58 protein-coding genes (2 of these 58 only partly in view) are annotated in these 55,380 nt (G+C 69.1%); 23 read left to right on the forward strand and 35 right to left on the reverse strand.

Features of this window, described 5'->3' with window-relative positions:
- The 22 genes from VFE82_RS17695 to nagZ all read left to right on the forward strand — a co-directional run.
- On the forward strand, positions 1-97 hold the final stretch of the coding sequence (locus tag VFE82_RS17695; protein ID WP_325001654.1) for a DUF177 domain-containing protein. The gene continues 446 nt to the left of window position 1, outside the view; the window shows 97 of its 543 coding nt (coding positions 447-543); its start codon lies off the left edge, out of view; the stop codon is at positions 95-97.
- 158 nt (positions 98-255) lie between these two features.
- Entirely contained in the window at positions 256-438 is a 183-nt protein-coding gene (gene rpmF, locus VFE82_RS17700) for a 50S ribosomal protein L32 (RefSeq protein WP_027101192.1), read from the forward strand.
- A gap of 118 nt (positions 439-556) precedes the next feature.
- Positions 557-1,606 carry a phosphate acyltransferase PlsX gene (plsX, locus tag VFE82_RS17705; RefSeq protein WP_325001655.1) on the forward strand — a complete coding sequence of 350 codons (1,050 nt, stop codon included), beginning with the start codon at positions 557-559 and terminating at the stop codon, positions 1,604-1,606.
- On the forward strand, positions 1,603-2,580 hold the full coding sequence (locus tag VFE82_RS17710) for a beta-ketoacyl-ACP synthase III (RefSeq protein ID WP_325001656.1): 978 nt from the start codon (positions 1,603-1,605) through the stop codon (positions 2,578-2,580). Before plsX ends, VFE82_RS17710 begins: the two co-directional genes overlap by 4 nt.
- A 45-nt stretch (positions 2,581-2,625) precedes the next feature.
- Positions 2,626-3,576 (forward strand): ACP S-malonyltransferase, encoded by a 951-nt coding sequence (gene fabD / locus VFE82_RS17715; protein WP_325001657.1) that lies wholly within the window; start codon positions 2,626-2,628, stop codon positions 3,574-3,576.
- Complete coding sequence (gene fabG / locus VFE82_RS17720; protein ID WP_325001658.1) at positions 3,573-4,316, forward strand: 3-oxoacyl-ACP reductase FabG; 744 nt, start codon at positions 3,573-3,575, stop codon at positions 4,314-4,316. Before fabD ends, fabG begins: the two co-directional genes overlap by 4 nt.
- A 99-nt stretch (positions 4,317-4,415) precedes the next feature.
- Complete coding sequence (gene acpP, locus VFE82_RS17725; RefSeq protein ID WP_013902185.1) at positions 4,416-4,655, forward strand: acyl carrier protein; 240 nt, start codon at positions 4,416-4,418, stop codon at positions 4,653-4,655.
- 67 nt (positions 4,656-4,722) lie between these two features.
- Positions 4,723-5,967, forward strand: a complete 1,245-nt coding sequence (gene fabF, locus VFE82_RS17730) for a beta-ketoacyl-ACP synthase II (RefSeq protein ID WP_325001659.1) — start codon at positions 4,723-4,725, stop codon at positions 5,965-5,967.
- Between the two features lie 26 nt (positions 5,968-5,993).
- Positions 5,994-6,458, forward strand: coding sequence for a hypothetical protein (locus tag VFE82_RS17735; protein WP_325001660.1), 465 nt, complete (start codon positions 5,994-5,996; stop codon positions 6,456-6,458).
- Positions 6,455-7,087 (forward strand): RNA polymerase sigma factor RpoE, encoded by a 633-nt coding sequence (gene rpoE / locus VFE82_RS17740; RefSeq protein WP_325001661.1) that lies wholly within the window; start codon positions 6,455-6,457, stop codon positions 7,085-7,087. Before VFE82_RS17735 ends, rpoE begins: the two co-directional genes overlap by 4 nt.
- Positions 7,088-7,108: 21 nt before the next feature.
- On the forward strand, positions 7,109-7,708 hold the full coding sequence (locus VFE82_RS17745; protein ID WP_325001662.1) for a sigma-E factor negative regulatory protein: 600 nt from the start codon (positions 7,109-7,111) through the stop codon (positions 7,706-7,708).
- A 4-nt stretch (positions 7,709-7,712) separates the two neighbouring features.
- Positions 7,713-8,732: a MucB/RseB C-terminal domain-containing protein gene (locus VFE82_RS17750; RefSeq protein WP_325001663.1), complete on the forward strand. Its 1,020-nt coding sequence runs from the start codon at positions 7,713-7,715 to the stop codon at positions 8,730-8,732.
- Between the two features lie 99 nt (positions 8,733-8,831).
- Positions 8,832-10,331, forward strand: a complete 1,500-nt coding sequence (locus VFE82_RS17755; protein ID WP_325001664.1) for a DegQ family serine endoprotease — start codon at positions 8,832-8,834, stop codon at positions 10,329-10,331.
- 509 nt (positions 10,332-10,840) lie between these two features.
- The gene (lepA, locus tag VFE82_RS17760) at positions 10,841-12,649 is read left to right on the forward strand and encodes a translation elongation factor 4 (protein ID WP_325001665.1); all 1,809 of its coding nucleotides are present in this window, start codon (positions 10,841-10,843) and stop codon (positions 12,647-12,649) included.
- Positions 12,650-12,653: 4 nt separating this feature from the next.
- The gene (gene lepB, locus VFE82_RS17765; RefSeq protein WP_325001666.1) at positions 12,654-13,622 is read left to right on the forward strand and encodes a signal peptidase I; all 969 of its coding nucleotides are present in this window, start codon (positions 12,654-12,656) and stop codon (positions 13,620-13,622) included.
- Positions 13,623-13,657: 35 nt separating this feature from the next.
- Positions 13,658-14,008 (forward strand): DUF4845 domain-containing protein, encoded by a 351-nt coding sequence (locus VFE82_RS17770; protein WP_325001667.1) that lies wholly within the window; start codon positions 13,658-13,660, stop codon positions 14,006-14,008.
- A 13-nt stretch (positions 14,009-14,021) separates the two neighbouring features.
- Complete coding sequence (gene rnc / locus VFE82_RS17775; RefSeq protein ID WP_325001668.1) at positions 14,022-14,714, forward strand: ribonuclease III; 693 nt, start codon at positions 14,022-14,024, stop codon at positions 14,712-14,714.
- Positions 14,715-14,752: 38 nt separating this feature from the next.
- Positions 14,753-15,682: a GTPase Era gene (gene era, locus VFE82_RS17780; protein WP_325001961.1), complete on the forward strand. Its 930-nt coding sequence runs from the start codon at positions 14,753-14,755 to the stop codon at positions 15,680-15,682.
- Between the two features lie 71 nt (positions 15,683-15,753).
- The gene (gene recO, locus VFE82_RS17785; RefSeq protein ID WP_414708784.1) at positions 15,754-16,542 is read left to right on the forward strand and encodes a DNA repair protein RecO; all 789 of its coding nucleotides are present in this window, start codon (positions 15,754-15,756) and stop codon (positions 16,540-16,542) included.
- Entirely contained in the window at positions 16,539-17,291 is a 753-nt protein-coding gene (locus VFE82_RS17790) for a pyridoxine 5'-phosphate synthase (protein WP_325001670.1), read from the forward strand. Before recO ends, VFE82_RS17790 begins: the two co-directional genes overlap by 4 nt.
- A 17-nt stretch (positions 17,292-17,308) precedes the next feature.
- Positions 17,309-17,713 carry a holo-ACP synthase gene (gene acpS, locus VFE82_RS17795; RefSeq protein ID WP_325001671.1) on the forward strand — a complete coding sequence of 135 codons (405 nt, stop codon included), beginning with the start codon at positions 17,309-17,311 and terminating at the stop codon, positions 17,711-17,713.
- Entirely contained in the window at positions 17,710-18,768 is a 1,059-nt protein-coding gene (gene nagZ / locus VFE82_RS17800) for a beta-N-acetylhexosaminidase (RefSeq protein ID WP_325001672.1), read from the forward strand. Before acpS ends, nagZ begins: the two co-directional genes overlap by 4 nt.
- Before the next feature lie 13 nt (positions 18,769-18,781).
- Here the strand turns inward: nagZ and VFE82_RS17805 are convergent, their stop codons facing one another.
- From VFE82_RS17805 to VFE82_RS17895, 19 genes are all read right to left on the reverse strand, one after another.
- Entirely contained in the window at positions 18,782-20,038 is a 1,257-nt protein-coding gene (locus tag VFE82_RS17805; RefSeq protein ID WP_325001673.1) for an Hsp70 family protein, read from the reverse strand.
- On the reverse strand, positions 20,035-21,570 hold the full coding sequence (gene lysS, locus VFE82_RS17810) for a lysine--tRNA ligase (protein ID WP_325001674.1): 1,536 nt from the start codon (positions 21,568-21,570) through the stop codon (positions 20,035-20,037). Before lysS ends, VFE82_RS17805 begins: the two co-directional genes overlap by 4 nt.
- An 87-nt stretch (positions 21,571-21,657) precedes the next feature.
- The gene (locus tag VFE82_RS17815; protein ID WP_325001675.1) at positions 21,658-22,218 is read right to left on the reverse strand and encodes a sugar transferase; all 561 of its coding nucleotides are present in this window, start codon (positions 22,216-22,218) and stop codon (positions 21,658-21,660) included.
- The gene (locus VFE82_RS17820) at positions 22,215-23,168 is read right to left on the reverse strand and encodes an NAD-dependent epimerase/dehydratase family protein (protein ID WP_325001676.1); all 954 of its coding nucleotides are present in this window, start codon (positions 23,166-23,168) and stop codon (positions 22,215-22,217) included. Before VFE82_RS17820 ends, VFE82_RS17815 begins: the two co-directional genes overlap by 4 nt.
- A complete protein-coding gene (locus VFE82_RS17825) occupies positions 23,155-24,297 on the reverse strand; it encodes a glycosyltransferase (RefSeq protein ID WP_325001677.1) in 1,143 nt (380 codons plus the stop codon). The genes VFE82_RS17820 and VFE82_RS17825 overlap by 14 nt, the downstream gene beginning before the upstream one ends.
- The gene (locus tag VFE82_RS17830) at positions 24,297-25,517 is read right to left on the reverse strand and encodes a glycosyl transferase (protein WP_325001678.1); all 1,221 of its coding nucleotides are present in this window, start codon (positions 25,515-25,517) and stop codon (positions 24,297-24,299) included. The genes VFE82_RS17825 and VFE82_RS17830 overlap by 1 nt, the downstream gene beginning before the upstream one ends.
- Entirely contained in the window at positions 25,507-26,094 is a 588-nt protein-coding gene (locus VFE82_RS17835) for an acyltransferase (RefSeq protein ID WP_325001679.1), read from the reverse strand. The genes VFE82_RS17830 and VFE82_RS17835 overlap by 11 nt, the downstream gene beginning before the upstream one ends.
- 33 nt (positions 26,095-26,127) lie before the next feature.
- A complete protein-coding gene (locus VFE82_RS17840) occupies positions 26,128-27,147 on the reverse strand; it encodes a glycosyltransferase family 2 protein (RefSeq protein ID WP_325001680.1) in 1,020 nt (339 codons plus the stop codon).
- A complete protein-coding gene (locus tag VFE82_RS17845; RefSeq protein WP_325001681.1) occupies positions 27,144-28,472 on the reverse strand; it encodes a hypothetical protein in 1,329 nt (442 codons plus the stop codon). Before VFE82_RS17845 ends, VFE82_RS17840 begins: the two co-directional genes overlap by 4 nt.
- Positions 28,469-29,365, reverse strand: a complete 897-nt coding sequence (locus VFE82_RS17850) for a transketolase (RefSeq protein WP_325001682.1) — start codon at positions 29,363-29,365, stop codon at positions 28,469-28,471. The genes VFE82_RS17845 and VFE82_RS17850 overlap by 4 nt, the downstream gene beginning before the upstream one ends.
- Entirely contained in the window at positions 29,358-30,191 is an 834-nt protein-coding gene (locus VFE82_RS17855; RefSeq protein WP_325001683.1) for a transketolase, read from the reverse strand. Before VFE82_RS17855 ends, VFE82_RS17850 begins: the two co-directional genes overlap by 8 nt.
- On the reverse strand, positions 30,179-31,114 hold the full coding sequence (locus tag VFE82_RS17860) for an FkbM family methyltransferase (protein ID WP_325001684.1): 936 nt from the start codon (positions 31,112-31,114) through the stop codon (positions 30,179-30,181). Before VFE82_RS17860 ends, VFE82_RS17855 begins: the two co-directional genes overlap by 13 nt.
- Positions 31,111-32,184 (reverse strand): NAD-dependent epimerase/dehydratase family protein, encoded by a 1,074-nt coding sequence (locus VFE82_RS17865; RefSeq protein ID WP_325001685.1) that lies wholly within the window; start codon positions 32,182-32,184, stop codon positions 31,111-31,113. The genes VFE82_RS17860 and VFE82_RS17865 overlap by 4 nt, the downstream gene beginning before the upstream one ends.
- Positions 32,184-33,533 (reverse strand): lipopolysaccharide biosynthesis protein RfbH, encoded by a 1,350-nt coding sequence (gene rfbH / locus VFE82_RS17870; protein WP_325001686.1) that lies wholly within the window; start codon positions 33,531-33,533, stop codon positions 32,184-32,186. The genes VFE82_RS17865 and rfbH overlap by 1 nt, the downstream gene beginning before the upstream one ends.
- Complete coding sequence (gene rfbG, locus VFE82_RS17875) at positions 33,530-34,621, reverse strand: CDP-glucose 4,6-dehydratase (RefSeq protein WP_325001687.1); 1,092 nt, start codon at positions 34,619-34,621, stop codon at positions 33,530-33,532. Before rfbG ends, rfbH begins: the two co-directional genes overlap by 4 nt.
- A complete protein-coding gene (gene rfbF / locus VFE82_RS17880; protein ID WP_325001688.1) occupies positions 34,612-35,385 on the reverse strand; it encodes a glucose-1-phosphate cytidylyltransferase in 774 nt (257 codons plus the stop codon). Before rfbF ends, rfbG begins: the two co-directional genes overlap by 10 nt.
- Positions 35,382-36,404 (reverse strand): FAD-binding oxidoreductase, encoded by a 1,023-nt coding sequence (locus VFE82_RS17885; protein WP_325001689.1) that lies wholly within the window; start codon positions 36,402-36,404, stop codon positions 35,382-35,384. The genes rfbF and VFE82_RS17885 overlap by 4 nt, the downstream gene beginning before the upstream one ends.
- On the reverse strand, positions 36,401-38,332 hold the full coding sequence (locus VFE82_RS17890; protein ID WP_325001690.1) for a nucleoside-diphosphate sugar epimerase/dehydratase: 1,932 nt from the start codon (positions 38,330-38,332) through the stop codon (positions 36,401-36,403). Before VFE82_RS17890 ends, VFE82_RS17885 begins: the two co-directional genes overlap by 4 nt.
- A gap of 6 nt (positions 38,333-38,338) precedes the next feature.
- Positions 38,339-39,004: an LON peptidase substrate-binding domain-containing protein gene (locus VFE82_RS17895; protein ID WP_325001691.1), complete on the reverse strand. Its 666-nt coding sequence runs from the start codon at positions 39,002-39,004 to the stop codon at positions 38,339-38,341.
- A gap of 27 nt (positions 39,005-39,031) precedes the next feature.
- Between VFE82_RS17895 and VFE82_RS17900 the strand changes: the two genes are divergently transcribed.
- Positions 39,032-39,577, forward strand: coding sequence for a YggT family protein (locus VFE82_RS17900; protein WP_325001692.1), 546 nt, complete (start codon positions 39,032-39,034; stop codon positions 39,575-39,577).
- Positions 39,578-39,584: 7 nt separating this feature from the next.
- Here the strand turns inward: VFE82_RS17900 and accD are convergent, their stop codons facing one another.
- From accD to sdhA, 16 genes are all read right to left on the reverse strand, one after another.
- Positions 39,585-40,457 (reverse strand): acetyl-CoA carboxylase, carboxyltransferase subunit beta, encoded by an 873-nt coding sequence (gene accD / locus VFE82_RS17905; RefSeq protein ID WP_325001693.1) that lies wholly within the window; start codon positions 40,455-40,457, stop codon positions 39,585-39,587.
- A 26-nt stretch (positions 40,458-40,483) separates the two neighbouring features.
- Positions 40,484-41,293, reverse strand: coding sequence for a tryptophan synthase subunit alpha (gene trpA / locus VFE82_RS17910; RefSeq protein WP_325001694.1), 810 nt, complete (start codon positions 41,291-41,293; stop codon positions 40,484-40,486).
- A complete protein-coding gene (gene trpB / locus VFE82_RS17915) occupies positions 41,290-42,555 on the reverse strand; it encodes a tryptophan synthase subunit beta (protein WP_325001695.1) in 1,266 nt (421 codons plus the stop codon). Before trpB ends, trpA begins: the two co-directional genes overlap by 4 nt.
- A complete protein-coding gene (locus VFE82_RS17920) occupies positions 42,533-43,255 on the reverse strand; it encodes a phosphoribosylanthranilate isomerase (RefSeq protein WP_325001696.1) in 723 nt (240 codons plus the stop codon). The genes trpB and VFE82_RS17920 overlap by 23 nt, the downstream gene beginning before the upstream one ends.
- Entirely contained in the window at positions 43,252-44,034 is a 783-nt protein-coding gene (truA, locus tag VFE82_RS17925) for a tRNA pseudouridine(38-40) synthase TruA (protein WP_325001697.1), read from the reverse strand. Before truA ends, VFE82_RS17920 begins: the two co-directional genes overlap by 4 nt.
- A gap of 25 nt (positions 44,035-44,059) precedes the next feature.
- Positions 44,060-46,807: a FimV/HubP family polar landmark protein gene (locus VFE82_RS17930; protein WP_325001698.1), complete on the reverse strand. Its 2,748-nt coding sequence runs from the start codon at positions 46,805-46,807 to the stop codon at positions 44,060-44,062.
- Positions 46,808-47,193: 386 nt separating this feature from the next.
- Complete coding sequence (asd, locus tag VFE82_RS17935) at positions 47,194-48,342, reverse strand: aspartate-semialdehyde dehydrogenase (protein ID WP_325001962.1); 1,149 nt, start codon at positions 48,340-48,342, stop codon at positions 47,194-47,196.
- Between the two features lie 77 nt (positions 48,343-48,419).
- Positions 48,420-49,511 carry a 3-isopropylmalate dehydrogenase gene (gene leuB / locus VFE82_RS17940; protein ID WP_325001699.1) on the reverse strand — a complete coding sequence of 364 codons (1,092 nt, stop codon included), beginning with the start codon at positions 49,509-49,511 and terminating at the stop codon, positions 48,420-48,422.
- A gap of 7 nt (positions 49,512-49,518) precedes the next feature.
- On the reverse strand, positions 49,519-50,169 hold the full coding sequence (leuD, locus tag VFE82_RS17945) for a 3-isopropylmalate dehydratase small subunit (RefSeq protein ID WP_325001700.1): 651 nt from the start codon (positions 50,167-50,169) through the stop codon (positions 49,519-49,521).
- Positions 50,170-50,195: 26 nt separating this feature from the next.
- Positions 50,196-50,330, reverse strand: coding sequence for an entericidin A/B family lipoprotein (locus tag VFE82_RS17950; RefSeq protein WP_325001701.1), 135 nt, complete (start codon positions 50,328-50,330; stop codon positions 50,196-50,198).
- A 14-nt stretch (positions 50,331-50,344) separates the two neighbouring features.
- Positions 50,345-51,766, reverse strand: a complete 1,422-nt coding sequence (gene leuC / locus VFE82_RS17955) for a 3-isopropylmalate dehydratase large subunit (RefSeq protein ID WP_325001702.1) — start codon at positions 51,764-51,766, stop codon at positions 50,345-50,347.
- A 26-nt stretch (positions 51,767-51,792) separates the two neighbouring features.
- Entirely contained in the window at positions 51,793-52,749 is a 957-nt protein-coding gene (locus VFE82_RS17960) for a LysR substrate-binding domain-containing protein (RefSeq protein WP_325001703.1), read from the reverse strand.
- Positions 52,750-52,971: 222 nt separating this feature from the next.
- Positions 52,972-54,282 (reverse strand): citrate synthase, encoded by a 1,311-nt coding sequence (locus tag VFE82_RS17965; protein WP_325001704.1) that lies wholly within the window; start codon positions 54,280-54,282, stop codon positions 52,972-52,974.
- A gap of 34 nt (positions 54,283-54,316) precedes the next feature.
- Positions 54,317-54,586, reverse strand: coding sequence for a succinate dehydrogenase assembly factor 2 (locus tag VFE82_RS17970; protein ID WP_414708778.1), 270 nt, complete (start codon positions 54,584-54,586; stop codon positions 54,317-54,319).
- A gap of 5 nt (positions 54,587-54,591) precedes the next feature.
- Complete coding sequence (locus tag VFE82_RS17975) at positions 54,592-55,296, reverse strand: succinate dehydrogenase iron-sulfur subunit (protein ID WP_325001706.1); 705 nt, start codon at positions 55,294-55,296, stop codon at positions 54,592-54,594.
- A 64-nt stretch (positions 55,297-55,360) separates the two neighbouring features.
- Positions 55,361-55,380: the 3' portion of a succinate dehydrogenase flavoprotein subunit gene (sdhA, locus tag VFE82_RS17980; protein ID WP_325001707.1), read on the reverse strand. The gene runs 1,789 nt beyond the window's last position; only the last 20 of its 1,809 coding nucleotides appear in the window; the start codon falls outside the window, past its right edge — the gene reads right to left on this strand; it ends in the stop codon at positions 55,361-55,363.

Here is a 55,380-nt window from a genome sequence, read left to right on the forward strand (position 1 = left end):
CGTGCAGCTCTCGGCCGCCGATCCGGACTTCGAGGAGGCGTCTGCGCCGGAGAACCCCTTCGCCCGCCTCAAGGACCTGCGCAACGGGCGCGGCTGAGGCCTCCGCCAGCGGCCTGTCGACCGGCTGGCGGATGTGTTCTATAATGGCGGGCTTCGCGCAGTCGCACCTGGCTTGCGCGGTGTCCATCACCCACCACCTTCAACCGCCCTGTGCGCCCGTCGGCGCGCAGCGCAAGACCCGTCCAGGAGCCCGACATGGCCGTCCAGCAAAACAAGAAGTCCCCCTCCAAGCGGGGCATGCACCGTTCGCACAACGCCCTGACGGTGCCGGGCATCGCCGTCGAGCCGACCACCGGCGAGACCCACCTGCGTCACCACATCAGCCCGACCGGCTTCTACCGTGGCCGCAAGGTGCTCAAGACGAAGAACGACGCCTGACGCTGCCCACCGCGTCGCGACGAGGCCCGGCGCTGCCGAACGCAGCTCGGGCCTTTTTTCTGGGCGCCTCCGGTCCTGATCGGGTGGTCGCCGTCGCAGAAGCTCTACAGTCCGTGCCATGACCATTCTTGCCGTCGACTGCATGGGAGGGGACCACGGCCCGCGTGTCACCCTGCCGGCCTGCCGCCGCTTCCTGGAGGAGCACCCCGACGCGCGGCTGCTGCTGGTGGGGGCCACAGACGCGCTGCAGGCGTTCCAGCATCCGCGCGCGACGATCATCGCGGCCACCGAGGTGGTGACGATGGACGATGCCGTCGAGGTCGCCCTGCGCAGGAAGAAGGATTCCTCGATGCGGGTGGCGATCCGCGAGGTCAAGGAGGGCAGGGCCCAGGCCGCCGTCTCGGCCGGGAACACCGGGGCCCTGATGGCGCTGGCTCGCTACCTCCTCAAGACCCTGGATGGCATCGATCGGCCGGCGATCGCCTATCCGATGCCGAATGCCAAGGGCGGCGCCACCACGATGCTCGACCTCGGCGCGAACGTCGACTGCACCGAGCAGCACCTGCTGCAGTTCGCCGTCATGGGCTCCGCCCTCGTGGCGGCCCTCACCAGCAAGGAGCAGCCCAGCGTGGGGCTGCTGAACATCGGCGAGGAGATCATCAAGGGCAACGAGGTGATCAAGCGCGCCGGCGAACTGCTGCGCAGCGCAGCCGCAGCGGGCGACCTGAATTTCCACGGCAACGTGGAAGGGAACGACATCTTCAAGGGGACGACGGACATCGTGGTCTGCGACGGCTTCGTCGGCAACGTCGCCCTGAAGACGAGCGAAGGCCTGGCCAGCATGATCGGCGGCTTCCTGCGCGAGGAGTTCTCGCGCAACATCTTCACCAAGCTGGCGGCGCTGGCGGTCTATCCGGTGCTGGCCGCCTTCAAGAACCGCGTCGACTACCGCCGCTACAACGGCGCCGCGCTGCTCGGCCTGCGTGGCCTCGTGTTCAAGAGCCACGGCTCGGCCGACGAGTATGCGTTCGGCCAGGCGCTGGCCCGGGCGTATGATGCGGCCCGCAACAACTTGCTCGATCGCGTCGAGGCGCGCATCGCCCACGCCCGGCCCCTGCTGGTCGGGGGCACGACCGATGCACAGCTCGAGGCGATCGCTTCCGAATGAGCCGATACTCGCGAATCACCGGCACCGGCAGCTTCCTGCCACCGCGTCGCGTGACCAACGCCGACCTCGCCGCCGAACTGGCGACGCGCGGCGTCGAGACTTCCGATGAGTGGATCGTCGAGCGCACCGGCATCCGGGCGCGCCATTTCGCCGCTCCCGACGTGGGATCGAGCGATCTGGGCGTGGCGGCAGCGCGGCAGGCGCTGGAAGCGGCGGGCCGCCGCGCCGACGAGATCGACCTGATCGTCGTGGCCACGTCCACGCCGGACATGGTGTTCCCGTCCACTGCCGCGATCCTGCAGCACAAGCTGGGCATCGCGGGCTGCCCGGCCTTCGACGTGCAGGCCGTTTGCAGCGGTTTCGTCTACGCGCTCACCGTCGCCGACGCCATGATCCGCACCGGTTCGGCCAGCAAGGCCCTGGTGATCGGCGCCGAGGTGTTCTCGCGCATCCTCGATTTCAACGACCGGACCACCTGCGTGCTGTTCGGCGACGGCGCGGGCGCCGTAGTGCTCGAGGCATCCGAGACACCGGGCATCCTGGCGAGCGACCTGCATGCCGACGGCAAGCACGTGGGCATCCTCTGCGTTCCTGGCACGGTGGCTGGCGGCCAGGTGCTCGGCACCCCGCTGCTGAAGATGGACGGCCAGGCCGTGTTCAAGCTGGCGGTCGGCGTGCTCGAGGAAGCTGCCCGCACCACGCTCTCCAAGGCTGGTCGCACCGATGCGGACATCGACTGGCTGATCCCGCACCAGGCCAACATCCGGATCATGCAGGGGACGGCCAAGAAGCTGAAGCTGCCGCTGGACAAGCTGGTCGTCACCGTCGACCAGCACGGCAACACGTCGGCCGCGTCGATCCCGCTGGCATTCGATGCCGCCGTGCGCAGCGGCAAGATCAAGAAGGGTGACACGCTGATGCTCGAAGGCGTCGGCGGTGGATTCACCTGGGGCGCGGTGCTGCTGGACTTCTGATCCGGCCGGCCTGCGGGCCTCGACAACAGCAGGAGACACACAGACATGAAGCCGTTCGCGTTCGTCTTTCCCGGACAGGGCTCGCAGGCCGTCGGCATGCTCGATGCCTGGGGCGGCCATCCGGCCGTGGCCGCCGTGCTGGCCGAAGCGTCCGAGGCGCTGGGCGAAGACCTGGGCCGCCTGATCCACGAGGGTCCGAAGGAGGCCCTGGGCCTCACGACCAACACGCAGCCGGTCATGCTGGTGGCAGGCGTCGCGGCCTACCGTGCCTGGCTGGCCGAAGGCGGCCAGGCACCGGCCGTGGTGGCCGGGCACTCGCTGGGCGAGTACTCCGCCCTGGTCGCGGCCGGCGTGCTGTCGCTGGCCGATGCCGCGCCGCTGGTGCGGTTCCGTGCGCAGGCAATGCAGGATGCGGTTCCCGTGGGGGCCGGTGCCATGGCCGCGGTGCTGGGCATGGACGCCCGGAAGGTGGTCGAGGGCTGCGCCGAGGCCGCCCGGACGTTCGGCCCCGGCAGCAGCGAGGTGGTCGAGGCGGTCAACTTCAACGATCCTGCGCAGACCGTCATCGCCGGCAGCAAGGCCGCCGTCGACAAGGCCTGCGAGGTGCTGAAGGCCAACGGCGCCAAGCGTGCGCTCCCGTTGCCGGTGTCGGCCCCGTTCCACTCGAGCTTGATGAAGCCGGCGGCCGAGCGGCTGCGCGAGCGGCTGGCGGCCGTGAGCTTCTCGGCCCCGCGCATTCCCGTCGTCAACAACATTGAGGCCCGGGTCGAGGCGGACCCGCAGCGCATCAAGGACGCGCTCTACGAGCAGGCGTTCGGTCCGGTCCGGTGGGTTGACTGCGTGCGTGCCATTCAGGCGCGCGAGGTGGGCGTGGTCATCGAATGCGGGCCGGGCAAGGTGCTCCAGGGCCTGTGCAAGCGCATCGATGCGGCCCTCGTTGCCGGCGCCGTGTACGACCCGGCCACGCTGGCCGAAGCCAAGGAACTGGTGCAATGAGCGAAGGTCTGAAGGAACAGGTGGCGCTGGTCACCGGCGCGTCGCGCGGCATCGGCGCCGGCATCGCGCAGCTGCTGGCGCAGCGCGGGGCGACCGTGATCGGCACGGCCACCACCGACGAGGGCGCTGCGAAGCTCGGCGCGGTGCTGGCCCCGCTGGGTGGCCGGGGCATCCGGCTGGACGTCAACGACGCGTCCGCCGCCGATGCAGCGATCGACGGCATCGTCAAGCAGCACGGCGGGCTGCAGATCCTGGTCAACAACGCCGGCATCACCCGCGACATGCTCGCGATGCGGCTGAAGGACGAGGACTGGGACGCGGTGCTCGACACCAACCTGAAAGCCGTCTTCCGGATGAGCCGCGCCGTGATGCGCACCATGATGAAGCAGCGCTACGGACGGATCATCAACATTACGTCGGTGGTCGGCGCGTCCGGCAACCCGGGCCAGGCGAACTACGCCGCCGCCAAGGCGGGCGTGGCCGGCATGACCCGGGCGCTGGCGCGGGAGCTGGGCAGTCGCGGAATCACCGTGAATTGCGTGGCGCCGGGCTTCATCGAGACCGACATGACCGGTGCGCTCCCCGAGGAGCAGCAAAAGGCGCTGCTGGGGCAGATCCCGCTGGGCCATCTCGGCAAGCCCGCCGACGTGGCGCATGCGGTCGCGTTCCTGGCCTCTCGCGAGGCCGGCTACGTGACCGGGCAGGAACTGCACGTCAACGGCGGCATGTACATGGCGTGAAGCGGATCGCCCATTTGTCCGCGCCGCAGCGCTGCGGCGGCGCGGCGGGGGCCGGACGCTAAAATCGCTGATTCATTCACAAACCCTTTGAGGGAACCCATGAGCGATATCGAAGCACGTGTCAAGAAGATCATCGCCGAGCAACTCGGCGTCGAGGAGTCGCAGGTCACCAACGAAAAGGCCTTCGTGGCCGACCTGGGCGCGGACTCGCTGGACACGGTGGAGCTGGTGATGGCTCTGGAAGACGAGTTCGGCATCGAGATCCCCGACGAGGACGCCGAGAAGATCACGACGGTGCAGAACGCCATCGACTACGCCAACGCGCACCAGAAGGCCTGAAGGTTTCCATGAGCCGCACGGCCGTTCCGAAGTCGAATCCCGGAGCAACCGGGGCGGAGGTCTCCCGATGATGCGCCGTCGAGTCGTCGTGACCGGCCTGGGCTGCGTGAGCCCAGTCGGCAACACGGTCGCCGAATCCTGGTCCAACCTGCTCGCGGGTCGCTCGGGCATCGACCACATCACCCAGTTCGACGCGGCCAACTTCGCGTGCAAGTTCGCGGGCGAGGTCAAGGGCTTCAACATCGGCGACTACATCCCCGAGAAGGAAGCCCGGCACATGGACCGGTTCATCCATCTCGGCATGGCGGCCGCCTCGCAGGCGATCGCCGACAGCGGGCTGCCCAGCGGGGATGCCCTGGGCGAAGAGCTCGCCACCCGCATTGGCGTCAACATCGGCTCGGGCATCGGCGGACTGCCGATGATCGAGGACATGCACGCGGAGCTGGTCAACCGCGGGCCGCGACGGGTGTCGCCGTTCTTCGTGCCGGCCTCGATCATCAACATGATCTCCGGCCAGGTGTCGATCAAGTTCCGCTTCAAGGGTCCCAACATCGCGGTGGTGACGGCCTGCACCACCGGCCTGCATGCGATCGGGCTGTCGGCCCGCATGATCGAGAGCGGCGACGCCGACGTGATGGTCGCCGGTGGCGCCGAGTCGTGCGTGTCGCCGCTGGGCGTGGGCGGCTTCGCCGCGGCGCGCGCGCTGTCCACCCGCAACGATGATCCCAAGACGGCCTCCCGTCCCTGGGACAAGGACCGCGACGGCTTCGTACTGGGTGAGGGCGGTGGAGTGCTGGTGCTCGAGGAGTACGAGCACGCCAAGGCACGCGGCGCGAAGATCTACGCCGAGCTCGCGGGCTTCGGCATGAGCGCCGATGCGTACCACATGACCGCGCCGGACGTCGATGGTCCGAAGCGGGCGATGCTGGCGGCGCTGCGCAATGCAGGCATCAACGGCGAGCAGGTGCAGTACCTCAATGCGCACGGCACCTCCACCCCCCTGGGCGACCTGAACGAGACCAACGCGGTCAAGGCGGCTCTGGGTGACCATGCCCGCCGGATCGTCGTCAATTCGACCAAGTCCATGACTGGCCACCTGCTGGGTGGCGCCGGTGGCATCGAATCGGTGTTCACCGTGCTGGCTGTGCACAACCAGAAAAGCCCGCCGACCATCAACATCTTCAACCAGGATCCCGAGTGCGACCTGGACTACTGCGCCAACGAGGCGCGTGACGTGAAGATCGATGTCGCGCTGAAGAACAACTTCGGCTTCGGCGGCACCAACGGCACGCTGGTCTTCAAGCGGGTCTGAGGCAGCGGCGGCGCGCTTCCTTGAGCATGCACCACGCCCCATCGGTGAACTATCCGGTGGGGCGTTCTTCCTGGAGCGGCTGGATCCTGCTCGCGCTCTGGGGCGGCGCCACGGCCAGCTGCGTGGCCTGGTTCGCCACCGGGGCCGCTGGCTGGCGCGGCGCGCTGGCCGTGGTCGCGACCGTGGCGACCGGCGCATGGGCCGGCTGGGCCTGGTGGCGCCAGCCGGCCGGACGGCTCGACTGGGATGGCGCGCACTGGACGCTGCAGGGTGAACGCCGCCTGCCCGGCGGGCCGGGCGTCCTGCGCCCGGCGCTGGACCTGCAGCAGGTGCTGCTGGTGCGCTGGACGGGACCTGCTGGCACGCGCTGGTACTGGCTCGATCGGGATTGGCAGCCGGAGCGCTGGAGCGCGCTGCGTCGTGCGGTATATTCCCGCGCCGAACAAGAAGACGCGCCACCCGGGGCCGAGCCGCCATCGGCCAGACCATGACCAAGACCCCCGCCCCCGCGCCGTCCCCGCAGGACACCGACCAGATGCTGGTCGAGCGCACGGTCGCGGGCGATCAGCGGGCCTATGAGCTGCTGGTGCTCAAGTACCAGCGGCGCATTGAGCGGCTCATCGGGCGCATGGTCCGCGACGTCGACCTGGTCGAGGACATCGCCCAGGAAACCTTCATCCGCGCCTACCGCGCGCTCGGACAGTTCCGGGGCGAAGCCCAGTTCTACACGTGGCTGTACCGGATTGCCGTCAACACCGCCAAGAAGGCCCTGGTCGACCTCAAGCGTGACCCGCTGGTTTCCGAGACGGCGCTGCGCGGTGGCGATGAGGAGGATGAAACTTCCTCGGTGGAGAACGAACTAACGAGCGCCGAGACGCCGGAGACGGTGCTGGCGGCCAAGGAGATCGCCGCCACGGTGAACTCGGCCATGGAAGCCCTGCCCGACGAACTGCGGCAGGCGGTGACACTGCGCGAGATCGAGGGGCTGAGCTACGAGGAGATCGCGGAGGTGATGAACTGCCCGATCGGAACCGTGCGCTCCCGGATCTTCCGGGCGCGCGAGGCGATCTCGGCGAAGGTCAAGCCCCTGCTGGAGAACCAGTCGGGCAAGCGCTGGTGAAGCGCGACGCGAGGTGATGCGATGAACGACAAGATCGACAGGAACGAACGGATGTCCGCGCTGGCGGACGGCCAGCTGCAAGGCGACGACTTCGCGCGCGCGGTGCAGGAGGCCTGCGCCGACGCCGCGGCCCTGGACACGTGGCATGCCTACCACCTGATCGGTGACGTGCTGCGGTCCGGGGAAGCCGCCGGCGGCACGCCGCCGCGCGAGTTCCTGCGCAAGCTGTCGGACCGACTGGCCCACGAGGCCGCTCCGACACCGGTGATGGTGGCGGCGCCCGCCCGTGTGCCCGAACAGCTGGTGGTCCGACCGGCCGCCAACGATGGCAGCTTCCGCTGGAAGCTGGTGGCCGGCGTGGCATCCGTGGCCGCTGTCGCCGCAGTGGGCTGGTCGGTGCTCGCAACCGGCCCTGGCGGCGCCCCCGCGGGGCAGCCGCAACTGGCGGCGGCGCCGCAGCCCGCTGCGACGATGCTCGCGGGCGCCCCTGCTCCCGTGATGATCCGCGACCCGAAGCTCGACGAGCTGCTGGCCGCCCACCGTCAACTCGGCAGTGCGTCGGCGCTGCAGATGCCGGCCGGGTTCGTGCGCAACGCCACCTTCGAGACTCCCGCTCGCTGAAGGCATGGCGCCGACTTTGCTGCCACTGCGTTCCGCGACCAGTCGCTGGGTGTTCGCGATGCTCGCGATGGGCGCGGCCGCCCTGGCCGGCGCGCAGCAGGCGGCGACGCCGGTCGCGGGCGAGCGGGGCGTGAACGAGTGGCTGATGCGGATGCAGGAAGCGTCCCGCCTGCGCAGCTACGTTGGCACGTTCGTGGTGTCGTCCAGCACCGGCTCGATGTCCAGCGCGCGCATCTGGCACGCCGGCGATGCCGGCCAGCAGATCGAGCGGGTCGAGGTCCTGACCGGTGCGCCCCGGTCCACGTTCCGGCGCAACGATGAGGTGGTGACCTTCCTGCCGGAGCACCGGGTGGTGCGCACCGAACGACGCGAGGCCCTGGGGCTCTTTCCCAACCTGCTGAAGTCGAGCGACACCTCGATTCCCGAGTTCTACGGTGCGCGCCGCGTCGGCGCCGAGCGCGTGGCCGGCTTCGATGCCGACGTGGTGCAGCTGATCCCCCGGGATGCGCTGAGGTTCGGCTACCGTGTCTGGAGCGAAAAGCGCTCGGGGCTGGTGGTCAAGCTGCAGACGCTGGACGCCGAAGGCGTCGTGCTGGAGCAGGCGGCGTTCTCCGAGCTCCAGCTCGATGCGCCGCTACGCGCGGACAAGCTGGCACAGATGATGGCTCCGCCGCATGGCTGGCGCGTCGAGCGGTCCGACGTGGTCAAGACCAGTCCCGCCGCCGAAGGCTGGGCGTTGCGGACGGCCGTCGCGGGATTCAAACCGTTGAGCTGCTACAAGCGCTCGGCAGCCGCCGGTGCGCCCGCCGGCAGCATCCACTGGATCTTCTCCGACGGCCTCGCATCGGTCTCGCTCTTCGTCGAGCCCTTCGACAGGGCGCGCCATGGGCAGGAGGGGATGCTCGCCGCCGGCGCCACCCAGACGCTCACCCGCCGCATGGACGAGTGGTGGCTCACGGTGGTCGGCGAAGTGCCGCCCCAGACCCTGAAGGCGTTCGCGCAGAGCCTTGAGCGGCGCAAGTAAGCCTCCATCTGGGCCGCACCGCGTGACGGGGATCACTCCAGCCGCCACGCCAGAATTCCAATCCGTGCAAGACACAGCCTTTTGAAGGAAGAGGTTCCCATGGTCCGTTTCGACTCCACAACGATCCGCGCGTACGTGGTGGCGGCCGCGGTCGCCGCCACCGGCGGCGCACTGCTCGTGCACACCCCGCCGGTGCAGGCGCAATCGGCGCCACAGCCGCGCACCGGCCTGCCCGACTTCACCGATCTGGTCGAGCAGGTGGGCCCCGCCGTGGTGAACATCCGCACCATGGAGCGGGTGCGCAACTCGCAGCAGGGCGGCGAAAGCGGGCCGACCGACGAGGAGATGCAGGAGTTCTTCCGCCGCTTCTTCGGCACGCCCATGCCCAACATCCCGCGCGCCCCGCGCCCCAACCGGCCGGGACCGGGCGGCTCCGGCCAGGGCGAGGAGCAGCCGCGCGGCGTCGGCTCAGGCTTCATCCTGACCCAGGACGGCTTCGTCATGACGAACGCGCACGTCGTCGAGGGCGCCGACGAGGTGCTCGTCACGCTGACCGACAAGCGCGAGTTCAAGGCCAAGATCGTGGGCGCAGACAAGCGCACCGACGTCGCGGTGGTGAAGATCGAGGCGACCGGCCTGCCGTTCGTGAAGATCGGCGACGTGAACCGGCTGAAGGTGGGCGAATGGGTGATGGCGATCGGCTCTCCGTTCGGGCTCGAGAACACCGTGACCGCGGGCATCGTGAGCGCGAAGGCACGCGACACGGGCGACTACCTGCCGTTCATCCAGACCGACGTGGCGATCAACCCGGGCAACTCGGGCGGCCCGCTCATCAACCTGCGCGGCGAAGTCGTGGGCATCAACAGCCAGATCTACTCGCGCTCGGGCGGCTTCATGGGCATCTCGTTCGCCATCCCCATGGACGAGGCCGTCCGGGTGGCCGACCAGCTGCGTGCCACCGGTCGGGTGGCGCGCGGGCGCATCGGGGTGCAGATCGACCAGGTGACCAAGGACGTCGCCGAATCCATCGGCCTGGGCAAGCCGCAGGGTGCGCTGGTGCGCAGCGTGGAATCCGGCTCGCCGGCTGACAAGGCGGGCATCGAGGCCGGCGACATCATCACCAAGTACAACGGCCAGGTCATCGACAAGGCGACCGACCTTCCGCGGCTGGTCGGCAACACCAAGCCGGGCAGCCGCTCGACGCTCACCGTCTTCCGGCGTGGTGGTTCGCGGGACCTGAACGTGCAGATCGCCGAGTTCGAGCCCGAGAAGCCGGTGCGCCGCGCGGCCGCTCCGGAAGACAAGCCCAAGGGATCGGCTGCTGCGCAGTCGCTGGGACTGGTCGTGGCCGAGCTCACCGACGCACAGAAGAAGGAGATGAAGATCAAAGGAGGCGTGCGCGTGGAGGCCGTCTCGGAGCTGTCGGCCCGCGCGGGCATCCGGGAAGGCGATGTGATCGTCGCGGTGGGCAATACCGAGGTGAACAACGTGCGGGAGTTCGATGCCACCGTCGGCAAGGTGGACCGCAGCAAACCCATTCCGGTGCTGCTGCGCCGCGGCGAATTGGCCACCTACCTGCTCATCCGACCGGCACGCTGACCGGTTTGGCTGCCGGGAAGCCCCGGACCTGAGTCAGGTTTGGGGGCTTTTGCCCGCGAAATGGGGGATGGTGGACGGTGACGGAAGTTTTTTCTTGTGACGGATGAGCTTGTCTGTCTGTTAGCGACTGCTGACATCCAGATCGGCGGATGAGCCTCCGAGGATAGAATCCGTGCTCTTCGAGGTCTTTTTCCTGCGTTCGCGAAGGCCTCAATCCACGATGCGGGATGGACTGACCGGTCACCCGGACGATCCACAGATCGCCCACAAGTTGTCCTGCAAAGCCTCTTGGCAAACTGTTGATAAGCTGTTGATGAATTTCATGTTGCTGGGCTGCAACGAGCCTTCCGGGTCGCCTGGTCGGCTGTACGGGCGGGGGTTTTTGCCTACAATGAAGCTCCAACTATCGCAGTTGCCATAGATTGTTGGTTCAGGGCGCGTCGCCACTCGACGCGCCCTTTTTTCTTGGCCTCGCGCCAACGGAATCAATCACTTAAGCGCTCCCCTTGATGAATCACATCAGAAATTTTTCGATCATCGCGCACATCGACCATGGCAAATCGACACTCGCGGATCGACTGATCCAGCGTTGCGGCGGACTCTCGGATCGGGAGATGGAGGAGCAGGTGCTCGACTCCATGGACCTCGAGAAAGAGCGTGGGATAACCATCAAGGCACAGACCGCCGCACTGCAATACAAGGCGCGCGATGGACAGGTCTACAACCTCAATCTGATCGACACGCCAGGCCACGTCGACTTCTCGTACGAGGTGAGTCGTTCGCTGTCCGCATGCGAGGGCGCGCTGCTCGTCGTCGATGCGAGCCAGGGTGTCGAAGCGCAGACCGTGGCCAACTGCTACACCGCACTCGACCTCGGTGTGGAGGTCCTGCCGGTGCTGAACAAGATGGACCTGCCGCAGGCCGATCCTGAGAACGCGAAGGCGGAGGTCGAGGACGTGATCGGCATCGACGCCTCGGAGGCGATTCCGTGCTCGGCCAAGACCGGCATGGGCATCGACGACATCCTGGAGGCGATCGTCGCCAAGGTGCCCGCGCCGCGCGGCATGCACGACGGCCCGCTGCGCGCCATGATCATCGACAGCTGGTTCGACAGCTACGTCGGCGTCGTCATGCTGGTGCGCGTCGTCGACGGCAGCCTGAAGAAGGGCGAGCGCATCAAGCTGATGGCCACGGGCGCTGCCTACGAAGCCGGCGGCCTGGGCGTGTTCACGCCCGCCAACCAGCCGCGCGAGTCGCTGCAGGCCGGCGAGGTGGGGTACATCATCGCGGGCATCAAGGAACTGCAGGCTGCCAAGGTCGGCGACACCGTCACGCTCGAGAAGAAGCTTCCGAACAACGCCGGCAGCGCGACCGAGGCGCTGCCCGGCTTCAAGGAGATCCAGCCGCAGGTCTTCGCCGGGCTGTACCCCACGGAAGCCAACCAGTACGACGCGCTGCGCGACAGCCTCGAGAAGCTCAAGCTCAACGATGCGTCCCTGCATTACGAACCTGAGGTCAGCCAGGCACTGGGTTTCGGGTTCCGCTGCGGCTTCCTGGGCCTGCTGCACATGGAGATCGTGCAGGAGCGGCTGGAGCGCGAGTTCGACCAGGACCTGATCACCACCGCCCCGAGCGTCGTGTACCAGGTGGTCAAGGGCGACGGCGAGGTCATGATGGTGGAAAACCCGGCCAAGATGCCGGACCAGGGCCGCATCCAGGAGGTCCGAGAGCCGATCGTCACGGTGCACCTGTACATGCCGCAGGAGTACGTGGGCGCCGTGATGACGCTGGCCAACCAGAAGCGCGGGGTGCAGATCAACATGGCCTACCACGGCCGCCAGGTGATGCTCACCTATGAACTGCCACTTGGCGAGATCGTCCTGGACTTCTTCGACAAGCTCAAGTCGGTCAGCCGCGGCTACGCGTCCATGGACTACGAGTTCAAGGAGTACCGCGCCTCCGACGTGGTGAAGGTCGACATCCTGCTCAACGGCGAGAAGGTCGACGCGCTGTCGATCATCGTGCACCGCACCCAGGCCCAGTACCGCGGGCGGGCGGTCGCGGCCAAGATGCGCGAGATCATCAGCCGGCAGATGTTCGACGTCGCGATCCAGGCGGCGATCGGGGCCAACGTCATCGCCCGCGAGACCATCAAGGCGCTGCGCAAGAACGTGCTGGCAAAATGCTACGGCGGCGACATCAGCCGCAAGCGCAAGCTCCTCGAAAAACAGAAGGCAGGCAAGAAACGAATGAAGCAGATCGGCTCGGTGGAAGTGCCGCAGGAGGCGTTCCTCGCCATCCTGCAGGTCGAGGAGTGACGCCGTGTCGGCGCTGACCGCCGCCGTGCTGGCGGCTTTCGCGGGCTATGCCGCGGCCTGGTACCTGGGCTTCGTCGAGGGCAACTTCGCGCTGCTGCTGCTCCTGGCCACGGTCGTGACGGGCATCTACTGGCTGGCGGAACGGTTCTACTTCCTGCCCCAGCGCCGGCGCGCCGCCGACGCGGTGGCCGTCCACGTCGATGCCCGCCACGCCAAGCTGGCCGCGCAGGGCATCACCCAGGTCGATGGCCCCGACCTCGTCCAGACCCGCCAAAGGCTGCTGATGCAGCCCTGGTGGCTGGACTGGACCGCCGGCCTGTTCCCCGTGATCCTGGCGGTCTTCGTGCTGCGCTCGTTTCTGTTCGAGCCGTTCAAGATCCCGTCGGGCTCCATGATCCCGACGCTGCTGGTTGGCGACCTGATCCTGGTGAACAAGTTCACCTATGGACTGCGGCTGCCGGTCGTCAACACCAAGATCACCGAAGGCACACCGCCCCAACGCGGTGACGTGATGGTGTTCCGCTACCCCCCGAAACCCAGCCTGGACTACATCAAGCGTGTCGTCGGGGTGCCCGGCGACGAGGTGGCCTACCTGAACAAGCGGCTGACGATCAACGGGCAACTGCTTCCCAAGCAGCCGCTGCCCGACTTCTTCGACGAGGACGCGATGCGGTACTCGCGCCAGTTCCAGGAGACCCTCGGCGGCAAGACGCACCGGCTGCTCAATGACGACGACCGGCCCGCGTTCATCCCGGGCGTGGAGGACTTTCCCTCCAAGGACAACTGCCGCTACAGTGTCGAAGGCGTCGTCTGCAAGGTGCCGCCGGGTCACTATTTCATGATGGGCGACAACCGGGACAACTCGCTGGATTCGCGCTACTGGGGGTTCGTCCCGGATCGCAACATCGTGGGCAAGGCGTTCTTCATCTGGATGAATTTCGGCAACCTGAAGCGGTTCGGTTCGTTCGAATGACGGGGTTTTACAACAGAGAGGGGTGAGGGATGTTCATGGGCAGTTTCAGGAGCCGCCAGTCCGGCATTTCGTTCTTCGGGCTGATCATCGTCATCGCAGTGCTGGCCGCTGTGGGGGTGGTGGTGGCGCAGGCCGTTCCGACCGCGGTCGAGTACCAGGCGGCCGTCAAGGCCGCCGAACGCGCGAAGGATGGTGCCAACCCTGTCGAAGTCCGTGCGGCTTTTGACCGCTCGGCGCAGATCGACGACATCAAGTCCATCACGGCGCGCGACCTCGAGATCACCCGTGCTGGCGACCGCAACGTCGTCAAATTCGCCTACAACAAGGAAATCCACATGTTCGGGCCCGCGTTCCTGCTGATCAAGTACGCGTACCAGACCAAGTGACGAACCGACTGGCGTGAATGGCGACGCTCCCGCTCTTGCCGCGTTGCAGGCCCGCCTGCAGCATCGCTTCGGCCAGCCTGCCCTGCTGCAGCAGGCGCTGACCCATCGCAGCTTCTCCGCCGAGCACAACGAGCGGCTGGAATTCCTGGGCGACTCGGTGCTGAACCTGGCAGTGGCGGCCATGCTCTACGAGAAGCTGCGGGCGCTGCCCGAAGGCGACCTCTCGCGCGTGCGCGCCAACCTGGTCAAGCAGGACACCCTGCACCAGGTGGCCCTGGGGCTGGGCCTGCCCCCGGTGATCCGGCTGGGCGAGGGCGAGGCCCGGTCGGGCGGCGACAAGCGGCCGTCGATCCTTGCCGACGCGCTCGAGGCGGTGATCGGCGCTGTTCACCTTGACGCAGGCTACCCGGCGGCCGAAGCTCTGGTGCGCCGGCTGTTCGCGGGCGTGCAGATCACGCCCAGCATGCAGGCCGCCGCCAAGGATCCCAAGACCGAACTGCAGGAGTGGCTCCAGGGCCGCAAGATGAAGCTTCCCGTCTACCGTGTGGTCGGTACCCTGGGTGCCGCGCACAAGCAGACCTTCGACGTCGAATGCGAGATCCCGGAGCTCAACGTCAGCGAGCGCGGGATCGGCGCGTCCCGCCGCGCAGGCGAGCAGGCCGCTGCGGCGGCGATGCTGCTGGCCCTGAAGGCGCGCACCAAGTGACCGACCGCCCCGAACCGGACACCGGCGAACAGCCGGCCCTGCCCCCCATCCCGCCCGCGCTGGCCGCTGCCGAGGGCCAGCGCTGCGGCGTGATCGCCATCGTGGGCAAGCCCAATGTGGGCAAGTCCACGCTGCTCAATGCGCTGGTCGGCCAGAAGATCAGCATCACGTCGCGCAAGGCGCAGACCACGCGCCACCGGATCACCGGCATCCGCACCCGCGGTGCCACGCAGTTCATCTTCGTCGACACGCCCGGCTTCCAGACCCGCCACGCGACCGCCCTGAACCGATCGCTGAACAAGACGGTGATGGGAGCGGTCGGCGACGTCGACCTCGTGCTGTTCGTCGTGGAAGCGGGCCATTTCACGCTGGGGGATGCCAAGGTGCTCTCGCTGCTCAAGCCCGGCGTCCCCGCGCTGCTGGTGGCCAACAAGCTCGACCAGGTCAACCGCCGTGCCGAGATTGCGCCGTGGCTGCGCGACATGCAGGAGCGGCATCCCTTCGCCGAGTTCGTGCCGATGTCGGCCAAGAACGCGAAGGACATCGAGCGGCTGTTCGGCATCTGCGAGAAGTACCTCCCCGAGCAGCCCTGGTGGTACGCCGAAGACGAGCTCACGGACCGCAGCGAGAAGTTCCTCGCGGGCGAGACGGTGCGCGAGAAGCTGTTCCGGCTCACGGGCGAAGAGCTGCCCTACACCTCCACCGTGGTGATCGAGAAGTTCGAGGAAGAACCGAGTCCGCAGCACGGGCGGTTCGTGCGCATCGCGGCCACCATCGTGGTCGAGCGCGACAGCCACAAGGCGATGGTGATCGGCGACAAGGGCGAGCGCCTCAAGCGGATCGGCACCGAGGCGCGCCAGGAGCTCGAGAAGCTGATGGGCGCCAAGGTGTTCCTGGAGATCTGGGTGAAGGTGCGCACCGGCTGGGCCGACGACGAGGCGCGGGTGCGCAGCTTTGGCTACGAGTGAGGCCGCACGCCGGCAGCCCGCCGCCTGGCTGACCGCCAGCGGGGTGGCCCAGCGGACCGCAAACCGCCCTGATCGCCACCGTCGCGTGCGACCCGGGGCAGGGGGGCAGGGCGGTGGCGCGTAGGACTGGCGACGAACCCTCCTTCGTCCTGCATCGCTACGACTGGAGCGAATCGAGCCTGATCCTGGAGGTGTTCTCCCGCCACCACGGTCGCATCGCGCTGGTCGCCAAAGGCGCCAAGCGCCCTAGCTCCAGCTTCCGGCCGGTGCTGCTGCCGCTGCAGCCGCTGCGCCTCTCGTTCGGCGGAGACGCCGAGATCCGCACGCTCAAGGGCGCCGAATGGGTCGGGGGCCAGGTGATGCCCACCGGCGATGCACTCCTGTCGGGCTACTACCTGAACGAGCTGCTGCTGCGCCTGCTGGCGCGGGACGACCCCCATCCGCGTCTGTTCGACGCCTACCGCACGGCGGTGCAGGTGCTCTCGTCCGAGCACGGAGAGGCATTGCAGCCCGCCTTGCGCGCCTTCGAATTGCTGCTGCTGCGCGAGATCGGGTTGCTGCCGGCGCTGGACGTCCAGACCACCACGCTGGAAGGCCTGCGCCCGAACGACCGTTACGCCCTGGTGCCGGAGGGCGGGATCGTCGCCGCGGGCGCCGACCAGGAGCGCGGCAGCCTGACCGGCGCCCAGTGGGCGGCGCTGCAGCGGGCGGTGGACGACCCGGCGCCGTTCACCACCACGCTGCGCGCCTGCGCCGAGCTGCCCGAGCTGAAGCCGCAGTTGCGGCAGCTGCTGCACTACCATTGCGGCGTCTCCACCCTGCGCACCCGTCAGCTGATGCTGGACCTGCAATCGCTATGACCACCAACCGGACCACCCTGTCCGTCAACCTCAACAAGGTCGCGCTGGTCCGCAACAGCCGCCACCTGGGCATTCCCAGCGTGGTGCGCGCCGCGTCGGTGTGCCTGCAGGCGGGCGCGCATGGCATCACCGTGCATCCGCGGCCGGACGGCCGCCACATCCGCGGCGACGATGTGCCCGCGCTGCACGAGATCGTCGGCCACCATCCCGGCACCGAGTTCAACATCGAAGGCAACCCGTTCCACAACTTGATGGAGCACGTGCGGCGCCAGCGGCCGCACCAGTGCACCTTCGTGCCGGACGCCGAAGGCCAGTTCACCAGCGACCATGGCTGGGACTTTCCGGCCGACGCACAGCGCCTGCAGCCGGTCGTGGCGCAGGCCAAGGCGCTGGGCGTGCGGGTGAGCCTGTTCATGGATCCGCGCCCGGACCTGATGGCCTCGGCCCGGGCGGTCGGCGCCGACCGCGTCGAGCTCTACACCGAAACCTACGCGCGGGCGTTCGGCACGCCGAACGAAGCCGAAGTGCTGCGGGGCTTCGCCGAAGCCGCTCGCGCCGCACGCGAGGCGGGACTGGGCGTGAACGCCGGCCACGACCTGAACCTCGAGAACCTGCCCGTGTTCCTGCGCGCCGTCCCCGACGTGCTCGAGGTGTCGATCGGCCATGCCTTCGTCGCCGATGCGCTTGAGCTCGGCTATGCAGGTGCGGTCCGGGCCTACCTGGCCGCCATCGAATCGGCCCTTGCCTGAGCTTGCGGGTCGACAGGATGATCTACGGCATCGGCACCGACGTCTGCGACGTGCGCCGCATCCGCGCCTCGCTGGCGCGCCATGGCGACCGGTTCGCCGAACGCGTGCTGGCCGAAGGTGAGCTGGCGGTCTGGCGCGCCCGCAGTGCCCGCTGGCCCGAGCGGGGCATCCGCTACCTCGCCACCCGCTTTTCCGCCAAGGAGGCCTTCAGCAAGGCGATCGGGATGGGCATGCGCATGCCCATGACCTGGCGCAGTTGCGAGGTGGCCAAGCTGCCCAGTGGCCAACCCTACCTGGTGCTGCACGGCGAACTGAAGTCGTGGTTCGAAGCCCGCGGCCTCAGCGCCCATGTCAGCGTCACCGACGAAACCGATTACGCGGCCAGCTTCGTGGTCGTGGAACGCCAGACCCCCAACGAATGACCGAACACGCCCCCCTCATCCTCGACATCGCCGGCACCGAGCTGACCGACACCGACCGGCGCCGTCTCGCCCATCCGCTGACCGGCGGCATGATCCTGTTCTCGCGCAACTGGCAGGATCGCGAGCAGCTCGCCGCGCTGTGCGCCGACATCAAGGCGGTGCGCCGGGACCTGCTGATCTGCGTCGACCACGAAGGCGGCCGCGTCCAGCGCTTTCGCACCGGGGGGTTCACCCACCTTCCCGCCATGCGCACCTTGGGCGAGTTGTGGATGCGCGATCCGCTGGGCGCCACCAATGCGGCCACCGCCGCCGGCTACGTGCTCGGGGCGGAACTGCGTGCCTGTGGCGTCGACTTCAGCTTCACGCCGGTGCTGGACCTCGACTGGGGTGAGTCGGGCGTGATCGGTGATCGCGCCTTCCACCAGGATGCGCGCGTGGTGGCCATGCTGGCCAAGAGCCTGATGCACGGGCTGCTGCAGGCAGGCGTCGTCAACTGCGGCAAGCACTTCCCCGGCCACGGCTTCGTCAAGGCCGACTCGCACACCGAGATCCCGGTGGACCGGCGCAGCCTGAAGGCGATCTTGGCCGACGATGCGGCGCCCTACGGCTGGCTCAACACGACCCTGACCAGCATCATGCCGGCGCACGTGATCTATCCAAAGGTCGACGGCCTGCCCGCGGGCTTCTCGCCGCGCTGGCTGCAGGCCATCCTGCGCGACCGGCTCGGCTTCGGCGGCGCGATCTTCAGCGACGACCTGAGCATGGAGGGCGCCCGGCGCATCGAGGGCCGCGAGGTCAGCTACACCGAGGCCGCCGTGGTGGCGCTCCAGGCCGGCTGCGACATGGTGCTGTTGTGCAACCAGTCGCTGGGCGAAGGCCGCGACGTGGACGACCTGATCGACGGGCTGGCCGAGGCGCAGGTCAAGGGCCGCTGGAAGCCGCAACCAGCCAGCGAGCAGCGCCGCCTGGCGCTGCTGCCGGTCGGCGAGGCGCCCGCGTGGGATGACCTGATGGTGCAGCCCCGCTACATGCAGGCATTGCGGACGCTGCCCTGAACGCGCGCGGCGCTCAGCGCCGCTGGGCGGCGTAGGCCAAGCCGGCTGCCACACCACCGAACAGGTCGCCCTCGACCAGCGGCACGCCTGGAAAACCCGCGCGCAGGCTGTCCTGCAGCGGCCGCAGCGCCGACGAGCCGCCCGTGAGGTAGATCGCATCCGGCCGCTCCATGCCCGCCGATCGCGCGCACTCGTGGGCGCAATCCACCACCTCCCGCAGCAGCGCCGCGAGTTCGGCCGCCATGGTCGGGGCATCCAGCGTGGCGGCCAGCCCGTGCTCGACCTCGTCGAGGTCGATGCGGGCTTCAAGGCCGGTGCGCGAGCACGCGATCTTGGCCTGCTCGACCTCGCTGGCCAAGCGGTGGCCCAGGCGTTCCTTCAGCACGGTCAGCAACCGCTGGTGCAGCCGCTTGTCGCTGAAATTCACCCGCAGCCCCTGCACCTCGGCCATGACGCGGGGCGTGTAGAGGAAGTTGATCAGGTGCCAGGTGGCCAGCTCCATGTAGACCGGGCTGGGGACCGGCCGTCCCTGCGGACCAGTGTGGCCGAGTCCCAGCAGCGGCATCACCCGGGCCAGGTTCAGGCGGCGGTCGAAATCCGTCCCCGCCACGTGCACGCCGGTGGTGGCCAGGATGTCCGGCCCGCGATCGGGCCGGGCCACCCGATCCGGGCCGAGTCGCACGACCGTGAAGTCGGCCGTGCCGCCGCCCACGTCGACGATCAGCACCAGCGATTCGCGGTCCAGGCGGCGTTCGTAGTCGAAGGCCGCCGCGATCGGTTCCAGTTCGAACCCGATCTCGGTGAAGCCGGCCGCCCGGGCCGCGCGTTCCAGTGCATCCTGCGCCTGGCGGTCCCGCTCGGGCGAATCGTCGACGAAATGCACCGGCCGACCCAGCAGCACGCGAGGCGTCAGCTCCCCGACCTGCGCGCCGGCACGCCGGGCGAGTTCGGCCAGGAAGCGCGCCACGATCTCGTCGAACCCCATGTCGCCCCAGCCGATCGCGGTGCGCTCCAGCATCAGCGGGCTGCCCAGCAGGCTCTTGAGCGAGCGCAGCAGCCGGCCTTCGACCCCTTGCAGGTACAGGCCCACGGCTTCGCGGCCGTAGTGCACCGTGCGGTCCTCGGCATTGAAGAACACCGCAGTCGGCAGCGTGGTCGACTGTCCCTCGAGCACCACCGGAAGTGCCGCGCCGCCGGGGCCGGAGACGGCCACGGCGGAATTGGAGGTGCCGAAATCGATGCCGAGGGTGTGCGCCACCCCTGCCGTCATTCGCGCCGCAGTGCCGGGAAGAGGATGACGTCGCGGATGCTCGGGCTGTCGGTCAGCAGCATCATCAGACGGTCGATGCCGATGCCGCAGCCGCCCGTGGGCGGCATGCCGTACTCGAGCGCACGCACGAAGTCGTGGTCGAAGAACATGGCCTCGTCGTCCCCGGCGTCCTTGGCGTTCACCTGCGCGGCAAAACGCGCGGCCTGGTCCTCGGCGTCGTTCAGCTCGGAAAAGCCGTTGCCGAACTCGCGGCCCGTGATGTACAGCTCGAAGCGCTCGGTGACCTCGGGACGTTCGTCGTTGGCGCGTGCCAGCGGCGAGATCTCGGTGGGGTGCTCCATGATGAAGGTCGGCTGCCAGAGCTTCTCCTCCACCGTTTCCTCGAAGTACAGCACCTGCAGGCTCGCGAGCGAGCGGCCCGACAGCCGGTTCTTCTCTTCGGTCAAGCCGATCTTGCGCAGCGCCGCGATCAGCCACTCGCGATCGTCCGCGCCCGGGCCCGCGTCGGTGTGCTTCAGGATCGCTTCACGGATGGTGAGCCGCTCGAACGGCGCCGCCAAGTCGACCGGCTTGCCGCCATAGGTCAGTTGCAGCGACCCCACTGCCTTCTGTGCGGCATCGCGGATCAGCGCCTCGGTGAAGTCCATCAGGTCGCGGTAGTTCCAGTACGCCGCGTAGAACTCCATCATCGTGAACTCGGGATTGTGGCGCACCGAGATGCCTTCGTTGCGGAAGTTCCGGTTGATCTCGAACACCCGCTCGAAGCCGCCGACCACCAGGCGCTTGAGATAGAGCTCGGGCGCGATCCGCAAAAACATCTCCTGGTCGAGCGCGTTGTGGTGCGTGACGAACGGCCGTGCGTTGGCCCCGCCCGGGATCGGATGCAGCATGGGGGTCTCGACCTCGAGGAAGCCGTGCTGCACCATGAAGTCCCGGATGCCCGAGACGGCCTTGCTGCGCGCGATGAAGCGCTGGCGGGCGTGCTCGTCGGTCATCAGGTCGACGTAGCGCTGGCGGTACTTGACCTCCTGGTCGGCCACGCCGTGGAACTTGTCCGGCATCGGCCGCAGGCTCTTGGTCAGCAGGCGGATCGAGGTCGCGTGCAGCGACAGCTCGCCGGTCTTGGTCTTGAACACCTTGCCTTCGGCGCCGACGATGTCGCCCAGGTCCCAGTGCTTGAAGGCCGCGTAGGTGTCCTCGCCCACGTCGTCGCGGGTCACGTAGATCTGGATGCGGCCGCTCTGGTCCTGCAGCGTGGCAAAGCTGGCCTTGCCCATGACGCGCTTGAGCATCATCCGGCCGGCCACGCGGGCGGTGCCGCCTTCGGCGGTCAGCTGCTCGGCGTCCTTAGCCCCGTGCGCGGCGTGCAGCGCGGCGGCGTGCGCGTCCGGCTTGAAGTCGTTCGGGAAGGCGACACCCTTGCCTTCCCGCTGTGCCTCGCGCAGGGCATTGAGCTTCTCGCGGCGTTCGGCGATCAGCTGGTTGTCGTCGGCGGAAGGGGCCGCGCTCGGCTGGTTTGGCAGGTCTGACATCGGGTCGGGCTGGTGCGCGCGGCATGGCCGCGGAAGAAACGCCACGGCGGGCGCGGCAAGCGCACGATTTTACGGGGCGGGTGGCGCTCAGTGCGACACGCCGTCCCGCTTCAGCACCTTCCAGGCGGTCAGGGCCAGGATGCGCAGGTCCAGCGCGAAGGAGCGGTGCTGCAGGTACCACGCGTCGAGGGCGACCTTCTGCGCGATCGGCAACTCGTCACGGCCGTTCACCTGGGCCCAGCCGGTCAGGCCTGGCAGCAGCCGCTGCACGCCCGCTTCGGTGCGCAGGCGCACCAGGTCGTCCTGGTTGTACAGCGCTGGCCGCGGGCCGACGAAGCTCATGTCGCCACGCAGGATGCTCCACAGCTGCGGCAACTCGTCCAGGCTGCTCGTGCGCAGCAGGCTGCCGATCGGCGTCATCCAGCGTGTTGGGTCGTGCAGCAAGTGCGTGGCAACCGTCGGGGTGTCGATGCGCATGCTGCGGAACTTGGGCATCCGGAAGATGCGGTTGTCACGACCCACCCGGTCCGACCAGTACAGCACCGGCCCGCGGGACGTGAGCCGCACCGCCAGAGCCACAAGCAGCAGCGGGAGCGTCAGCGGCACCAGCAGGGCCAGACCCAGCAGCAGGTCGAATGCGCGCTTCATGCCGAGGCCTCAGCCCGCGCCGCTCGCGCCAGGCCCTCGTCCAACCCATAGGGCGGCTGCCAGCCGAGCAGCCGGCGCGCCTTCCCGGCATCCACCTGCAGCGACCAGCCCAGCCGCTCCACGGCGCCACGCCGGCCTGCCAGGGTGCCGGCCAGCCGCAGCAAGGCCAGCGGCAGCGCGGGCACGCGCACGGGTCGGCCTTGAGCGCGCGCGATGCGCCGCACCAGTTCCGGCGTCGAGACATCCTCGCCGTCGGCCGCCAGGAAGGCCTGGCCGGGCGCCTGCGCATGCACGGCGCACAGGGCCAGCAGGTGGGCGAGGTTGCCCACCCCCACCAGGCTGCGGCGATTGTCGATCGAACCCAGCGGCAGCACGCGGCCGCGCGCTACCGCCCGCCAGAGCGCGCCGAAGTTGCCAGGCGCCCGAGGCCCGTACACCAGGGGCGGCCGCACCACCACCAAGCCCACCTGGTGCTGTGCGGTGAGTTCGGCCGCAGCCCGTTCGCAGGCCAGCTTGCTGGCGGCATAGGGCTCGACCGGCGCTGGCGGGTCGTCCTCGGTGAACGGGCGGCCGTGGGTCCGCACCCCATGCACGCCGATGGAGCTCGTCAGCACCAGCCGCGGCACGCCGGCGGCGCCGCAAGCCATCGCCACCTGCCGGGTCAGGGCGAGGTTGGGGGCGAAGGTCGCCAGGTCCTGTCCGGCCGTTCCCTGTGCCGCTGCATGCGCGACCGCCGCCAGGTGCACCACCGCGTCGCTGCCAGCCAGCAGGCGCGCCTGCGCCTGGGCCGAGGCGGGCCAGGGCACCACGGAGCACGCCCCGGCAACTTCGCCCTGGCGGCTGATGGCCAGCACCTCGGCGCCCCGGTTGGCTAAGTGCGACACCAGCGCTCGGCCGACGAAGCCGCCGGCGCCTGTGACGGCGATGCGGCAGCCCTCAAGCGCGGCCATCGAGCAGTTCGCGATAGAGCGCCAAGGTCCGGGTGCGCATCGCGTCGATGCTGAACTCGGCCTGCACCCAGGCGCGGGCGGCCGCCCCCATGCGCCGGCGCAGGCTCGGGTCGCCAGCCAGCGTGTCGAGCGCGTCGCCCAGCGCAGCGGGGTCGCGAGGCGGCACCGTCAGGCTGGTGCGACCGTCCTGGTTCAGGTAGTTCACCCCGTTGCCCAGCTGACAGACCACCGTGGGCTTGCCGCAGGCCATGGCCTCGGCCGAGGCGATGCCGAAGGCCTCGGAAGGCGCCACTGAGGGCAGGGTGAAGACGTCGCAGCGCTGGAACGCGGCGGCCAACCCCGCTTGCGGAACTTCGCCGAGGAACATCACCCGCGCTGCGATGCCCAGCGCTCGGGCCTGGTCCTGCAGCTGGGCGGTGAGCGGCCCGGTGCCCACCATCGCCAGCACCGCGTCCTGGCGCATGTGCTGCAGTGCCTGCAGCAGGTGGTCGTAGCCCTTGTAGTACACGTGCCGGCCTACCGTCAGCAGCAGCGGGCGGCCGCCGGCGAAGGCATCCAGCCGGGCGAGCGTCGCGGGGTCGGCCCGCTCGGGCATCAAGTGGTCGAAGGCGATGCCGATCGGCACCTGCACGATCTTGCGACGCACGTCGCGCTGGTGCAGTTGCACCGAGCTGTCCGCATGGGCCGGCGTGAACACCACGATGCGGTCGACCCGGTCGAGGACGGCGCGCTGCACATGGCGCCAGGCCAGCATCAGCCGCTTCTGACGGACGATGTCGCTGTGCCAGGTCATGACCACCGGGACGTCGCTCGAGCACGCCAGCGCGGCCAGGTCGGCCCACGGGTTGGGCGCATGGACGTGCAGCAGGTTGCAGCGGCCGCTGCACAGTTCCGTCCTCACCATGCCCACGACCGACGGACTGAGCGTGACGGACGCCAGGGTGCCGAAGGTGCGCGCCGCGCACACCCGATAGGGCCTGGGCTGGGCCGCGGCGACCGTGCTGCCGCCCGCCACCAGCGTGCACTCGGCGTGCGGCGCGAGTGCGCCCAGCAGCGTGTCCACGTGCCCTTCGACGCCCGCGTAGGGTGGAGGGACGTACTTGGCGACGTGCAGCGGGGCGATGCGCATCACAGGGGCGGATGCAGTCGGATCGAGCTCGCGTGCGCCAGCCAGCGCATGAGCGTGAAATACCGGTTGGGCCCCAGCACCTGCAGGGCCAGCCGGAACAGCGCGCGCAGGATACGCGCTTGGCGTCCGAAGCGCGCCATGTCGACGGCCACCAGCCGCTCGGCGGGCCGCACCTTCGGGCCCATCAGCCGGTGCCGCTGCGCGAAGGCGCGCAGCCGGGAGCCCGGCTCGAACGGGTCCTCGTCGGCGGGGAAGTCGTGCAGCGGGCTGGCGTACAGGCGCCGCAGCGTGGGCGAGACGTAGTGCCCGTCCGGAAAGTAGTCGAAGCCGTAGGGCAGGCGCGACAGCGCGTCGTAGCCTGCCCCGCGCACCGCCCGGGCGTAAGCTTCCAGCAGCGCCGCCAGATCGGTGCGCTCACCCTCGGCGTACCGGGTCTGGCGCTTGGCGATCGTCTGCGGCCGGTGCGGGTCGAAGCTGCTGAAATGGAACAGCCGGAGGCGACCGCCGCCGTTGACCGTCCAGCCGCCGTCGGCAGCGACCAGCTGGCGCTCGTGGAGGTTCCACGGTGCCATGTTCACGCCAGGATCCTTGAGGATGCGCACGCCCTCGAAGTAGCAAGGCGCAAGGTTCATCCACTTCTGGTCGACGAAGACGCCGCTCTGCGTCTCGTGGAAGCCTTCGCGCAGGCAGCGGTCGGACCACCACTGCAGGACGCGCCGCGCCTCGTCACAGGCGCGAAATCCGATGAAGCCCAGGTTGAAGACGCCCACCCGGAGGAATTCGATGTCGTCGGGACGGTGGCCGTCGAGCACCGGGCTCAGCGAGGCCGGCGTCACGACCAGCGTGGCGTCGTCCAGGCTGGCGTAGACGGGATCGAGGCTGTCCAGCACCCAGGTGTCGGGATCGAGATACAGAACTCGTTCGTGGCGCTGCAGCAGCAGCGCCAGGCAGTGCGCCTTGACGTTGGTGCTCAGCTCGATGACGTCGAAGCGCAGCGCGTGCCGGGCGAAGCCGGGGAGCCCCAGGTCTTCGGCCCAGACCAGGCCGGCCTTGACGTGGCAGGCGGCGAAGGCAGGGTCGCGCCGGTCGACCACCACGATGAAGAAATCGTGGTCGGGATGGTGCTGCAGGAACGATCGGCGCAGCACCAGCGCCTGCGCCATGTAGTTGCGCGCACAGATGGTGAAGGCGGCGCGGGGCCGGCGGCTGTCAAACGGCATTGCGATCGAGATGGTGTCGTGTGGACGACGGCAGGGGCAAGGTGCGCACCAGCCGGGCGGGTGCGCCGGCCAGGACCGAGCCGGACGGGAAGGAGTGGGTGACCACGGCGTTGGCGCCCACCACGCAGTGGTCTCCCAGGGTCACGCCACCCAGGATGCAGGCGCGGATGCCGATGAAGCAGTGGCGTCCGATGCGCACCGGTCCGAGCGGCACCAGTGGCTGCCGCGCTGGCGGCAGCGCGCCGGGTTGGGCGCCGTGAGCGTGGTCGGAGATGAAGACCTGTTCGCTGAGCAGGCAGCCCTCGCCCAGCGTGACGTCCTCGACCGCCGTGATCACTGCATGGCGCCCGATGCGACAGTGGGCGCCGATCTCGATGCGCGGCTGCCAGTGCTGGCCGGCGTACTGCTCGACGGCCGCAAGCCAGCCGTGGGGCTGAACGATGACGTCGGGGCCGATCTCGATGCGCGGCGCACCCTGGACCCTGCGGGGCAGCAGCACGGCGCTGCCGGCGCCGAGCGCGCCGATGCCGCGGGGTGCGGGATAGACACCAAACGCGGCGCGGCGGAGCAAGCTCATGGAGATGGCGATTGTCGCAAGTCTGGGGACGGCTTACCGCCCGGATCCTCGGGGCCGCGAATACCGCCACCGAAAGGCGGCCTGCTGCGCGCGGCCCAGCGCGCGCGTGGCGGCCCACAGCGGCCAGGCAAGAACGCGAGGCAGCCGGGCGATCGGCCAGAGGACCAAGGCGTAGACCGCGCTGCCTCGGAGCGGTGCCAAGGTCTCCAACGGCGCCTCGGGCGCGAAGGTGCGGCCGGCGTTGCTGCGCGTCATCCACAGCAGCCCCGGCACGAAGTACCAGAACAGGGTGCGCAGGATCGGCCGCGCCAGCCGACCGTCGGCCGGCAGGGCGTCCGCGAGGATGCGGGGCAGGTGGCCGCCGAACACCTCGACCAGCCGGTAGCCCCCGCTATTGCCCGAAGTGGCCAGCACGCAGGGCTGCGGCACGATCCAGAGGCTCGCCCCATCACGCAGTAGCGGCAACGTCCAGCCGAGCTGGATCAAGCTGGTGCCCGTGTAGCGGCGCGGGTCGGGTGCCGGGGACAGGTGCCGAAGACGCGCGACGTGGATGACCATGCCCGAGATGAACGTCAGCCAGATGTTCACATCCCGCGCGAACACCGGCGCTGGGACCCGCACGGGCACGGGCGTCACGGGGTAGGAGCCGTGCTGCCCCTCGAGCAGGTCGGGGTGCCACTCGCTGCGCAGGTGGATCAGGTCGGGGCTCTGGGTCCGTAGCAGCTCGAGCAGCACCGGCAGCAGGCCGGGCCGGGGCAGGTCGTCGTCGCCGATGATCCAGAGCCAGGGGCTGTGCACCTGGGCCAGGCAGCGATGGAAGTTCTCCTCCGGCCCGACGTTCTGCGCATGCCGCAGGACGATCGTGCCCGGGTGACGGGCGCGGAAAGCTTCGATCGTCGCAGGCGTGCCGTCATCGGACGCGTTGTCGCCCACCACCACCGCTACCTGGCCGTCCAGCCCGGGCAGCTGCGCATCGATCGCCCGCAGCAATTGCGCCAGGTGCGCAACCCGGTTGTATGTGGGCACGACGATGGTCAGGAGCGATGCGTTCATGGGTTGGAGGGGGAGGTGTAGCGGCGCAGCAGCCGCAGCGTCCACGGCAGCGACAGGCCGGCGCTGACCGCGAGGCAGCTGGCCATCATCGGCAGCAGTCCCCAGCGAACGGTGATGGCGGCCAGCCCCACGGTGGCCACGGCAGATGCGGCCGACACCCATGCGAGCGGATCTTCGCGATGCGCCCGCATCAGCGTCGCCGCCGCATAAATGCAGGCGTTCACCACCGTGTTCGCCGCGAGGCAGGCCAGCACCGGCAGATCCGCCAAGCGGTGCGTCAGGCTCGGCCAGACCGAGCCGAGGAGCCAGAGAGCGAGCAGCGTGGCCGCGGAGGCGGTGGCCACGAAGCCGACGCCGGTGGCGGAAGCCCGTCGGAACAGCGCGAGCAGGGCCTGGCGCTCGCCGCGTGCTGCATGCCGGGCGAACTGCGGCGTCCTCGCGTGCACCCAGCTCATGCCGACCGACTGCACCGCCAGGAACACCGCCATCGAAATGCCCAGCCGGCCGGCTTCTCCCGGTCCGAGCGTGGCGAAGGCCAGCGGCGTGAACGCCTGGAAAATGAACCAGCCGCTCATCCAGCTCAGGCCGATGCGCCATTGGAACGGCAGGATGTCGCCCCGCCAGCGCAGGGGCTGCGCTGGCTGGTGCCGGGTGCCGGGCGGAACCAGCGGCGGCTGCAGGCGCAGCCAGGCCAAGGTGCAGGCCACGCCCACCGCCTGCACCGCCGCGGCGGCCCAGAGCCCGGTACCCAGGGCCAGCAAGGCCCAGGCGGCGACCGAGCCGACCATTGACTGCACCAGCCGCAGGCGGGCGACCTGCGCCAGCCGCCCGCTGCCCTCCAGCACCGCCAGCCTTCCCGAGAGCAGCAGCGTGCCGGCCGTGCCCAAAACCATCGCGCACCAGGGCCCGAGCCATAGGGCCGGTGGCAGGCCGTCGGACCGCGCGAGAAACCAAGCGCCGGCCGGACCGACGAGGACTGCGAAACCCGCGGCTGCGCCGCCCGACCAGCGCCTGACCCACCTCTCGAGCGCGGCCAGGCGGGCTGCAGCGGCTGTGTCCGTCGCAGCATGGGCGGCTTCATGGCCGGCCAGCTGCAGCAGCACCTGGCCCAGACCGAGCTCGAAGAACAGCTGCAGAGCGGCCAGGCTCGCGAAGGTGTACCAGTAGCCCTGTTGCTGCGGCGTCAGCCACCAGGGTACGACAAGGGTGGTCAGCAGCCCGGCCGCAACGCCCCAGCCCCGTAGCGCGAGCGTGGCCACCACCTCGGCATCGAGCTCCCAGCGATCGCGCGCGCGCTGCAGCAAGACCTCAGGGCGGCCGGTCACGGCGCCAGGATGGAAGGGTCCAGGCCGCCCAAGGCATTGAGCATCGCCTGCGACCCGACGGTGCCGCACACACGTGGGTGGAGCGCCAGTGGCCGGATGCGCCCAGCCAGCGGCGTCCCGGCCACGGATTCCCAGAGCCAAGTGCCGAAGCCACCGTCGCGCAGGTGGTCCTCCAACGTGACCACACTAGGCCACGCCGCGAGCTGAGCGGGCTGCAGCTCCTTGCTCGTCTGTCCCCACAACGGGAGGCTGTGCACGGCGTGTCCCTCCCAGCCCCCGCTCACGCGAAGCTGCATGGCCAGCTGCAGGGTGGCGCCGGTGCTCAGGAGCGTCCCCCTCGGCTGCGCAGCCTCGGCGACCTGCAGCCAGCGTCCCGGCGCGACGTCAGGTACCGCGGCATGGAAACATGGCTCTCCCGCCTTGCCCAGCCGCAGGTAGGAGGGCTGCGGATGCTGCACCAGCCAGCGCAGGCAGGCCCGGACCTCCATCGGATCCCCGGGCGCCGCGATGACCATGTGGGGAAAGCTGCGCATCAGCGCATAGTCCTGGACCGCGTGGTGTGAGTAGCCGAGCGCGCCATAGGCGACCCCGCCACCGACGGCAACCACAGTCACCGGCAGCCGGTGGTAGTCGATGTCGTTGCGGATCTGCTCGGCGCAGCGGAAGGTGGGGAAGTTGGCGATCGAGTAGGTGAAGACGTGGTACCCCTCCGAGGCCATGCCGGCAGCCATGCCGGTCATGTTCTGCTCGGAGACGCCCGCGTTTAGGAACCGGTCGGGGAACCTGTCCGCGAACGGCTCGACCACCGACCAGCCGAGGTCGCCGACGACCAGCGCGACCTGCGAGTTCACCTCGGCCAGCGCCACCAGCTCCTCGATGAAGGCGTTACGCATACGGCGCCTCCCCCAGCGCGACGAGCGCCTCGACCAGTTGCGCATCGTCGGGCGAGCGGTAGTGCCAAGCCACGCTGTGCTCCATGAAGGGGACGCCCTTGCCCTTGGTGGTGCGCGCAACCAGCAGGGAAGGCCGGCCCGCGACCCAGGGCGTGGTGTCGAGGTGCCTGGCGAGCGCGCCATGGTCGTGGCCATCGGCCTCGCGCACGGCCCACCCAAACGCCTCCAGCTTCTCCTGCAGCGGCTCAATGCGCAGCGTCTGCTCCACGGTCGTCAGGCTCTGCAGGCCATTGGCGTCGACGATGACGACCAAGTTGTCAAGACGGTGGTGGGCCGCGAACAGCATGGCTTCCCAGTTGCTGCCCTCCCCGAGCTCGCCGTCGCTGAGCAGCACGAAGGTGCGCCAGGCCGCGCCTTGCCGCCGCGCGGCGAGCGCCTTGCCGGATCCGAAGGGCAGGCCGTGACCCAGGGACCCGGTGGAGAACTCGACGCCGGGTACATGGTGGCTGATGTGGTTCATCAGTGCCGAGTGGTCGGTGCCGTAGCCGGCCAGCGCCTCCCGGTCGATGAAGCCCCGCTCGGCCAAGGCGGCGTACACGGCCACGCATGCGTGCCCCTTGCTCAGGATGAATCGGTCCCGCCCGTCCCATCGGGGCTCGCGCGGGCGCAGCCGCAGCACGTCGCCGTAGAGCACGCCGAGGATGTCGGCAATCGAGAGCGCGCTGCCGATGTGCGACGCGCGCGCCCGGTGCACCATGCGCAGGGAATGCACGCGAATGCGGCGTGCCAGTTCGGTCGTGGCAAGACCGGCGCTCACCGTGCGCACTCCAGTGCCGCCAGCAGTTCGCCATGCCGCTGCCGGTGGAGGAAGGCGTAGTTCGTCTCCTGTGTGTCGTCCGTGACCTCGCGGATCGGGCGCGTGCCGGCACTCCCGACTGCCACGCAGGCGTAGCCGAGGCCGTCGAACCAGGCCAGCATGTCGTTCGGGTGGTAGCCGAACGGTCGCGACCATTTGCGCAGCAGCTCCGCGAAGACCGCGGGCCGGTGTCGCGCGAGCGTCTCCCGGGCGCCGCGGAAGACCAGCAGCTCGGCGCCTTCGACGTCGCACTTGACGAAGTCGGGCACCACGCCGGTGGAAGCGGACCAGTCGTCCAGGGTGATGGTCTGGCCGGCCACCTCGGCTGCGTCGCTGCCCCCCGAGACGTTCTGCAGTGACGCGTTGGTGCCCCCCGCCGGGCGGACGAAGTAGCGGGTCGGGCCGCTGCGATCGGACAGCCCGACGGCGTAGGGGATGACGCGGTCCTGCAGCCTGTTGAGCGCGATGTTCCGCACGAGCCAGTCGTGCGTCGGAGGGATGGGCTCGAACGCATGGACCTGCACCCCGGGCAGGCGCCGAGCGAATCGCAGCGAATACCAGCCGATGTTGGCGCCTATGTCCAGCACCACCCGCGCCTCGCGCGCCAGCAGGTCCATCACGTGCGTCTCCTGCGGCTCGTAGCGGTCGAAGTTCATGACCTCGACCGGTGCGACCCTCGCCTCGTCCGCGGGCGCCAGCAGCCACACGTCGTCTTCGCCGATCTGGAAGGCCACGCCGTCCTTCGTGATCCGGATCTCGCGCACGTCCGTGGTCGCGACGACATCGACATAGGAGAACAGCACGCGGTGGACGTCCAGCGCCTGGGCGACGAAGTCGGGCTTGGAGAGCTCGCCGGCACGGTAACGGTGCTTGAGATCTTGCAGTGCGCTCATGTCCGCAGTGCCTCCAGGGTGCGGCCGAAGCCGCGTTCGGGGTCGATCACGGCCCGCCATCCCAGCCCGGCCAGCCGGCCGACGTCAGGCACCAGCCGGCTGTAGGTGCTGGACAGGTAGCCGCCCTTGGGCGGCTCGAAGACCACGGAGTTGCCGGCGATCGCATCGCGGCCGTCCAGGCGCACCAGCAGCTGGGCTAGCTCGGCGACCGACAGTTCTCCCGCGGGATTGGCAACGTTGTAGGGCAGGCCCGGCTGCCCATGCAGCAGCACCGTGAAGAATCCGGCGACCGCATCGGAGGCGTAGCAGAAGGCGCGCCGCGCCTTCCCATCGCTGCGCATCACGATCGGCCGCCCCTGCAGCACATCGAAGACGAAGTCCGCGAACACGCGGCCGTCGTCGGGCTGCAGTCCGGGACCGTAGGTGTGGAACGGCCGCACGATGTGCACCGGCAGGCCATGCTGGTGCTGCCAAGCCACGCAGAGCGTCTCGCCCAGCCGCTTGCTTTCGGCGTAGCAGGCCCGCACGCTGGCCGGGTCGACCACGCCATATGCCTGCTCGGCCAGCACCGATTCCTGCCCGGTTGCCCCGTAGACCTCCGAACTGCTCACGAACAGGAAGCCCTGGGGCGCGGGACTGCGGGACAGGGCGTGCAGCACGGCCGCGGTCCCGACGGCATTGGGCAGGAGGGTGCCCACGGGATCGCTGCCGTAGTGCCGCGGGCTGGCCTGGCTGCCCGCGTGCAGCACCCAGTGGATCGGGCCGGTGTCCGGTACGCCCAGCCGGTTCAGGTCCCAGGCCAGCCAATCCAAGTGGCAATCGTCCGCCACGTCGGCCAGGTGGCTGCGTCCGCGCGCGACATCGCGCACCATTGCGACCACCTGGATGGGGTGGTCAACGCGCCCTGCGGCGTGCAGTGCCAGCAGTGTCCGCACCAAGTAACCGCCCAGGAAGCCCCCCGCGCCCGTTACCAGCACCCGCGCACCCGACAGCCGCTGCCAGTCGAGGGGTCGCTCGACGATGGCGCCGACATCCTCGGCGCGGATGCGTTGCAGCGCGGCGCCGGCCATCAGAAGTTCAGTCCGAAGAAAGACTCCAACTGGCTGGCGACCCAGTCCAGGTGGCGCTCGTCCAAGCCCGGATAGACGCCCAGCCAGAACGTCTGGTTCATGACTTGGTCGGTCCGTGCGAGGCTGCCGCTGACGCGGAAGCAGCGTCCGGCCATGTAGGGCTGCCGGGTCAGATTGCCGGCGAAGAGCAGCCGGGTGCCGATGCGGTGCTGGTCGAGGTAGGTGAGCAGGTCCCGGCGCGCGACGCCGGCATCCTCGCGCAGCACCAAGGGAAAGCCGAACCACGATGGGTCGGAATGCTCGGTCGCCTTAGGCAGGTGGAAGTACGCTTCCAGGGGCTGCAGCCGCTCCTTCAGATAAGCGAAGTTGCGCCGCCGCGCGGCCACGAACTCGTCCAGCCGGTCCATCTGCGCCAAGGCGCAGGCAGCCTGCATGTCGGTGATCTTCAGGTTGTAGCCGAGGTGGCTGTAGATGTACTTGTGGTCGTAACCCTCGGGCAGGTCGCCCAGCTGCCACGACCAGCGCTTGCCGCAGGTGTTGTCTCTGCCGGGTTCGCAGTAACAGTCGCGCCCCCAGTCGCGGAACGACTCCGCGATCTTGCGCAACTGGTCGTCGTTGGTGAATACCGCTCCACCTTCGCCCATGGTGATGTGGTGCGCCGGATAGAAACTGAGGGTGCCGATGTCCCCGAAAGTGCCGACCTTGCGATCCCGGTAGGTGGAGCCCAGCGCGTCGCAGCAGTCCTCGACCAGCCACAGCCCGTGCTTGCGGCACAGCGCCGTGATGACGTCGAGGTTGAACGGGTTGCCCAGACTGTGGGCGAGCATGATGGCCTTGGTGCGCGGTCCGATGGCAGCCTCGACCAGGGCCGGGTCGATGTTGTGGGTCGCCAGATCGACGTCGACGAAGACCGGTACCGCCCCGAATTGCAGGATCGGGTTCACGGTGGTCGGGAAGCCGGCTGCGACACCGATCACCTCGTCGCCCGGCCGGATCGCGCGGTCGCCAAGGGTCGGCGACGTCAGCGCCGAGAAGGCCACGAGGTTGGCCGAAGACCCCGAATTCACGGTGAGCACGTGCCGCACTCCCAGCCAGTCGGCCAGCCGCTGCTGGAACATGGCGTTGAAGCGGCCCGTGGTCAGCCAGCCGTCGAGGCTGGCTTCGACCATGAGCTCGAGTTCGCGCGGCCCCACGACCTTGCCCGACACGGGGACGGGCGAATGCCCCGGACGAAACGGCTGCGGCGCCTGCGCAATCTGGGCGTACTGCCGCACGAGGGCGGCGATCTGGCGCCGGAGCGCGTCTGCAGTCGGTGATGGCACCGGAATGTGCTGTGTGGTGGCGCTCATTGCGTTGTCGTCGGTTGGTCGGTCGCGTAGTCGTGGATCTGGCTCAGGCTCAGCGCACGCACGTCGGCGCCATCGCGCAAGCCCTGGTGCCACTCGGCGACTCGGCGCAGGGCGTCCGTCAGCGACCAGCGCGGGCGCCATCCGAGGCGGACTCGGGCAAGGGAAGCATCGAGGCGCAGCAGCTGCGCCTCGTGGGGGTGCGCGCCCGGGTCCTGCACCCAGCCAGCGCTGTCGCGGCAGCACGCCGCCAGCGTGTCCGCCACCCAGCCGACCGGTCTCGCGTCGTCCTCGGCGGGCCCGAAGTTCCAGGCTCGTGCCCAAGGTTCGCCATCCGCGAGCAGCCGCTGAGCGAGGAGCAGGTAGCCGGCGAGCGGGTCGAGCACGTGCTGCCAGGGGCGCACCGCCAGCGGGTTGCGCAGCACGGCCGGCCCTCCGCCGTCCCAGGCGCGCAGCAGGTCGGGCACCAGCCGGTCGTCCGACCAGTCGCCGCCGCCGATGACGTTGCCCGCGCGGGCGGTGGCCACGGCAGGCGCGCCGTCACCGTGCAGAAACGAGCGGCGCCAGCTGGCGGTGGCGATCTCGGAACAGGCCTTGCTGCTGCTGTAAGGATCGTGCCCGCCGAGCGGTTCGTCCTCGCGGTAGGGCCATTGCCACTCGCGGTTTTCGTAGCACTTGTCCGTGGTGACGTTCACGATCGCGCGCACACCGGGCTGCCTTCGGGCCGCCTCCAGCACGTGCACTGTCCCCATCACGTTCGTGGCGTACGTGGCGATCGGGTCGGCATACGAGGCGCGGACCAGCGGTTGGGCTGCCAGGTGGAAGATCACCTCGGGCCGGCAGGCCTGCACCGCCTGGGTCACGGCACCGAAGTCGCGGATGTCGCCGATGGTGCTGTGCATGCCGGCGCCGACGCGCGCGAGTTCGAACAGGCTGGGCGTCGTGGACGGCACAAGGGCGAGCCCGTGCAAGTCGGCGCCGAGAGCCTGCAGCCACAGGCTGAGCCACGACCCCTTGAAGCCGGTGTGTCCGGTGACGAGCACGCGGCGGCCCTGCCAGGCCTGGGCATGCGGCAGGACATTCAGGTCCATGTCTTCCACGGCGCTCGACCCTGCGTCCACAACTCATCCAGGTACTGCTTGTCCCGCAACGTGTCCATCGGCTGGAAGAAGCCGTCGTGCTCCCAAGCCATCAGTTCACCTTCGGCCGCAAGCCGCGCTAGGGGCTCTTGCTCCCAGACGCAGTCGTCGTCGTCGAGCAGCGCGAGCACGCGCGACGAGAGCACAAAAAAACCACCGTTGATCCGGGCACCGTCGCCGCGCGGCTTCTCGCGGAAGCGCAGCACCCGGCCTCGCTCGACGTCGATCGCCCCGAAGCGGCCGGGCGGATAGGTCGACATCAGCGTGGCTGCCTTGCCGTGCTGCTTGTGGAAAGCGATCGTAGCCCCGATGTCGACGTCGCTCAAACCGTCGCCATAAGTGAAGCAAAAAGCTTCGTCCTCGCGCACGTAGTCGGCCACGCGACGCAGCCGGCCTCCGGTCATGGACGACTCGCCCGTGTCCACCAGTGTCACCGTCCACGGCTCAGCGCGGCCCTGGTGCACCTCCATGCGGTTCGCGCGCATGTCGAAGGTCACGTCTGACATGTGCAGGAAGTAGTTGGCGAAGTACTCCTTGATCACGTACCCGCGGTACCCGCAGCAGATCACGAAGTCGTGGATCCCGTGGTGCGAGTAGCACTTCATGATGTGCCAGAGCACGGGCTTGCCGCCCACTTCGACCATGGGCTTCGGGCGGACGGTGGTTTCCTCGGCGAGCCGGGTACCGAGGCCCCCGGCGAGGATCACTGCTTTCATGAAGGTTTTCCGTGGTTTGAGGACGACGGCAGGAAGGCGTCTGCGTGAAACCGACGCGGATCCAGGCCTGCGGCGACGAGCATGCGCCGTGCGTCGTCGACCATGCGCGCGGAGCCGCAAGCGTGCACCGCCGCGTCTGCCAGAGGAACGCCGGATTCTACTGCCGCGTGCTGCACCCATCCCCGACGCCCCGTCCAGCCGTGGTCGACACCGGAGAGGACCGGCGTGAACTGCTGCACGAGCGGAAGCATCGCCGGATCCCAGTAGAAGTCGGAACGGCGCCGATTCCCCCAGAACACGTGGATGGTCGGCGGACGCTCCCGCTCGTCGCGCGCTGCGATCTCCTCGAGCATGGCCTTGACCGGAGCGATGCCCGTGCCCGTGGCCAGCAGGACCAGAGGCCGGTCCTGCGGCTCGCGCAGCACCGCGCTGCCGAGCGGCCCGTGCAACCGCAGCAGGTCGCCTGGCCGCGCCTGGCCGAACCAGTACGCACTGAACGACCCGCCCGGCACGGCTCGCACGTGGAGTTCGATCAGGGGCTCGGCCCGCGGCCTGTTCGCGATCGAGTAGCTGCGCCGGATGCCGCTCGGCCCGGCGACGTCGACGTACTGCCCGGCGCGCCAGTGCAGCGGTTGCTGGGGGGGCAGTCGCAACCTGACGCGCAGCACGTCGGGCGCGACTCGCTCGAGGCTGGCGATCTTGCTTGGGACCAGCTTGGCCGGTGGCAGGTGCAAGGGGACCGGCTCGATGGCCAGCCTCACCGGTTGGCCGTCCACGGTCCGCATGCAGGTCAGGACCCAGCCAGCCGAATGCCGGGCTGCGTCGAGAGCCGGTTCGCCACCGAGCGGGGCGGTGCCGCCGGCCAGCACCTGCCCTTCGCAGCTGCCGCAACGGCCGCTGCGGCAGCTGTGCTCGAGAACGATGCCGGCCTGCAGAGCGGCGTCGAGGATCGACTGGCCCGGCACGACGTCGAACGCGGCGCCCGACGCGAGGGTGACCCGTTGCTCGGCGCCGCTCATGCCTGCGCTTCCAGCGGCATCGACGCCGACGGGATGCGCGCGCCCGGCACCATGTCGGCCAGTGTGGAGCGCAGTGCGGGCTCGTCGGCCGCCAACACGGCCGCCCGTAGCGCGGCCAAAGATTGCAGCAGCCTGGGCCATTCGGTCCGCGCTTCGCGCGCCTGCATGATGCGAGCGTGCGCGGTCGGCTGCGGATCGTCGCCGATCAACAGTTCCTCGTAGAGCTTCTCACCTGGTCGTAGCCCGGTCAGCGTGATCTCGATGTCGCCGACCGGGTGGTTGGCATCTCGCACGCGCAAGCCCGACAGCCGCACCATCCGGCGCGCGAGATCCAGGATGCGCACCGGCTCGCCCATGTCCAGCACGAACACTTCTCCCCCCTGCGCCATCGCGCCCGCCTGCACCACCAGCTGCGCTGCCTCGGGGATGGTCATGAAGTACCGGGTGACTTCCGGGTGCGTCACCGTCACCGGGCCGCCCGCGGCGATCTGCCGCCGGAACAGGGGCACCACGCTGCCGCTGGAGTCCAGGACGTTGCCGAAGCGCACCATGGCGAAGCAGGTCTCGTTGGTTCCTGCGTGGTCCAGGCCAAGCCAGGACGGTAGCCTCGGCGCCGACTCCACCGCCAGCGCCTGGAGCACCAGTTCGGCCACCCGCTTGCTTGCCCCCATGACGTTCGTCGGCCGCACCGCCTTGTCGGTCGACACGAGCACGAAGGTGCGGACCCGCGCCGCCATCGCCGCGCAGGCCATGGATAAGGTGCCGAACACGTTCACGGCCACGCCTTCGTGGGTGTTGGCCTCGACCAGGGGCACGTGCTTGTAGGCGGCTGCGTGGTAGACCGTCTGCGGTCGCCAGCGACGGCACACCTGGACCATCCGCTCGGTCATGCGCACGTCGCCGAGCAGGGGCACCAGGTCGCACTCGATGCCCTGCCGGTCGGCCAGTGCCCGCAGTTCCGCGTTGACCGTGTACAGGCCGTACTCGCTGTGGTCCAGCAGGACGAGTCGTGCCGGTGCGCTGCGCAGGAGCTGGCGGCACAGCTCCGAACCGATGCTGCCGGCCGCTCCTGTCACCAGCACGGTGTGCCCCGTGGTGTTGCGGGCCAGCAGCGCGGGGTCGGGATCGACCGGGGCGCGGGAGAGCAGGTCTTCGGCGTCCAGCTCCTGGAAGTCGCGCACGCTGATGCCGCCGGTGGACAGTGCGGGCATGCCCGGGATGGTCCGGATGTGCACCGGCAGCGCGGACAGCGACTCGATGATCGCGTTGCGCCGCTGCCGTGACGCGCTGGGAATGGCCAGCAGGATGTCGGTCACCCCCAGCTGATCGACCACCTCCGGCAGATCGGCCGGCGGGTAGACCCGGGAGGCGTTGATCGTGCGGCCGATTTTGGCAGGGTCGTCGTCGACGAAGCCTAGCAACACCAGTTCGCGCGTACTGGCGATGGCCGCTGCCGTCTGCAGGCCGGACGCCCCGGCACCGTAGATCAGCAGGCGCCTGCCGCCGCTGCGCGGGTCGGAGAACGCCAGCCGGGCCAGCGTGCGGCTCGCCGCGACCAGCAGGCCGAACAGGATGGGTTGCAGGATGGCCACCGTGCGCGGCAGGCTGTCGTAGCCCATCGCCTGCAGCGCCAGCACCGCCGCCAGCAGCAGCGCGGCGTAGACGACGGCTGCCCGCGCGATGGCGCCCAGCGCGGCCAGGCCGGTGTAGCGGAAGATCGCCCGGTAAAGGCCGAAGTGGATGAACACCGGCATCGCCAGAGCGGGCGCCAGGCCGTAGAGGATCCACTGGTTGCCCTGCGGCATGTTGGGCTGGTCAAAGCGCAGGCTGAATGCCACCCAGGTGGCAACCAGGGCCAGCAGGAGGTCAACGACGAACACGAGCAGCCGCTTGGCCGAGCGCGGCCAACCGAGGATCTTGGAGGTCATAGGTCGCTAGGTCGCAATTCCCGTCCTGGCCAGCAAATCGCCGACCAGTTCGAGACGCACCAGCGGATTATCAAGCTCAAGCATGCGCTGCTTGAGCGCCGCCGGCAGGGGCAGCAGTTCGCACCAGCGGTTAGCCACCCAGCCACAATCGTCGAATTGCCAAGGCCCCTGCAGCGGCATCTGCTCCCGCGGCGTTCCCTTGTCCGTGAGGGTGCGCACCAGGCGGGCCAGCGCGCTGGCGGCGTGCCGCAGGTCCTCGGGCACCGGCACGGGCTTGTCGGCCTCCACCTGCTCGACGTCCGCCACCCACAGGCCATGCCGCAGCTGCTCGCGGCTGCGGATGCGGAACCGCTGCGTGCCGGTGGTCCGGATCGTCAGCAGGCCAGGCTGGGTTTGCTCGAAGCTGGCGATGTCGGCCAGCGTACCCATCGCCGCGAAGGCCTCCGGTCCCGCCCCCGGCTGCCGCACCTCCTGCCCCTGCGTCAGCGCCACCACGCCGAACGGCGCACCGGCGCGATGGCACCGGCTGATCATGTCGAGGTAGCGGACCTCGAAGATGCGCAGCGGCAGCACGCCGCCGGGAAAGAGCACCGTGCCCAGCGGGAACAACGGCAGGGACTGCAGGGTGAGGGCGGTGGCCAAGACGGATCCGAGGGTAACGCCCGCTATCATCCCATGAGGACGTGACGGCGGGAGGCCATGGTCTACCAAATCCTATCTTTTCTGCTCGACGTGGTCGCTGGGCTGCTGGGCGGCGCTTGCCTGTTGCGGCTGTACATGCAACGCCAGCGCGTGCCGTTCGGCAACCCGGTCGGGCGTTTCGTGTTCGCGCTGACCGACTGGCTCGTGCTGCCGCTGCGACGCGTGCTGCCCGCCATTGCCGGCTGGGACACCGCCAGCCTGGTCGGGGCCTACCTGATCCTGCTGGTGCAGTACCTGTTGCTGTGGGCGATGATCGGCCAGGGCGGGATCGAACTGGTGTTCATGCTGGCGCTGATCGGGCTGGTGCGGCTGGCGATCTCCTCGGCGATGGCGCTGGTGATCGTGTACGCGGTGCTGTCGTGGGTGCAGAACGACTCGCCGCTGGCTGACATCGTCGACCGGCTGTGCGCACCGCTGCTGCGCCCCTTGCGCCGCATCATTCCGCTGGTGGGCGGCATCGACCTGTCCCCGCTCGCGCTGCTGGTCCTGCTGCAGGTGCTGTCGATGGTGGTCGCCGCGGCGACCCGCTCGGTCGTCTTCTAGCCGATCGTCAGATCACCGCGTCGGCCGGCTGCCGCTGCAGCATGGCCAGCACGTGCGCCACCCGTGTGCGCAGTTCGCGGCGGTCACAGATGAAGTCGACCGCGCCCTTCTGTTGCAGGAACTCGGCCCGCTGGAAGCCTTCCGGCAGCGTGACGCGCACGGTCGACTCGATGACGCGCGGGCCGGCGAATCCGATCAGTGCCTTGGGCTCGGCGATCACCACGTCGCCCATGAAGGCGAAGCCGGCGCTCACGCCACCCATGGTCGGATCGGTCAGCACGCTGACGTAGGGCAGGCCCTTCTTGGCCAGTCGTGTGAGCGCGGCGTTGGTCTTGGCCATCTGCATCAGCGACAGCAGACCTTCCTGCATGCGCGCGCCGCCAGTGGCGGTGAAGCAGAGGAACGGGACCTTCTGCTCGATCGCGCTCTCGACGCCGCGCACGAAGCGCTCGCCGACCACGCTGCCCATGCTGCCGCCCATGAAGTCGAACTCGAACGCTGCGGCGACCAGGCTGACGCCGTGCACCGCGCCGCCCATCACCACCAGCGCGTCGGTCTCGCCGGTGTTCTCCAGCGCCTCCTTCAGCCGCTCGGGATAGCGCCGGCTGTCCTTGAACTTGAGCGCGTCGACCGGCAGCACTTCCTGGCCGATCTCCCAGCGCCCCTCGGGGTCCAGGAAGGCATTCAGGCGCGGGCGCGCCCCGATGCGATGGTGGTGGCTGCAGGTCGGGCAGACGTTCTGGTTGTGCTCGAGGTCGGTCTTGTACAGCACCGTCTCGCAGCTGGGGCACTTGACCCACAGGCCTTCCGGCACGCTGCGGCGCTCGGTCGGGTCGGTCGGTTGGATCTTGGGGGGCAGGAGTTTCTCGAGCCAGCTCATGGTGTGCTCCGGGTGGATGGAGGATTCTAGGAGTCCAGCGCTTGGCGGATGCCGCGCAGGAACGTGCCGACCTCGGGCACCACGCGTTCGCGCGGCTGCTCCTCGATCAGCTGGATGATGCGGGTGCCGATGACGACGGCATCGGCCACGCGGCCGACCGCGCGCGCGCTCTGGGCATCGCGGATGCCGAAGCCCACGCCGACCGGGATCTTCACGTGCTCGCGGATGCGCGGAAGCATCTGCCCGACCGCATCGGTGTCCAGGTGGCCCGCGCCCGTGACGCCCTTGAGGGAGACGTAGTAGACGTAGCCGCCGGCCACGCGCGCGACCTGCTGCATGCGCTGCGGCGTCGACGTGGGGGCCAGCAGGAAGATCAGGTCGAGGCCGGCGCGCTTCAGGTCGGCCGCGAAAGCCTCGCACTCCTCCGGCGGGTAGTCGACGACCAGCAGGCCGTCGACACCGGCGGCGGCGGCATCGTGGATGAACGCGCCCTGGCCGTTCACGAGGTCGTACCGCTCCACGGGGTTGGCGTAGCCCATGAGGACCACCGGGGTGGCGGCATCCTGCTCGCGGAAGGCCCGCACCATCGCGAGCACCTGCGCCATGCCGACACCGGCCGCGAGCGCCCGCTCGCCCGCCTTCTGGATCACGGGACCGTCGGCCATCGGATCGGAGAACGGCACCCCCAGCTCGATGATGTCGGCGCCTGCCTCGACCATGCCGTGCATCAGCTCGGGCGTGATGTCCGGAAACGGGAAACCGGCGGTCACGTAAGGGATGAGGGCCTTGCGCCCGTCGGTGCCGAGGCGGGCGAAGGTGGCGGCGATGCGGCTCATCGCTGCACTCCCACAGCCTGGCCGTCGCCTTTAACGCTCTGGCCGCGGCAGCTGGGCCGGCAGTAGAAGTCGGCCTTGCCCAGGTCGGCCACCGTGCCGATGTCCTTGTCGCCGCGGCCGGACAGGTTGACCAGGATGCTCTGCTCGCTGCGCATGGTCCTGGCCAGCTTCATCGCGTAGGCGATGGCATGGCTGGATTCCAGCGCCGGGATGATGCCCTCCGTGCGGCACAGGTAGTGGAACGCTTCCAGGGCCTCCTGGTCGGTGATGCCGACGTATTCGGCGCGCCCGATGTCCTTGAGCCATGCGTGCTCGGGGCCGACACCCGGGTAGTCGAGGCCGGCGCTGACGCTGTGCGTCTCGGTGATCTGGCCGTTGGCATCCTGCAGGATGTAGGTGCGGTTGCCGTGCAGCACACCGGGGCTGCCGCGCTGCAGCGAGGCCGAATGCTTGCCGCTCTCCAGTCCCTCGCCAGCGGCCTCCACGCCGATCAGGCGCGTGCCTTCGTGGGCGATGTAGGGATGGAAGATGCCCATGGCGTTGCTGCCGCCGCCCACGCAGGCGACCACTGCGTCGGGCTGGCGCCCGGTCAAGGCCGGCATCTGCTCCAGGCACTCGTTGCCGATCACGCTCTGGAAGTCGCGCACCATCATCGGGTAGGGGTGCGGTCCCGCCACAGTCCCGATGATGTAGAAGGTGTTCTCGACATTGGTGACCCAGTCGCGCATCGCCTCGTTCAGCGCGTCCTTCAGGGTCCGGCTGCCCGATTCGACGGGCACGACCTTGGCGCCCAGCAGGTGCATGCGGTAGACGTTCGGGCTCTGCCGCTTGACGTCCTCGCTGCCCATGTACACCACGCACTCGAGGCCGTAGCGGGCGCAGATGGTGGCGGTGGCAACCCCGTGCTGGCCTGCGCCGGTCTCGGCGATGACGCGCGGCTTGCCCATGCGACGCGCCAGCATCGCCTGGCCGATCACGTTGTTGATCTTGTGCGCGCCGGTGTGGTTCAGGTCCTCGCGCTTGAGGTAGATCTGCGCGCCGCCGGTTTCGCGGCTCATGCGCTGCGCGTGGTAGACCGGGGACGGCCTTCCCACGAAGTGCGCGAGCTCGTAGCGGAATTCCGCGAGGAACTCGGGGTCGTGCTGGTAGCGGGCGTAGGCGTCGCGCAGCTCGCTGATGGCGTGGGTCAGCGTCTCGCTGACGAAGCTTCCACCGTACGGGCCGAAGTGGCCGGAAACGTCAGGTTGTTGATAGGAGGGCATCGGGGGACCTTGCAAGGAGCGCGTCGGCGGCGCGCACGGCCGCGACGAACTGATGGATCTTGTCGGGGTCCTTCACGCCCTTGGCGCTCTCGACCCCGGAACTCACATCAACGGCCAGCGTTTTGCAGCGCGGCCGTACCTGCACGATGCCATCGGTCACGTTTGCAGGCGTCAGTCCACCAGACAAGACGAGGTGAGCGTTGACGCTTGGTGGAAGCCGTGACCAATTGAATGCCTTGCCGCCGCCGCCGTAGCCCTCGACATGGGAGTCGACGAGGATGGCCTGGGCGCGTTCGTGTTGGAGGGCGAAGTTTACCAAGTCGAACGGCTGGGCCGCGTCGAGCGGGATGCGTGCGGCCCGCATCCAGGGGCGCCGCCCGCCGCCGCTGGCGGCCAGGCATTGCTCCGGCGTTTCATCGCCGTGGAACTGCAGCAGGGCGGCCGGCACGGCGTCGCACGCGGCGGCGACCTGCGCAGGCACTTCGTTCACGAACAGGAGCACCGGCGTCACGAACGGGGGCAGGCGGCGCGCCAGCTCGGCGGCGCGGACGACCGACACGAAGCGCGGACTGTTCGGATAGAGCACGAAGCCGACGGCGTCGACGCCTGCCTGCACGGCGCAATCCACGTCCTGCTCGCGCGTGAGGCCGCAGATCTTGATGCGCGTGCGCTGGCTCAGCGGATTCGGCGCGGCGGTCATGGCAGCCAATCATACGCAGCGGTGCGCTGCGGCAAGCCCCAGTGGTCTTCGTAGACCGGTCCGAGGAAGTAGAGCCCGTCCGGTGGAAAGGTGGGGGCGGCGGCGTCGCGGCTGCGCTCCGCCAGCACGTCGTCGATCCAGGTCGGCGGTTGCTGCCCCTGGCCCACCAGCAGAAGGCAGCCCATGATGTTGCGGATCATGTGGTGCAGGAATGCATTGGCCTGGAACTCGAAGCGCCAGTACGGGCCACGCCTGGAGAGCTCGATGCGGTGCATGGTCTTCACCGGGGAGCGGGCCTGGCAGCCCGACGCACGGAAGGAGGTGAAGTCATGCTCGCCGAGCAGGCGCCGGGCCGCGTCCTGCATGGCCGGACCGTCGAGGGGCCGGAACACCCAGCCGGCGCGTCCGCTTTCGAGGCTGGGCCGCACCGCCGACTCGAGCACCACGAAGGCGTAGCGCCGGGCGATGGCGCTGGCACGGGAGTGGAAGGCATCGGGTACCGGCTGGGCCCATTGCACCGCGATGTCGGAGGGCAGAAACCTGTTGGTGCCGCGCACCCAGGAGAACGGTTCGCGCTGGATGTCGGTGTCGAAGTGCACGACCTGCATCAGGCCGTGCACGCCGGCATCGGTGCGACCGGCGCAGACGGTGGACACGGGCCGGTCGGCGAAGCGGGCAAGGGCCGTCTCGAGCTGGTCCTGGACGGTGCGGCCGGACGGCTGGCTCTGCCAGCCGTCGTAGGCCTGCCCGAGATAACTGACGCCGAGAGCCCACCTCACGGCCGGCCTGCGGGGTTGCGCGCGATCAGCCGATCTCCGCGAGGAAGCGCTGCGCCCGGTGCTTCAGGTCGCCGGAAGCCTCGGCGATGACTTCCTGCGCCAGACTGCGGGCGCCGTCGGCGTCACCGATGGCGTTGAACTCCTCCGCCAGGGCCAGCTTGGTGGCCAGGGGATCGTCGTCGCCCAGCTCCACGCCGGCGGTGCTGAGCGGCGCGTCGGCGCTGTCGGGGCCGATGGACGGCGCGGGCGTGCTGGCTGCGGCGGGTGACGGAGTGGACGACGTCGGCGGCAGGTCGAGCGACAAGGCGCCGAGGTCGAACTCCATCATGCCGTCGTCCGCCACCGCGGGTGCGGCGGGTGCAGCGGGCGCCGACTTGGCCGGCGCCGACGCGGGCGGCGAGAGGTCGAGCGGCTCGTGGCTGAAGTCCAGGCTGTTGGACGGCAGTGACAGGTCGGGCATGTCCAGGCGCGCGGGCTGCGGCGCCGCAGCGGTGGACGAGGGCAGGCCGAAGTCCATGTCCAGGGAGATGTCGTCCGGCTGGATGACGGCCGGCGCGGGGCTCGCGGCTCGCGCGCTCGGAGCCGGAGCGGCCTTTGGCGCAGGCGCCGGGTGCTCGTCGTCGCCCGCCGAGAAGTCCAGGTCGAGGTCGAGGTCCACGATGCTGCTGGGACCTGCCCGCACGTCGGGTTCGGCTGCCGGGCGATCATCCGGAGCGAAGGATGCCGCGGCCACGGCTGCCGGGGCAGGCGCGGAGGGGGTGCCGGCGCCGGGTTGACCACCCGGCCTGTACAAGGCGTTGCCCGGGTCGAGCTCCTGGCCCAGCTCGGCGATGCGGCTCCATTCCGCGCCCTCGCCGTGGGTCAGGCTGTAGGCCTCGGACGCCACCTGCTCGAACGCACGCGCGTCGCGCCGCTTGGCGTAGATCTCCAGCAGCTTGGTGTGGATCGCCACCCGTTGCGGGTTGATGCGCAGCGCTTCCTTCAGGATCTCCTCGGCCTGCAGGTCGCGGCCGTAGGCGAGATAGACGTCGGCTTCGGCGACCGGGTCCACGTCGCCGGCGGCGTCGAGCTGGCTGGGCGAGTAGACCATCGAGGAGCCGGTGGCGGCGCCTTCGTTGGTGTCGACGCGCTGGCCGCCGCTGGCACCGAAGAACGAGTCGGGCTGCAGGCGGCTCTCGAGGAAGGAGCTGTCGACCGCGCCGGCCTTGCGGCGTTGGCGGATCTTCCAGACGCCCAGGCCGAGCAGGAGCGCCAGGATGCCGCCTGCGGCGACCGGCACGAGCGGATCTTGCGTCAGCTGGTCGATGAGGCTGGGCTCCGGCACGGGAGCCGGTGCGGGCGGGGCGGGGCGCTTGGCAGCCACGGGCGCGGAGGCCGGGGTGACGGGCGCCTGGGCGCTGGCCGGTGCTTCGGCGGCGGCCGGCGGGGTCGGTTCGGCGGCCGACGCGCTGGCCACGGTCACGGTGTCACCGGCGGCCGGGGCGCTCGCAGCCGCGGCCGGCTGTGCCGCCGACGGGGCGGAGGCAGGCAGGGTCGCCGACGGCGCCGGGACGAAGGGGGCCGACGCGGTCGCAGCGGGCATGCCGATGCCCGGCGTGGAGGCCGACTTGGCGGCCGCGGTCGCGGCGGACGCAGCCGGAGTGGGAGCGGGCTGGGCGGCGACCGCGGACGGCGCGCCAGTCGGCAGCGAGGGACCGCCGGTCGAGGCGGCTGCACCGGTCCGGCCGGCCGTGGTCGTGGCGCCGGCGGCAGAGGCGGCCCCCTTCGGGGCGCTGGCGGACGACGTCAGGCCCTTGAGGTCCGACAGGTTGCGGTTCAGTTCGGCCACCCGGGTGGCAGCCTCCTGCGCAGCGCGGTCGCGGGCAATTTTCTCTTCCGCGGCCTTGCCCTGCAGTGCTCCCTTGGAGAGCGTGAGCTTGTCGGGCGTGGTGGCGGTCGGCTTCTTCTCGTCGACCTGCGCCTGCACGCGGCCGCTGGCTTCGCGGCCCGTGGCCGCGGCGGCCGGCGCAGTCGCGAGCCCTTCGGCCAGGCGGCGGCGGAATTCGTTGAAGTCGCGGCTCTGGGCCACGAGGGTCTGGCGGGCTTCGGCGGGGGTGATGGCCTCTGCCTGCTCGGTCGAGGGCAGGTTCAGCACCGAACCCGTGCGCAGGCGGTTCACGTTGCCGCCCACGAACGCATCGGCGTTCGAGCGCAACAGGGCGACCAGCATCTGATCGAGCGACACGGTGGCGGGCTTGGCCGCCGCCGCGATCTTGCCGGCGGTGTCGCCGGCCTGCACGGTGACTTGCTTGCCACCCGGTGCCGCGGTCTGCGACTCGGCCGTGGCGGGAGCCGGGGCGGCGGCAGCCGGCGCCGCCGGGGCAGGCGCACGCGGTGCCGGAGCGGCCGGAGCTGCTTGCGCGGTCGCCGGTGCCGGGGTGCTGCGTCGCGCCTGTGGTGTCCGGGAGGTGGGGGCTGCCGGAGCCGCCGGCGTGATGTCGGCGTTCAGCGTCTGCTGGCCCTGCCGCATGCTCGGCGGGTCGAACAGCATCGTGAAGTCGCGCGTGATGCGTCCGGAGGCCCAGCTGGTCTCCAGGATGACGTCGACGAACGGCTCACCGATCGGGCGGTCGCTGACCAGCCGCAGGAAGTAGCGGCCGTCCGGGCGACGCTGAAGCGAGACCTGGACGTTCGACAGGGTGGCGTTGTATTCCATGCCCTGCGCGCGGAAAGCTTGCGGCGCCGCGATGACCGCGCGCAGGCTCGAAGCCTCCTCGCCGGAGATCTCGGGCACATCGATTTCAGCTCGCAGCGGTTCACCCAGGGACGACTGGACCGTGATGCGACCAAGGGCGAGGGCGTGCGCGTCGAGCGTTGGAAGGCCCAGAAACGCGGCCGCGGCAAGCGCCACTGTCGTGGTCCGCCATTGCCGCGTCGTCTTGGTTGTTGAGGTCCCTACTGCTCGGTCTGCAGGCAGTTCTGTTCTCTTCATGCGGACATGCGCCTTGCGACGGAAATTGCTAAAAGGACCATAACATCAATGTCTTAGGGTGACAAGCTGAGACAAGGCTTAACGTCTGCAGCCCTTCAGTAGCGTCCACTCACCCGCAGGTCCTGTTGTCCGAGGACAACGAGCTGTAACCGCTCGCTTACAGCTCATCGGCAGCTCGTCGACCGCGATCAGGCGTCCAGCAGGATGCGCAGCATGCGTCGGAGCGGCTCGGCCGCGCCCCACAGCAACTGGTCGCCGATGGTGAATGCGCCCAGGTATTCGGGGCCCATGGCCATCTTGCGCAGCCGCCCCACCGGGATGCCGAGCGTGCCCGTCACCGCCACGGGCGTGAGGTCCTTCAGGGTGGCTTCGCGCGTGTTCGGCACGACCCGGACCCAGGCGTTGTCCGCTGCGATCATCGCTTCGATGTCCGCCAGCGGAACGTCCTTCCTGAGCTTGAAGGTCAGCGCCTGGCTGTGGCAACGCATCGCCCCGACGCGGACGCAGAAGCCGTCGACGGGCACCGCCGCGGTGCCGAAGCCGTCGCCCTGGCCCAGGATCTTGTTGGTCTCGGCCCCGGCCTTCCACTCCTCTCGCGACGTCCCGTTGCCCAGGTCCTTGTCGATCCAGGGGATCAGCGAGCCGCCCAGCGGCACGCCGAAGTTCTCGGTCTCGGCGGCCGGGAGCGACTGCTGGCGGTGCAGCACCTTGCGATCGATCTCGAGGATGGCCGACTTGGGATCGTCCAGCAGTGCCCGGACTTCGGCGTTGAGCGTGCCGAATTGCGTCAGCAGCTCGCGCATGTGCTGGGCGCCGCCGCCCGAGGCCGCCTGGTACGTCATGCTGCTCATCCACTCGACCAGGCCGGCCTTGTAGAGCGCGCCGACGCCCATCAGCATGCAGCTGACGGTGCAGTTGCCGCCGATCCAGTTGCGGCCGCCCTTGCCCAGGGCGTTCTTGATGACCGGCAGGTTGACGGGGTCCAGGACGATGACCGCGTCATCCTTCATGCGCAGCGTCGAGGCCGCGTCGATCCAGTGGCCGGTCCAGCCGGCAGCGCGCAGCTTGGGGAACACCTCGGTGGTGTAGTCGCCGCCCTGGCAGGTGATGACGATGTCGCACTTGCGAAGCGCCTCGATGTCGAACGCGTCCCGCAGGACGGCTTCGTTCTTGGCCTGCGCGGGGGCCTTGCCGCCGGCATTCGAGGTCGAGAAGAAGACCGGCTCGATCAGTCCGAAGTCGCCTTCGGCCTGCATGCGGTCCATCAGGACCGAGCCGACCATGCCGCGCCAGCCGACCAGGCCGACGAGGGGTTGTTGTGCCTTGGAGAGTGCCATCGTCATACGCCTTTCAAGTGGATCCTGGTTCCCCGGCTCGTCAGAGCCGGGGCAGGCGCGTGACGAACCGGAGCTTGCTAGCTCTTGGTGGTTTTCTTGGTGGTGATCGCGGCCACGACGGCGTCGCCCATCTCGCGCGTGCCGACCTTCGTGGTGCCTTCGGACCAGATGTCCGCCGTGCGCAGCCCCTGTGCAAGCACCTGCTTCACCGCGGATTCGATCCGTTCGGCGGCTTGGGGCTGGTTGAGGGAGAAGCGGAGCATCATGGCGGCGGACAGGATTGTAGCCAATGGATTGGCCACGCCCTTGCCCGCGATGTCCGGCGCGCTGCCGTGGCTGGGCTCGTAGAGGCCCTGGTTGCCGGCGTTCAGGCTGGCCGAGGGCAGCATGCCGATCGAGCCGGTGAGCATGGCCGCCTCGTCCGACAGGATGTCGCCGAACATGTTGCCGGTGACCACCACGTCGAACGACTTGGGTTGCTTGACCAGCTGCATGGCGGCGTTGTCCACGTACATGTGGTCCAGCTTGACGTCCGGGTATTGCTGGCCGACCTCGGTGACCACGTCCTTCCAGAACTGGAAGGTCTCGAGCACGTTGGCCTTGTCGACGCTGGTCACCTTCCTGCCGCGCTTGCGGGCGGCCTGGAACGCGACGTGGGCGATGCGCTCGATCTCCGGGCGCGTGTAGCGCATCGTGTCGAACGCCTCCTCGGCGCCGGGGAAGTTGCCGTCCGGCGAGGCGCGGCGCCCGCGCGGCTGGCCGAAGTAGATGTCGCCGGTCAGCTCCCGGATGATCAAGATGTCCAGGCCCGCCACCAGTTCCGGCTTCAGGCTCGAGGCATGCGTCAGCTGCTCGTAGCAGATCGCCGGACGGAAGTTGGCGAACAGCCCCAGGTGCTTGCGCAGACCCAGGATGGCCTGCTCGGGGCGAAGGGCGCGCTCGAGCTTGTCGTACTTCCAGTCGCCGACGGCGCCGAACAGGATGGCATCGGCCTGCTTGGCCAGCTGCAGCGTCGAGTCCGGCAGGGGGTGGCCCGCGGCCTCGTACGCGGCGCCGCCTACCGGGGCGGTTTCCATCTCGAACTTCAGGTCCAGCACCTGGAGGACCTTGACCGCCTCGGCCACGATTTCGGTGCCGATGCCGTCGCCCGGCAGGACTGCAATCTTCATGTCGTTCTCATCCGTTCAGGGTGTGGGCCAGCCAGGGCTTGGTTGCCAGGCGCTGGGCTTCGAAAGCCTTGATCTTGTCGGACTGCCGCAGGGTGAGCCCGATGTCGTCGAAGCCGTTGAGCAGGCAGTACCGGCGGAACGGTTGCACCTCGAACGGGATCTCCTGGCCCTGTGCCCGGACGACCACCTGCCGCTCCAGGTCGATGGTGAGTTCGTAGCCGGGAAAGGCCGCCGTCTCATCGAACAGCTGGGCGACCGTGGCTTCCGGCAGCACGATCGGAAGCAGGCCGTTCTTGAAGCTGTTGTTGAAGAAGATGTCGGCGAAGCTTGGCGCGATGATGGCGCGGAACCCGTACTGGTCCAGCGCCCACGGCGCGTGCTCGCGCGAGGAGCCGCAGCCGAAGTTCCGGCGGGCCAGCAGGATCGAGGCGCCCTTGTAGCGCGGCTGGTTCAGCACGAAATCGGGGTTGGGCTTGCGGCTGGCCGGATCCTGCCCCGGGAAACCCGGGTCGAGGTAGCGCCACTCGTCGAACAGGTTGGGCCCGAAGCCGGTCTTGCGGATCGACTTGAGGAACTGCTTGGGGATGATCGCGTCGGTGTCGACGTTCTCGCGGTCCATTGGGGCCACGAGGCCCTTGTGCACGGTGAATTTCTGCATGGTGGTTCCTGCCCGGCCCGCGGGCCTCAGCGCTTGCGGTTGGCCGCGTCCTCGATCTTGTCGCCGGCCTTCTGCAGGTCCTGGCCGAAGCCCTTGACCGTGTTGCAGCCGGCCAGCAGCGCGGCCAGCGCGAGGAGGGCGGCAATCTTCTTCGGCGTCATGGCGGCTTCCTTGCTCAGGCGAACTGGCGCACGTCGACGAAGTGGCCGTGGACGGCGGCGGCGGCAGCCATGGCCGGACTCACCAGGTGCGTGCGCCCGCCCGCCCCCTGGCGCCCTTCGAAGTTGCGGTTGCTGGTCGAGGCGCAGCGCTCGCCCGGCTCCAGCCGGTCGGCGTTCATCGCCAGGCACATCGAGCAGCCCGGCTCGCGCCAGTCGAATCCCGCGGCCTTGAAGATCTCGTGCAGTCCCTCGCGCTCGGCCTGCTCCTTCACCAGACCGGAGCCTGGCACCACCATCGCCACCTTCACGTTCCGGGCGACCTTCTGGCCGAGCTTCTTCACCACCGCGGCGGCCTCGCGCATGTCCTCGATGCGGCTGTTGGTGCACGAGCCGATGAACACCTTGTCCACGAAGATGTCGTTCAGCGGCTTGCCCGGCTCCAGCCCCATGTAGGTGAGGGCGCGCTCGATCGCGCCGCGCTTGCTGGCGTCCTTCTCCTTGTCCGGGTCCGGCACGCGGCCGTCGACGCCCAGCACCATCTCGGGCGACGTGCCCCAGGTGACCTGCGGCACGATCGTCGAGGCATCCAGCTCGACGACGGTGTCGAACCTGGCGTCGGGGTCGGAGTGCAGCGTGCGCCAGTACGCCACCGCCTGGTCCCATTCGACCCCGGTGGGCGCGAGCGGCCGTCCCTTGACGTACTCGATCGTCTTGTCGTCCACGGCGACCATGCCGGCGCGCGCGCCGGCCTCGATCGCCATGTTGCAGACCGTCATGCGGCCTTCCATCGTCAGCGCGCGGATCGCCGAGCCGCCGAACTCGATGGTGTAGCCGGTGCCGCCGGCCGTGCCGATGCGGCCGATGATGGCCAGCACGATGTCCTTGGCGGTGACGCCGCGGGCCAGCGGGCCCTCGACCTTCACCAGCATGTTCTTGGCCTTCTTGGCCAGCAGGGTCTGGGTGGCCAGCACGTGCTCGACCTCGCTGGTGCCGATGCCGTGCGCCAGCGCGCCGAACGCGCCGTGGGTGGAGGTGTGCGAGTCGCCGCAGACCACCGTCATGCCCGGGAGCGTGGCGCCCTGCTCGGGGCCGATCACGTGGACGATGCCCTGGCGCTTGGACAGGAACGGGAAGTAGGCGGCCGCGCCGAATTCGCCGATGTTGCGGTCCAGCGTGGTCACCTGTTCCTTGCTGATCGGGTCGGTGATGCCGTCGTAGCCGCGGTCCCAGCCGGTGGTCGGCGTGTTGTGGTCCGCGGTGGCCACCACGGAGCTGATGCGCCAGACCTTGCGGCCGGTCTCGCGCAGCCCCTCGAATGCCTGCGGGCTGGTGACTTCGTGCACCAGGTGGCGATCGATGTAGAGGATGGCGGTGCCGTCTTCCTCGGTGTGGACGACATGCTCGTCCCAGATCTTGTCGTAGAGGGTGCGTCCCATGGGATGTTCCAGCTGAAGGGGTGATTTTATCGGTCGGGGTGTCCGGCCTCCGCGGGCCGGACATGGGCCGGGGCATCGGCGCCGAGATGGTCCACCAGCAGCCGGGCCGTGACGGGCAGGCTGTCGAAGTCGCGCGCCAGCAGGTCGATCTCGCGCACCGCCCAGTCGTCGCGCAGCGGCACCGCCTGCAGGTCGCCGACCTGGCGCAGCAGCTCGAAGGCCCGGTCGGGCAGAAGCCCGACGCCCAGGCGGTTGTGCACCATGCGGCACATCGCGTCGAGGCCCGTCACGCGGATGCGCAACTGGATGGTCTTGCCCGCGGCGGCGGCGGCGCGCCGCATGGCCAGGTCGATGGCGCTGTTGCCGTGCATGCCGATCTGGTCGTGGTCCAGCGAGTCGGCGAACCAGATCGGGCCGGCGTCGGCCAGCGGATGGCCGCGCGGCACGGCCAGCACCAGCCGGTCCTGCCGGTAGCGGCGCGACTGCAGCTCGCCGGGCGCGCCCGGCGGACTGCAGATGCCGATGTCGGCGTCGCCGTCCCGGACCGCGCGCACCACCTCGCTGCTGACATGCTCCTCCAGGTCGAGCTTGACCTGGGGATGCAGCGACGTGAAGCCGGCCAGGTCCTCCGGCAGGAATTGCATGATCGCCGAGAGGTTCGCGTGGATGCGCACGTGCCCGCGCACCCCGAGTGCGTATTCGCTCAGCTCGCCCTGCATCCGCTCCAGGCTGAACAGGACCGAGCGGGCATGGTGCAGGAAGGTTTCGCCGGCCGGCGTCAGGTCCACCCCGCGCGGGCGGCGGTAGAGCAGGGCGGTGCCGACGGCACCTTCGAGGTCCGACAGGCGCTTGCTCACCGCTGAGGCCGCGATGAACTCGCGTTCTGCGGCCCGGCCGATGGAGCCCAGCTCGCACACGGCCACGAACAGCTGGAGCGACGTGAGGTCCAGCCGGCGGGCGAAGCTGCGTTCGGTGCTGAGCATGAGGGGTCGTGGGGCGCGATGCGGCCGCCGATTATGAAAGGGAGTCGCGTTGCAGCCATCGCGGATGGCGATGGGTGGCGACGCGTTCCACGGGGTGCGGGGCCTGTCTCGGCGGGCTGGATGGCACAAGCTGGACGCCTGCACGATCCGGACGCCCCGCGCCGGGCGCCAGACATGAAAAAGGCCCGCCGAAGCGGGCCTCTCGACGTGCACGTCGCCGGATCAGCGCTGGGCGATCGGCTGGACGTCGCGCTTGGTCGCGCCGGTGAACAGCTGCCGCGGACGGCCGATCTTGTACTCGGGGTCGCCGATCATCTCGTTGAGCTGGGCGATCCAGCCCACCGTGCGGGCCAGCGCGAAGATCGCGGTGAACAGCGACACCGGGATGCCGATGGCGCGCTGCACGATGCCCGAGTAGAAGTCGACGTTCGGGTACAGCTTGCGCGAGACGAAGTACTCGTCCTCGAGCGCCACCTTCTCGAGCGCCATGGCCAGCTTGAACAGGGGGTCGTTCTCCAGGCCCAGCTCGCCCAGCACCTCGTGGCAGGTCTCGCGCATCAGCTTGGCGCGCGGGTCGTAGTTCTTGTACACGCGGTGGCCGAAGCCCATCAGCTTGATGCCGGAGTTCTTGTCCTTGACCTTGGCCACGAACTCGCCGATCTTGGCCACGCCACCCATCCGCTGGATGTCTTCCAGCATGTTGAGGGCGGCTTCGTTGGCGCCGCCGTGCGCCGGGCCCCAGAGGCAGGCCACGCCGGCCGCGATGGCCGCGAACGGGTTGGTGCCCGAGCTGCCGCACAGGCGCACGGTGGAGGTGGACGCGTTCTGCTCGTGGTCGGCGTGCAGGATGAAGATGCGGTCCATCGCGCGCACCAGCACGTCGTTCGGCTCGTACTCCTCGCACGGCGTGGCGAACATCATGCGCATGAAGTTGCCGGTGTAGGACAGCGAGTTCTTCGGATAGATGTACGGCTGGCCGATGCTGTACTTGTACGCCATCGACACCAACGTGGGCATCTTGGCGATCAGACGGATCGCCGAGATCTCGCGGTGCTCGGGATTGTTGATGTCCGTGCTGTCGTGATAGAAGGCCGACAGGCCGCCCACCAGACCGGTCATGACCGCCATCGGGTGCGCGTCACGGCGGAAGCCGCGCAGGAAGAACTGCATCTGCTCGTTGACCATCGTGTGGTTCGTCACGCGCGAGACGAAGTCCTTCTTCTGCTGCTCGTCGGGCAGCTCGCCGTACAGCAGCAGGTAGCAGGTCTCGAGGAAGTCGCACTGGGTCGCGAGCTGCTCGATCGGGTAGCCGCGGTACAGCAGCTCGCCCTTGTCGCCGTCGATGTAGGTGATGGTCGACTGGCAGGAGGCCGTGGACATGAACCCGGGGTCGTACGTGAACATGCCCGTCTGCGCGTACAGCTTGCGGATGTCGATCACGTCCGGGCCGATGGTGCCCTGGTAGACGGGCAGCTCGACGTTGGGGCTGCCGTTGCTGAACGACAGGGTGGCTTTGTTGTCGGCGGGTTTCATCTCGGTTCCTTCACTTCGAATCGTTGGCCGGTGTTCACCGGTTGCGCAGCAGCTCCAGCAGCGTCCGCACTTCGGCGCGGTCCAGTTCGCCGTCCGGCTCCCGCCGCCGCAGCAGCAGGTCCATCAGGTCATTGTCGGACAACTGCATCAGTTCCTCGAGCACCTGGCCTTGCCGCGGGCTGATCTGCGAGCCGTGGCGGGCGAAGAAGCGCTCGAGGAAGAGGTCGTTCTCCAGCAGCCCGCGGCGGCAGCGCCACCGCAGCTTGCCGACCTCGTGCTCGTCGAGCGCCGTCTGCACGTCCACCCGCCTCAGACGGCCCGGCGGACCATCAGCTCCTTGATCTTGCCGATGGCTGCCGTGGGGTTCAGGCCCTTCGGGCAGACGTCGGTGCAGTTCATGATGGTGTGGCAGCGGAACAGCCGGTACGGGTCTTCCAGGTTGTCCAGGCGCTCGCTGGTCGCCTGGTCGCGGCTGTCCGCGATGAACCGGTAGGCCTGCAGCAGCCCGGCGGGACCGACGAACTTGTCGGGGTTCCACCAGAAGCTCGGGCAGCTGGTCGAGCAGCTGGCGCACAGGATGCACTCGTAAAGTCCGTTGAGCTCGTCGCGCTCCTCGGGCGACTGCAGGCGCTCCTTCTCGGGCGGGATGCTGTCGTTGACCAGGTACGGCTTGATCGAGTGGTACTGCTTGAAGAAGTCGGTCATGTCCACGATCAGGTCGCGGACCACGGGCAGGCCGGGCAGGGGCTTCAGGACGATCGGGTCCTTCAGCGTGCGCATGTTGGTCAGGCAGGCCAGGCCGTTCTTGCCGTTGATGTTCATCGCATCGGAGCCGCACACGCCTTCGCGGCAGGAGCGGCGGAACGCCAGGCTGGGGTCCTGGGCCTTGAGCTTCATCAGCGCGTCGAGCAGCATGCGCTCGTTGCCGTCGAGCTCGATCTCCACCGTCTGCATGTAAGGCTTGGCGTCCTTGTCCGGGTCGTAACGGTAGATCTGGAAGGTGCGTTTCTGCATGTTGGTGTTCGAATGGAATCTAGGTGCTTTGGTGCCAGCGTGGAAGTACGTAGGAGAACCTACGTCAGAACGTCCGCACCTTCG

The organism is Ramlibacter sp., assembly GCF_035655895.1.
In the GTDB taxonomy this organism is placed as follows: Bacteria; Pseudomonadota; Gammaproteobacteria; order Burkholderiales; family Burkholderiaceae_C; genus Ramlibacter.

Coding starts and splice junctions, on each gene's coding strand:
- rpmF (WP_027101192.1), top strand. CDS start 256: ATGGCCGTCCAGCAAAACAAGAAGTCCCCCTCCAAGCGGGGCATGCAC.
- plsX (WP_325001655.1), top strand. CDS start 557: ATGACCATTCTTGCCGTCGACTGCATGGGAGGGGACCACGGCCCGCGT.
- VFE82_RS17710 (WP_325001656.1), top strand. CDS start 1,603: ATGAGCCGATACTCGCGAATCACCGGCACCGGCAGCTTCCTGCCACCG.
- fabD (WP_325001657.1), top strand. CDS start 2,626: ATGAAGCCGTTCGCGTTCGTCTTTCCCGGACAGGGCTCGCAGGCCGTC.
- fabG (WP_325001658.1), top strand. CDS start 3,573: ATGAGCGAAGGTCTGAAGGAACAGGTGGCGCTGGTCACCGGCGCGTCG.
- acpP (WP_013902185.1), top strand. CDS start 4,416: ATGAGCGATATCGAAGCACGTGTCAAGAAGATCATCGCCGAGCAACTC.
- fabF (WP_325001659.1), top strand. CDS start 4,723: ATGATGCGCCGTCGAGTCGTCGTGACCGGCCTGGGCTGCGTGAGCCCA.
- VFE82_RS17735 (WP_325001660.1), top strand. CDS start 5,994: ATGCACCACGCCCCATCGGTGAACTATCCGGTGGGGCGTTCTTCCTGG.
- rpoE (WP_325001661.1), top strand. CDS start 6,455: ATGACCAAGACCCCCGCCCCCGCGCCGTCCCCGCAGGACACCGACCAG.
- VFE82_RS17745 (WP_325001662.1), top strand. CDS start 7,109: ATGAACGACAAGATCGACAGGAACGAACGGATGTCCGCGCTGGCGGAC.
- VFE82_RS17750 (WP_325001663.1), top strand. CDS start 7,713: ATGGCGCCGACTTTGCTGCCACTGCGTTCCGCGACCAGTCGCTGGGTG.
- VFE82_RS17755 (WP_325001664.1), top strand. CDS start 8,832: ATGGTCCGTTTCGACTCCACAACGATCCGCGCGTACGTGGTGGCGGCC.
- lepA (WP_325001665.1), top strand. CDS start 10,841: ATGAATCACATCAGAAATTTTTCGATCATCGCGCACATCGACCATGGC.
- VFE82_RS17770 (WP_325001667.1), top strand. CDS start 13,658: ATGGGCAGTTTCAGGAGCCGCCAGTCCGGCATTTCGTTCTTCGGGCTG.
- VFE82_RS17790 (WP_325001670.1), top strand. CDS start 16,539: ATGACCACCAACCGGACCACCCTGTCCGTCAACCTCAACAAGGTCGCG.
- acpS (WP_325001671.1), top strand. CDS start 17,309: ATGATCTACGGCATCGGCACCGACGTCTGCGACGTGCGCCGCATCCGC.
- nagZ (WP_325001672.1), top strand. CDS start 17,710: ATGACCGAACACGCCCCCCTCATCCTCGACATCGCCGGCACCGAGCTG.
- VFE82_RS17805 (WP_325001673.1), bottom strand. CDS start 20,038: ATGACGGCAGGGGTGGCGCACACCCTCGGCATCGATTTCGGCACCTCC.
- lysS (WP_325001674.1), bottom strand. CDS start 21,570: ATGTCAGACCTGCCAAACCAGCCGAGCGCGGCCCCTTCCGCCGACGAC.
- VFE82_RS17815 (WP_325001675.1), bottom strand. CDS start 22,218: ATGAAGCGCGCATTCGACCTGCTGCTGGGTCTGGCCCTGCTGGTGCCG.
- VFE82_RS17820 (WP_325001676.1), bottom strand. CDS start 23,168: ATGGCCGCGCTTGAGGGCTGCCGCATCGCCGTCACAGGCGCCGGCGGC.
- VFE82_RS17825 (WP_325001677.1), bottom strand. CDS start 24,297: ATGCGCATCGCCCCGCTGCACGTCGCCAAGTACGTCCCTCCACCCTAC.
- VFE82_RS17830 (WP_325001678.1), bottom strand. CDS start 25,517: ATGCCGTTTGACAGCCGCCGGCCCCGCGCCGCCTTCACCATCTGTGCG.
- VFE82_RS17835 (WP_325001679.1), bottom strand. CDS start 26,094: ATGAGCTTGCTCCGCCGCGCCGCGTTTGGTGTCTATCCCGCACCCCGC.
- VFE82_RS17840 (WP_325001680.1), bottom strand. CDS start 27,147: ATGAACGCATCGCTCCTGACCATCGTCGTGCCCACATACAACCGGGTT.
- VFE82_RS17850 (WP_325001682.1), bottom strand. CDS start 29,365: ATGCGTAACGCCTTCATCGAGGAGCTGGTGGCGCTGGCCGAGGTGAAC.
- VFE82_RS17860 (WP_325001684.1), bottom strand. CDS start 31,114: ATGAGCGCACTGCAAGATCTCAAGCACCGTTACCGTGCCGGCGAGCTC.
- VFE82_RS17865 (WP_325001685.1), bottom strand. CDS start 32,184: ATGGCCGGCGCCGCGCTGCAACGCATCCGCGCCGAGGATGTCGGCGCC.
- rfbH (WP_325001686.1), bottom strand. CDS start 33,533: ATGAGCGCCACCACACAGCACATTCCGGTGCCATCACCGACTGCAGAC.
- rfbG (WP_325001687.1), bottom strand. CDS start 34,621: ATGGACCTGAATGTCCTGCCGCATGCCCAGGCCTGGCAGGGCCGCCGC.
- rfbF (WP_325001688.1), bottom strand. CDS start 35,385: ATGAAAGCAGTGATCCTCGCCGGGGGCCTCGGTACCCGGCTCGCCGAG.
- VFE82_RS17885 (WP_325001689.1), bottom strand. CDS start 36,404: ATGAGCGGCGCCGAGCAACGGGTCACCCTCGCGTCGGGCGCCGCGTTC.
- VFE82_RS17890 (WP_325001690.1), bottom strand. CDS start 38,332: ATGACCTCCAAGATCCTCGGTTGGCCGCGCTCGGCCAAGCGGCTGCTC.
- VFE82_RS17895 (WP_325001691.1), bottom strand. CDS start 39,004: ATGATAGCGGGCGTTACCCTCGGATCCGTCTTGGCCACCGCCCTCACC.
- VFE82_RS17900 (WP_325001692.1), top strand. CDS start 39,032: ATGGTCTACCAAATCCTATCTTTTCTGCTCGACGTGGTCGCTGGGCTG.
- accD (WP_325001693.1), bottom strand. CDS start 40,457: ATGAGCTGGCTCGAGAAACTCCTGCCCCCCAAGATCCAACCGACCGAC.
- trpA (WP_325001694.1), bottom strand. CDS start 41,293: ATGAGCCGCATCGCCGCCACCTTCGCCCGCCTCGGCACCGACGGGCGC.
- trpB (WP_325001695.1), bottom strand. CDS start 42,555: ATGCCCTCCTATCAACAACCTGACGTTTCCGGCCACTTCGGCCCGTAC.
- VFE82_RS17920 (WP_325001696.1), bottom strand. CDS start 43,255: ATGACCGCCGCGCCGAATCCGCTGAGCCAGCGCACGCGCATCAAGATC.
- asd (WP_325001962.1), bottom strand. CDS start 48,342: ATGGCACTCTCCAAGGCACAACAACCCCTCGTCGGCCTGGTCGGCTGG.
- leuB (WP_325001699.1), bottom strand. CDS start 49,511: ATGAAGATTGCAGTCCTGCCGGGCGACGGCATCGGCACCGAAATCGTG.
- leuD (WP_325001700.1), bottom strand. CDS start 50,169: ATGCAGAAATTCACCGTGCACAAGGGCCTCGTGGCCCCAATGGACCGC.
- VFE82_RS17950 (WP_325001701.1), bottom strand. CDS start 50,330: ATGACGCCGAAGAAGATTGCCGCCCTCCTCGCGCTGGCCGCGCTGCTG.
- leuC (WP_325001702.1), bottom strand. CDS start 51,766: ATGGGACGCACCCTCTACGACAAGATCTGGGACGAGCATGTCGTCCAC.
- VFE82_RS17960 (WP_325001703.1), bottom strand. CDS start 52,749: ATGCTCAGCACCGAACGCAGCTTCGCCCGCCGGCTGGACCTCACGTCG.
- VFE82_RS17965 (WP_325001704.1), bottom strand. CDS start 54,282: ATGAAACCCGCCGACAACAAAGCCACCCTGTCGTTCAGCAACGGCAGC.
- VFE82_RS17975 (WP_325001706.1), bottom strand. CDS start 55,296: ATGCAGAAACGCACCTTCCAGATCTACCGTTACGACCCGGACAAGGAC.